55 protein-coding genes, 1 tRNA gene and 1 pseudogene (1 of these 57 running past the window's edge) are annotated in these 57,671 nt (G+C 40.9%); 5 read left to right on the top strand and 52 right to left on the bottom strand.

Annotated elements, in window-relative coordinates:
• From gpmI to ACFFHF_RS18235, 9 genes are all read right to left on the bottom strand, one after another.
• On the bottom strand, window positions 1–1,008 hold the 5' portion of the coding sequence (gene gpmI, locus ACFFHF_RS18275; protein WP_377058779.1) for a 2,3-bisphosphoglycerate-independent phosphoglycerate mutase. 528 nt of this gene lie to the left of the window's left edge; the window shows 1,008 of its 1,536 coding nt (coding positions 1–1,008); it begins with the start codon at window positions 1,006–1,008; its stop codon lies beyond the left edge, outside the window.
• On the bottom strand, window positions 1,001–1,762 hold the full coding sequence (tpiA, locus tag ACFFHF_RS18270) for a triose-phosphate isomerase (protein WP_160549599.1): 762 nt from the start codon (window positions 1,760–1,762) through the stop codon (window positions 1,001–1,003). Before tpiA ends, gpmI begins: the two co-directional genes overlap by 8 nt.
• 23 nt (window positions 1,763–1,785) lie before the next feature.
• Window positions 1,786–2,970 carry a phosphoglycerate kinase gene (locus ACFFHF_RS18265; protein WP_340905451.1) on the bottom strand — a complete coding sequence of 395 codons (1,185 nt, stop codon included), beginning with the start codon at window positions 2,968–2,970 and terminating at the stop codon, window positions 1,786–1,788.
• A gap of 153 nt (window positions 2,971–3,123) precedes the next feature.
• Window positions 3,124–4,131, bottom strand: coding sequence for a type I glyceraldehyde-3-phosphate dehydrogenase (gene gap / locus ACFFHF_RS18260; protein ID WP_160549601.1), 1,008 nt, complete (start codon window positions 4,129–4,131; stop codon window positions 3,124–3,126).
• Between the two features lie 49 nt (window positions 4,132–4,180).
• Complete coding sequence (locus ACFFHF_RS18255; RefSeq protein WP_340905452.1) at window positions 4,181–5,200, bottom strand: sugar-binding transcriptional regulator; 1,020 nt, start codon at window positions 5,198–5,200, stop codon at window positions 4,181–4,183.
• Window positions 5,201–5,327: 127 nt separating this feature from the next.
• Window positions 5,328–5,576, bottom strand: a complete 249-nt coding sequence (locus tag ACFFHF_RS18250) for a glutaredoxin family protein (protein ID WP_340905453.1) — start codon at window positions 5,574–5,576, stop codon at window positions 5,328–5,330.
• 13 nt (window positions 5,577–5,589) lie between these two features.
• A complete protein-coding gene (gene rpoN / locus ACFFHF_RS18245; RefSeq protein WP_377058778.1) occupies window positions 5,590–6,903 on the bottom strand; it encodes an RNA polymerase factor sigma-54 in 1,314 nt (437 codons plus the stop codon).
• 106 nt (window positions 6,904–7,009) lie between these two features.
• A tRNA-Arg gene (locus ACFFHF_RS18240) sits at window positions 7,010–7,081 on the bottom strand.
• An 89-nt stretch (window positions 7,082–7,170) separates the two neighbouring features.
• Window positions 7,171–7,719 (bottom strand): DUF6241 domain-containing protein, encoded by a 549-nt coding sequence (locus ACFFHF_RS18235; protein ID WP_377058777.1) that lies wholly within the window; start codon window positions 7,717–7,719, stop codon window positions 7,171–7,173.
• Between the two features lie 343 nt (window positions 7,720–8,062).
• On the opposite strand from ACFFHF_RS18235, the gene clpP reads away from it, so the two are divergent.
• Window positions 8,063–8,704, top strand: coding sequence for an ATP-dependent Clp endopeptidase proteolytic subunit ClpP (gene clpP / locus ACFFHF_RS18230; RefSeq protein WP_340905457.1), 642 nt, complete (start codon window positions 8,063–8,065; stop codon window positions 8,702–8,704).
• Window positions 8,705–8,753: 49 nt separating this feature from the next.
• Here the strand turns inward: clpP and ACFFHF_RS18225 are convergent, their stop codons facing one another.
• From ACFFHF_RS18225 to ACFFHF_RS18095, 27 genes are all read right to left on the bottom strand, one after another.
• Window positions 8,754–9,011, bottom strand: a complete 258-nt coding sequence (locus ACFFHF_RS18225; protein ID WP_119709969.1) for an HPr family phosphocarrier protein — start codon at window positions 9,009–9,011, stop codon at window positions 8,754–8,756.
• Between the two features lie 42 nt (window positions 9,012–9,053).
• Window positions 9,054–10,007: a DNA-binding protein WhiA gene (gene whiA / locus ACFFHF_RS18220; RefSeq protein WP_377058776.1), complete on the bottom strand. Its 954-nt coding sequence runs from the start codon at window positions 10,005–10,007 to the stop codon at window positions 9,054–9,056.
• Between the two features lie 37 nt (window positions 10,008–10,044).
• Entirely contained in the window at window positions 10,045–11,028 is a 984-nt protein-coding gene (gene mgfK / locus ACFFHF_RS18215) for a gluconeogenesis morphogenetic factor MgfK (protein WP_377058775.1), read from the bottom strand.
• On the bottom strand, window positions 11,025–11,918 hold the full coding sequence (gene rapZ / locus ACFFHF_RS18210; RefSeq protein WP_377058774.1) for an RNase adapter RapZ: 894 nt from the start codon (window positions 11,916–11,918) through the stop codon (window positions 11,025–11,027). Before rapZ ends, mgfK begins: the two co-directional genes overlap by 4 nt.
• A gap of 12 nt (window positions 11,919–11,930) precedes the next feature.
• Window positions 11,931–12,389, bottom strand: a complete 459-nt coding sequence (locus ACFFHF_RS18205; protein ID WP_377058773.1) for an NUDIX hydrolase — start codon at window positions 12,387–12,389, stop codon at window positions 11,931–11,933.
• A gap of 303 nt (window positions 12,390–12,692) precedes the next feature.
• A complete protein-coding gene (gene trxB / locus ACFFHF_RS18200; protein ID WP_340905465.1) occupies window positions 12,693–13,643 on the bottom strand; it encodes a thioredoxin-disulfide reductase in 951 nt (316 codons plus the stop codon).
• A gap of 104 nt (window positions 13,644–13,747) precedes the next feature.
• Window positions 13,748–15,229, bottom strand: a complete 1,482-nt coding sequence (locus tag ACFFHF_RS18195) for a tetratricopeptide repeat protein (protein WP_377058772.1) — start codon at window positions 15,227–15,229, stop codon at window positions 13,748–13,750.
• A gap of 174 nt (window positions 15,230–15,403) precedes the next feature.
• Window positions 15,404–16,045: a bifunctional phosphoribosyl-AMP cyclohydrolase/phosphoribosyl-ATP diphosphatase HisIE gene (gene hisIE, locus ACFFHF_RS18190; protein ID WP_377058771.1), complete on the bottom strand. Its 642-nt coding sequence runs from the start codon at window positions 16,043–16,045 to the stop codon at window positions 15,404–15,406.
• Window positions 16,042–16,800 (bottom strand): imidazole glycerol phosphate synthase subunit HisF, encoded by a 759-nt coding sequence (gene hisF, locus ACFFHF_RS18185; RefSeq protein WP_377058770.1) that lies wholly within the window; start codon window positions 16,798–16,800, stop codon window positions 16,042–16,044. The genes hisIE and hisF overlap by 4 nt, the downstream gene beginning before the upstream one ends.
• 1 nt (window position 16,801) lies before the next feature.
• Entirely contained in the window at window positions 16,802–17,530 is a 729-nt protein-coding gene (hisA, locus tag ACFFHF_RS18180; RefSeq protein WP_377058769.1) for a 1-(5-phosphoribosyl)-5-[(5-phosphoribosylamino)methylideneamino]imidazole-4-carboxamide isomerase, read from the bottom strand.
• A complete protein-coding gene (hisH, locus tag ACFFHF_RS18175) occupies window positions 17,527–18,162 on the bottom strand; it encodes an imidazole glycerol phosphate synthase subunit HisH (protein ID WP_377058768.1) in 636 nt (211 codons plus the stop codon). Before hisH ends, hisA begins: the two co-directional genes overlap by 4 nt.
• Window positions 18,163–18,750 carry an imidazoleglycerol-phosphate dehydratase HisB gene (hisB, locus tag ACFFHF_RS18170; RefSeq protein ID WP_377058767.1) on the bottom strand — a complete coding sequence of 196 codons (588 nt, stop codon included), beginning with the start codon at window positions 18,748–18,750 and terminating at the stop codon, window positions 18,163–18,165.
• 112 nt (window positions 18,751–18,862) lie between these two features.
• Window positions 18,863–20,128 (bottom strand): histidinol dehydrogenase, encoded by a 1,266-nt coding sequence (gene hisD, locus ACFFHF_RS18165; protein WP_377058766.1) that lies wholly within the window; start codon window positions 20,126–20,128, stop codon window positions 18,863–18,865.
• Window positions 20,129–20,134: 6 nt separating this feature from the next.
• A complete protein-coding gene (hisG, locus tag ACFFHF_RS18160; protein WP_119709982.1) occupies window positions 20,135–20,773 on the bottom strand; it encodes an ATP phosphoribosyltransferase in 639 nt (212 codons plus the stop codon).
• 2 nt (window positions 20,774–20,775) lie between these two features.
• The gene (locus ACFFHF_RS18155) at window positions 20,776–21,954 is read right to left on the bottom strand and encodes an ATP phosphoribosyltransferase regulatory subunit (protein ID WP_160548669.1); all 1,179 of its coding nucleotides are present in this window, start codon (window positions 21,952–21,954) and stop codon (window positions 20,776–20,778) included.
• Between the two features lie 224 nt (window positions 21,955–22,178).
• Entirely contained in the window at window positions 22,179–22,718 is a 540-nt protein-coding gene (locus tag ACFFHF_RS18150) for a heptaprenylglyceryl phosphate O-acetyltransferase (protein WP_160548668.1), read from the bottom strand.
• A complete protein-coding gene (gene ppaX, locus ACFFHF_RS18145) occupies window positions 22,718–23,368 on the bottom strand; it encodes a pyrophosphatase PpaX (protein ID WP_160548667.1) in 651 nt (216 codons plus the stop codon). The genes ACFFHF_RS18150 and ppaX overlap by 1 nt, the downstream gene beginning before the upstream one ends.
• Window positions 23,358–24,302 (bottom strand): nucleoside recognition domain-containing protein, encoded by a 945-nt coding sequence (locus tag ACFFHF_RS18140; RefSeq protein WP_377058765.1) that lies wholly within the window; start codon window positions 24,300–24,302, stop codon window positions 23,358–23,360. Before ACFFHF_RS18140 ends, ppaX begins: the two co-directional genes overlap by 11 nt.
• A gap of 187 nt (window positions 24,303–24,489) precedes the next feature.
• On the bottom strand, window positions 24,490–25,308 hold the full coding sequence (lgt, locus tag ACFFHF_RS18135) for a prolipoprotein diacylglyceryl transferase (protein WP_377058764.1): 819 nt from the start codon (window positions 25,306–25,308) through the stop codon (window positions 24,490–24,492).
• A 21-nt stretch (window positions 25,309–25,329) separates the two neighbouring features.
• On the bottom strand, window positions 25,330–26,268 hold the full coding sequence (hprK, locus tag ACFFHF_RS18130) for an HPr(Ser) kinase/phosphatase (RefSeq protein WP_340905481.1): 939 nt from the start codon (window positions 26,266–26,268) through the stop codon (window positions 25,330–25,332).
• A gap of 130 nt (window positions 26,269–26,398) precedes the next feature.
• On the bottom strand, window positions 26,399–28,003 hold the full coding sequence (locus tag ACFFHF_RS18125; protein WP_377058763.1) for an alkaline phosphatase: 1,605 nt from the start codon (window positions 28,001–28,003) through the stop codon (window positions 26,399–26,401).
• Between the two features lie 126 nt (window positions 28,004–28,129).
• Window positions 28,130–28,492 carry a phage holin family protein gene (locus tag ACFFHF_RS18120; RefSeq protein ID WP_377058762.1) on the bottom strand — a complete coding sequence of 121 codons (363 nt, stop codon included), beginning with the start codon at window positions 28,490–28,492 and terminating at the stop codon, window positions 28,130–28,132.
• A 15-nt stretch (window positions 28,493–28,507) separates the two neighbouring features.
• Complete coding sequence (locus ACFFHF_RS18115) at window positions 28,508–29,614, bottom strand: DUF4097 family beta strand repeat-containing protein (protein WP_377058761.1); 1,107 nt, start codon at window positions 29,612–29,614, stop codon at window positions 28,508–28,510.
• Window positions 29,615–29,634: 20 nt separating this feature from the next.
• Window positions 29,635–29,961, bottom strand: coding sequence for a magnetosome magnetite crystal formation protein family (locus ACFFHF_RS18110; RefSeq protein ID WP_340905485.1), 327 nt, complete (start codon window positions 29,959–29,961; stop codon window positions 29,635–29,637).
• A 112-nt stretch (window positions 29,962–30,073) separates the two neighbouring features.
• Entirely contained in the window at window positions 30,074–32,953 is a 2,880-nt protein-coding gene (gene uvrA, locus ACFFHF_RS18105; RefSeq protein WP_377058760.1) for an excinuclease ABC subunit UvrA, read from the bottom strand.
• A 7-nt stretch (window positions 32,954–32,960) separates the two neighbouring features.
• The gene (gene uvrB / locus ACFFHF_RS18100; RefSeq protein WP_377058759.1) at window positions 32,961–34,940 is read right to left on the bottom strand and encodes an excinuclease ABC subunit UvrB; all 1,980 of its coding nucleotides are present in this window, start codon (window positions 34,938–34,940) and stop codon (window positions 32,961–32,963) included.
• A 296-nt stretch (window positions 34,941–35,236) separates the two neighbouring features.
• On the bottom strand, window positions 35,237–35,464 hold the full coding sequence (locus tag ACFFHF_RS18095; RefSeq protein WP_160548658.1) for a CsbA family protein: 228 nt from the start codon (window positions 35,462–35,464) through the stop codon (window positions 35,237–35,239).
• A gap of 114 nt (window positions 35,465–35,578) precedes the next feature.
• Between ACFFHF_RS18095 and ACFFHF_RS18090 the strand changes: the two genes are divergently transcribed.
• The gene (locus tag ACFFHF_RS18090; RefSeq protein ID WP_160548657.1) at window positions 35,579–35,860 is read left to right on the top strand and encodes an alpha/beta-type small acid-soluble spore protein; all 282 of its coding nucleotides are present in this window, start codon (window positions 35,579–35,581) and stop codon (window positions 35,858–35,860) included.
• A 27-nt stretch (window positions 35,861–35,887) separates the two neighbouring features.
• Here ACFFHF_RS18090 and ACFFHF_RS18085 read toward each other — a convergent pair whose 3' ends face one another.
• From ACFFHF_RS18085 to ACFFHF_RS18070, 4 genes are all read right to left on the bottom strand, one after another.
• Window positions 35,888–38,251: a putative bifunctional diguanylate cyclase/phosphodiesterase gene (locus ACFFHF_RS18085; RefSeq protein WP_377058758.1), complete on the bottom strand. Its 2,364-nt coding sequence runs from the start codon at window positions 38,249–38,251 to the stop codon at window positions 35,888–35,890.
• A 201-nt stretch (window positions 38,252–38,452) separates the two neighbouring features.
• Complete coding sequence (locus ACFFHF_RS18080; RefSeq protein WP_160549629.1) at window positions 38,453–38,851, bottom strand: DoxX family protein; 399 nt, start codon at window positions 38,849–38,851, stop codon at window positions 38,453–38,455.
• A gap of 218 nt (window positions 38,852–39,069) precedes the next feature.
• Window positions 39,070–39,510, bottom strand: coding sequence for a MarR family winged helix-turn-helix transcriptional regulator (locus ACFFHF_RS18075; RefSeq protein WP_377058757.1), 441 nt, complete (start codon window positions 39,508–39,510; stop codon window positions 39,070–39,072).
• A gap of 593 nt (window positions 39,511–40,103) precedes the next feature.
• Window positions 40,104–40,523, bottom strand: coding sequence for a universal stress protein (locus ACFFHF_RS18070; RefSeq protein ID WP_160549627.1), 420 nt, complete (start codon window positions 40,521–40,523; stop codon window positions 40,104–40,106).
• Window positions 40,524–40,738: 215 nt separating this feature from the next.
• Between ACFFHF_RS18070 and ACFFHF_RS18065 the strand changes: the two genes are divergently transcribed.
• Both ACFFHF_RS18065 and ACFFHF_RS18060 read left to right on the top strand, forming a co-directional pair.
• Window positions 40,739–41,734: a permease gene (locus ACFFHF_RS18065; protein WP_377058756.1), complete on the top strand. Its 996-nt coding sequence runs from the start codon at window positions 40,739–40,741 to the stop codon at window positions 41,732–41,734.
• A 12-nt stretch (window positions 41,735–41,746) separates the two neighbouring features.
• Window positions 41,747–42,658, top strand: a complete 912-nt coding sequence (locus ACFFHF_RS18060; protein ID WP_377058755.1) for a TIGR03943 family putative permease subunit — start codon at window positions 41,747–41,749, stop codon at window positions 42,656–42,658.
• 249 nt (window positions 42,659–42,907) lie between these two features.
• Here the strand turns inward: ACFFHF_RS18060 and ACFFHF_RS18055 are convergent, their stop codons facing one another.
• The 6 genes and pseudogenes from ACFFHF_RS18055 to ACFFHF_RS18030 all read right to left on the bottom strand — a co-directional run bounded on the left by ACFFHF_RS18055 (window position 42,908) and on the right by ACFFHF_RS18030 (window position 49,217).
• Window positions 42,908–43,045: a hypothetical protein gene (locus ACFFHF_RS18055; protein ID WP_377058754.1), complete on the bottom strand. Its 138-nt coding sequence runs from the start codon at window positions 43,043–43,045 to the stop codon at window positions 42,908–42,910.
• Between the two features lie 61 nt (window positions 43,046–43,106).
• Entirely contained in the window at window positions 43,107–43,355 is a 249-nt protein-coding gene (locus ACFFHF_RS18050) for a PRD domain-containing protein (protein ID WP_377058753.1), read from the bottom strand.
• Window positions 43,356–43,611: 256 nt separating this feature from the next.
• Window positions 43,612–44,967 (bottom strand): transposase, encoded by a 1,356-nt coding sequence (locus ACFFHF_RS18045; RefSeq protein ID WP_377058752.1) that lies wholly within the window; start codon window positions 44,965–44,967, stop codon window positions 43,612–43,614.
• A 75-nt stretch (window positions 44,968–45,042) separates the two neighbouring features.
• Window positions 45,043–45,687: pseudogene (locus tag ACFFHF_RS18040) on the bottom strand (PRD domain-containing protein); the annotation flags it as partial.
• Between the two features lie 130 nt (window positions 45,688–45,817).
• Window positions 45,818–47,248, bottom strand: coding sequence for a 6-phospho-beta-glucosidase (locus ACFFHF_RS18035; protein WP_377058751.1), 1,431 nt, complete (start codon window positions 47,246–47,248; stop codon window positions 45,818–45,820).
• A 58-nt stretch (window positions 47,249–47,306) separates the two neighbouring features.
• Window positions 47,307–49,217: a beta-glucoside-specific PTS transporter subunit IIABC gene (locus ACFFHF_RS18030; RefSeq protein ID WP_377058749.1), complete on the bottom strand. Its 1,911-nt coding sequence runs from the start codon at window positions 49,215–49,217 to the stop codon at window positions 47,307–47,309.
• Window positions 49,218–49,739: 522 nt separating this feature from the next.
• Here ACFFHF_RS18030 and ACFFHF_RS18025 point away from each other — a divergent pair.
• On the top strand, window positions 49,740–51,179 hold the full coding sequence (locus ACFFHF_RS18025) for a glycoside hydrolase family 1 protein (RefSeq protein ID WP_160549622.1): 1,440 nt from the start codon (window positions 49,740–49,742) through the stop codon (window positions 51,177–51,179).
• Window positions 51,180–51,532: 353 nt separating this feature from the next.
• Here ACFFHF_RS18025 and ACFFHF_RS18020 read toward each other — a convergent pair whose 3' ends face one another.
• From ACFFHF_RS18020 to ACFFHF_RS17995, 6 genes are all read right to left on the bottom strand, one after another.
• On the bottom strand, window positions 51,533–52,348 hold the full coding sequence (locus tag ACFFHF_RS18020) for an undecaprenyl-diphosphate phosphatase (RefSeq protein ID WP_377058748.1): 816 nt from the start codon (window positions 52,346–52,348) through the stop codon (window positions 51,533–51,535).
• A 65-nt stretch (window positions 52,349–52,413) separates the two neighbouring features.
• Window positions 52,414–53,712: a hemolysin family protein gene (locus ACFFHF_RS18015; protein ID WP_377058747.1), complete on the bottom strand. Its 1,299-nt coding sequence runs from the start codon at window positions 53,710–53,712 to the stop codon at window positions 52,414–52,416.
• 53 nt (window positions 53,713–53,765) lie between these two features.
• Window positions 53,766–54,293 (bottom strand): MerR family transcriptional regulator, encoded by a 528-nt coding sequence (locus tag ACFFHF_RS18010; RefSeq protein WP_377058746.1) that lies wholly within the window; start codon window positions 54,291–54,293, stop codon window positions 53,766–53,768.
• 134 nt (window positions 54,294–54,427) lie between these two features.
• Window positions 54,428–54,973 carry a cysteine hydrolase family protein gene (locus ACFFHF_RS18005; protein ID WP_377058745.1) on the bottom strand — a complete coding sequence of 182 codons (546 nt, stop codon included), beginning with the start codon at window positions 54,971–54,973 and terminating at the stop codon, window positions 54,428–54,430.
• 41 nt (window positions 54,974–55,014) lie between these two features.
• Window positions 55,015–56,397 (bottom strand): Na+/H+ antiporter NhaC, encoded by a 1,383-nt coding sequence (nhaC, locus tag ACFFHF_RS18000; protein WP_377058744.1) that lies wholly within the window; start codon window positions 56,395–56,397, stop codon window positions 55,015–55,017.
• 249 nt (window positions 56,398–56,646) lie between these two features.
• A complete protein-coding gene (locus tag ACFFHF_RS17995; RefSeq protein WP_377058743.1) occupies window positions 56,647–57,498 on the bottom strand; it encodes a VOC family protein in 852 nt (283 codons plus the stop codon).
• Window positions 57,499–57,671: the final 173 nt, after the last annotated feature.

Below are 57,671 nucleotides of genomic sequence, written 5' to 3'. Positions count from 1 at the left end.
TTTTTCTGTTTCAGCGATACGAAGCTGTGACAGATTGTTTTGAGATAACACTTCACCAAGTGTGTTATCAAGGTTTGTAGGTTCGAAGGCAACATATCCATCAACCGTTTCACTAAAGTGTGTTAAGCACACAAAGTTTAAGTGTTGTGGATGTTTATCACCGCGGTCAAACGAACGGAAATCTTTATTTGTGAACGTGTTAGAGATTTGGATGGCACGGTCTGGACGGAAGTTATAGAAAATAACTGCGTCGTTATCAGAAATCGTTGCAACCGGCTCTCCGTTTTCCTTTTTCAAAACAGAAGGAAGAACGAATTCGTCGAAGATTCCGTTGTTGTAAGAGTCTTCTACGACATCCATAGCGTTTGAGTAGGCAGGACCTTCTCCGTACACCATTGCACGGTAAGACTTTTCTACACGTTCCCAACGCTTATCACGGTCCATCGAGTAGTAACGACCAGAAATCGTTGCAAACTGACCCACACCGTATTCTTTCATCTTTTCTTCCGCTTGCTTAATAAAGTCACCAGCAGATTGAGGTGCTACGTCGCGGCCGTCTAAGAATGCGTGAACGTATACGTTGTTCACACCTTCCTGAGCAGCTAACTTAAGTAGCGCAAATAAATGCTGGATATGACTGTGAACTCCACCATCAGATAATAATCCGAATAAGTGAAGGTTTGTTCCTTTTTCTTTCACGTGATTAATGGCATTTAAAAACGTTTCATTACGTTCAAATTCGCCTTCACGAATAGATACGTTCACACGTGTTAAGCTTTGGTACACAATACGTCCTGCACCGATGTTCAAGTGGCCCACTTCGGAATTACCCATTTGACCTTCAGGTAATCCTACCGCTTCCCCAGAAGCAGTAAGCCGTGCGTGTGGGTAGCTGTTCCAAAAACGATCAAAATTTGGTTTTTTCGATTGTGCAACTGCATTTCCCATACGCTCGCCACGAAGAGCGAAGCCGTCAAGGATGATTAATGCAACAGGAGACTTACTCATTCTTACCTGCCTCCAGTAATTGTACAAACGAATCAGCTTCTAAGCTTGCTCCACCAACTAAAGCGCCGTCAATATCTGGTTGTGCCATATACTCCGCGATGTTACCTGGTTTTACACTTCCACCGTATTGAATGCGAACCGCAGCTGCTACTTCGTTAGAGTAGTTATCTGCAACCACTTGGCGAATATGTGCACATACTTCGTTTGCATCTTCAGCAGTAGAAGATTTACCTGTTCCGATTGCCCAGATTGGCTCATAAGCAATAACCGTTTGCTTTACTTGCTCATCTGTTAAGCCAACAAGTGCTTTTTTCACTTGATCGCCCACAAGCGCATTTGTTTCACCAGCTTCACGTTGCTCTAAAGTTTCCCCACAGCAAACGATTGGAGTGATACCATGCTTGAATGCAGCAAGAGTTTTCTTATTCACAGACTCATCTGTTTCATTGAACATTTCACGACGCTCAGAGTGACCGATGATCACATATTGAACACCAAGATCAGCAAGAGCTGGTGCAGAAACTTCACCTGTGAATGCTCCACTTTCTTCAAAGTGCATGTTTTGAGCACCAATTTTTACTTCTGTTCCTTTTGCTCCGTCAACTAAACGCTCTAAAAATAAAGCTGGTGCACAAATCACAGAATCTACTTTTTCAGAAGAAGGAACGATTGACTTTACTTCATTCAAAAAGCTCGTTGCTTCTGAAAGAGTTTTATGCATTTTCCAGTTACCTGCAATAATAGGTTTACGCATGGTTTTCATCCTCTCTAAAATTATTACTTATCGTTTAACGCAACGACTCCAGGAAGAACTTTTCCTTCCATGAACTCAAGAGAAGCTCCGCCACCTGTAGAAATATGGCTCATTTTATCAGCAAGGTTGAATTTTTCAACGGCTGCAGCTGAATCTCCACCGCCGATAACAGAATATGTACCTTCAGATGCTGCTAATGCTTCTGCTACTGCCTTTGTTCCGTTTGCAAACGAATCTAATTCGAATACACCCATTGGTCCGTTCCATATAACAAGCTTAGACTCTTTAATAACATTGCTGTAAAGCTCAGCTGTTTTTGGTCCGATATCTAGCGCTTCCCAATCAGCAGGGATTTCATTGATTGCTACTGCTTTTTTGTTTGCACTATCAGAGAAATCGTCAGCAACGATCACATCAACTGGCATATAAAACTTAACGCCTTTTTCTTCTGCTTTCTTAATGAAAGAAAGAGCTAAGTCAATCTTATCAGCTTCTAATAGTGACTTACCTACTTCATGACCCTGAGATTTAACAAATGTATAAGCTAAGCCACCACCGATGATTAGGTTGTCTACTTTATCTAAAAGATTGTCGATTACACCAATCTTGTCTTTTACTTTTGCTCCACCGATGATTGCAGTAAATGGTCTTTCCGGATTAGAAAGAGCTTTTCCAAGAACATCAAGTTCTTTTTCCATTAATAGACCAGATACAGCTGGTAAGTGGTGAGCGATTCCTTCTGTTGAAGCATGTGCACGGTGTGCCGCTCCGAATGCATCATTCACGTATACGTCAGCTAGCTCAGCGAATGCTTTTGCTAATTCTGGATCATTCTTTTCTTCACCAGCATAGAAACGAACGTTTTCTAATAAAAGAACATCGCCTTCAGCCATTTCAGAAACTAAAGCTTTTACGCTATCTCCGTAAGCTTCGTCCGCCTTCTTCACGTCTTTATTAAGAAGCTCTGATAAACGACCTGCCACTGGAGTTAAACGCATTTCCTCTACTACAGCACCCTTTGGACGACCAAGATGGCTAGCTAAAATAACTTTTGCACCTTGCTCTGTTAGGTATTGAATAGTTGGAAGTGCTGCACGAATACGAGTTTCGTCCGTAATTTGTCCATCCTTCATAGGTACGTTGAAATCTACGCGGCAAAATACTCTCTTACCTTTTAAATCAATGTCTTTTACGCTTTTCTTGTTCATCGGAAAATCCTCCTATTTAGCATAAGCTTTGAACATTAGAAAAGGAGGGGGATTTGATCCCTCTCCCCTTTTTAAACCTATTTTGCTACAAAATGGAAAGGGTTAAACCCATAATCCATTTATTAGCGCAATTGAAGTTTTTTTCCCCTAAGATTAAAGGCCTTTAGAAGCGATGTATTCAGCAAGGTCAACTACGCGGTTAGAGTAACCAGACTCGTTGTCATACCAAGAAATAACTTTCGCCATGTTGCCTTCCATAACCATAGTAGAAAGAGCATCGATTGTAGAAGAAGCTGGGCTACCGTTGTAGTCAGTAGAAACTAGTGGCTCTTCAGAGTAATCAAGGATTCCTTTTAAGTCACCTTCAGATGCTGCTTTAAGTGCTGCATTGATTTCGTCAACAGTTACATCTTTATCAAGTTCTACAACTAAGTCAACTAAAGAAACGTTTGGAGTTGGAACACGCATAGCCCCACCGTTTAACTTACCTTTAAGTTCAGGAAGAACTAAAGATACAGCTTTAGCAGCACCAGTTGATGTAGGGATGATGTTTTCAGCAGCTGCACGAGCACGACGTAAATCTTTGTGTGGTAAGTCTAAGATTTGTTGGTCGTTCGTGTAAGAGTGAACAGTTGTCATCATACCACGGCGAACACCGAAGTTGTCGTTAAGAACTTTAGCAAATGGAGCTAAACAGTTTGTCGTACAAGATGCGTTAGAGATAACGTGGTGGTTAGCTGCATCGTACTTGTCGTCGTTAACACCCATTACGATTGTGATATCTTCATCAGTTGCAGGAGCAGAGATGATTACTTTTTTAGCGCCAGCTTCTAAGTGCTTAGCAGCGTCAGAACGCTTAGTGAAACGACCAGTAGATTCAACTACTACTTCAACTCCAAGGTCTCCCCATCCAAGTTGAGCTGGGTCGCGCTCAGCGATAACTTTTACTTTTGTTCCGCCAACTACTAGGTAGTCGCCGTCAACAGTTACGTCTTCTTTAAGCTTGCCGTGAACTGTGTCATATTTTAAAAGGTGAGCAAGTGTGTTTGCATCAGTTAAGTCGTTTACTGCTACAACCTCTACGTTAGGGTTTGTTAATGCTGCGCGGAAAACGTTACGTCCAATTCTACCAAAACCGTTAATACCTAATTTTACTGCCATGATTTGTTTCCTCCTTTAATTCAATAAGGATATATTTTATTTAAGGGGGTTAACCCTGTAATAACTGTGTTGCGGCTCCTTCGTCCGTAATTAATACGGTGTTCTTTGGAGCTTGCTTCATATAAGAGCGAATTGCTTTTTCCTTTGAAGCTCCACCAGCAACGGCGAGCACATGCCCGGTCTTTACTAGGTCATCGAGTTGAAGTCCAACTGTTCTTACTTTGTGGACCACTTCTCCCGCTTCGTTAAAGTAATACCCGAATGCTTCACCAACCGCTTGCCTTTCTTCGATTTTACGTAAGTCCTCCGCGCTTGTTCGCCGGCGTTGGGCCATTGTCATAGCGTCTCCTACTCCGTGTAAAACCATGCTTGCAGATTTGATTAAACCTAGAACTTCTTTAATATGAGGTTCCTTCAACATCATGTGGTACGTTTCACTGCTTACTTGATCAGGGACATAGAGCACCTTGTGGCTTGATTTGGTTCTTTCAGCCATTTTGGCACAAATGGTATTGGCTTGATTTTGAACATCTTCCCCAATTCCCCCGCGTCCCGGTACAAAAAGAAGATCTTTGCCAAGGTCAGGAGTTAGCATCTCTGCTACAGTGGCCATTGTTGTACCACCAGTAACTGCGATGATATTTTTTCCCTGCAACGAATTTTTCATACAAAGAGCACAAGCTCTTCCTAATTCGCTTTTTACCCATGGTGACTCATCACTGTTACCCGCTACAATGATCACTTGCTGAATACCAAGTTTCCTTCGGAGTCTTTCTTCCATTTTGTCGATACCTGATATCTCACGCATAACCGCTTCTAATCCCTCTAGTAATTCCCTTCCATCTTCAGTTAGACTCATTCCTACACTTGATATAGTGATTAAATCTTGTTCTTTTAAGAAGGAAACTTCACTTCTGAGGACTCGTTCTGTTACACCAAGACTGACAGATAAGCTTCGACGACCTACTGGCTCCATGGAACCTATGTATTGTAAAATGTGAAAACGTTCCTGCATAACAGAGAGCAAATCAGGTAATAATCTTTTTTGGATATCAATGATCGACTGCATATTGATGTCTCCTTCATCCTATATGGACATTTTATGTCCCTCATAGACATAATGTGTCCCGCTGAAGGTAAAAAAAATCACCCCTGCTACAAAACTTATTCTAACAGGTGCGATTTCCCTTTTCAACTCATATACGGTGTATTTTTTTTGTAAGCGCTTCGTTTATGAACATTTTGTCTAACTGTCCATACTGAAGCTCCTCTCCGTCCAGAACAACGACAGGAATCATTAACCCATACTGCTCTGTCCATTCATCATTTGTATCAATGTCTTTCTCAACGATTTCAAACTCCCAGCTTTCCTGAAGTTCGGCTAGGATCGCTTTTCCTTTTTCACATAATGGGCATCTTTTTCTAGTATAAAACTCAATAATCATTAAACAATCTCCTTTAAAATCTCTTTCGCTTTGATGAAGATGGGATTCCGAGCTGATCCCGGTACTTAGCCACTGTTCTCCTGGATATCACAAATCCATCGTTTTCTTTTAATATATCTAAAATTTCCTGATCGGAATAAGGCTTTGCTTTATCTTCCCCTTCGATCAGTTTCTTAATGGCATCTTTCACCTGATTAGACGATGTGGCCTCTGAATTGGTCGTGGAAACCATGTTCGTAAAGAACGATTTTAATTCAAATGTTCCAAATGGGGTTTGCATATACTTTTCACGGACCGCCCGGCTAACCGTGGACTCATGAACCTCTATTTCCTCTGCAATTTCTCTCATCGTCATCGGCTTTATGTGCAACGGCCCTTTTTCGAAAAAGTCCTGCTGTCTTTGCACAATCGCAAGTGACACCTTAGTAATCGTTTCCTTCCGTTGTTCTAAGCTTCTAACGATCCATGAGTAGTCCTGTTGCTTTTCTTGCAAATATTTGTTGAGGTTGGCATCTTTCACAGATGAAAATTGCTGAAAATACTCCTGTTGGAACGTTAGCTTAGGGAGCACGTCATCGAACACACTAATTTCAAAGTGTTTCCCGTCCCATTTGACCGATACATCTGGAATCACATAAGACGGTGCTTCGTCCTGAAAGTCAGCCCCTGGACGCGGATTTAATGTTTGAACTAGGTCAAATGCCAATTGAATATCAGATAGACTAATGTTTAGTTGTTTGGATAATGTTTTCCATCTTTTTTCTGCAAACTCCTCAAAATGATTACTGACTAATTTTTCCGCTAAAGGATTTCGTTTCGGCATACGGATGAGCTGTAAATATAAACACTCCCCTAATGACCTCGCACCTACTCCAGCTGGTTCAAGGTCTTGTATAATAGAAACTAACGAGTCTACTTTCTCATGTGAAGTACCTAATTCAGTAGCAAGAGATTCTTCCTTCACACAAATGTAACCGTTTCCATCAATGTATTCTAAAAAAGTCTTAAGTAGCTCCACATCCGAGTGGTTCACCACTTGAGCATATAGATGGTCATAAAGGTTCGTAGCGGTTTTTCCTATTTGTTCAATCCAGTTTTGTTGATCTTTATCTATGACTCTCGTTTTTTTCGGTCGATCTTTGCGGGGATCCATCGTTTTAACATGGGAGGTTTCAATCTGAATAAGGGGATTTTCCAATGCTTTGCTTTCTAAAAAAGCCGTAAGCTCCTGGGAAGAATACTGAAGTAGCGTAATTGCCTGAGAAAGCTCTTGCGTCATCTTTAATTTTAACGTCTGCTGTTGCCACAAACCTGCTTTTAAGTTCATCTTCTCACCCCCACTATCTATTTTACATGAAGATATGTGGGAATTGAATGGGTAGTTAATAAAAAAACACCTGTCTATATAGTGACAAGTGTTTTTTACTTAATGACGCCCTCGGAGGGAATCGAACCCCCATTTCAAGAACCGGAATCTTACGTGCTATCCGTTGCACCACGAGGGCAGAAAAGTGCTTATATGCAAAATAAGCGCTCTTACATCATACTAAATGATTCATTATGCTGTCAACGACTAGACGTCACTGCTTCAACTCTACTTCATATACTTCTCTATAAATTTCTCTTCTTCTTTCATACTTAACAGGCCAGTCGCTTTTCCAACATTTCCGTCCTGTAATTCCCATATCGTGTTATGGTCACTGACTGCTTGGGAAAAATCCCCCTCAAGCCATCTTTCAAGAATCCTGATATATGTGTTCGCATACTTATATTCATTTTCATTGGCAACTACCACATCGTAAAGCCGCTTAATTCGCTCTTCCGTAATAAGAATGGCTCCCCATTTCTTTTCGGCTTCCACCTTTTGATGTGACATATGGTGAATGGCAGATTGTACTTCGAATTCTTTTAAGTCACTTGGAAAAACCTGCTCCACGTTTTCATCTATTTGGATTTCAAGTCCTCCGTCTTCAACGGATGCCTCCGCTTCCTCCGCCTGCTTGAGCACCCTGTCCGTTCCACCGCTTGATGGAGTGGCATTTGTCCAATACGAAAATACACCAAAACCAGCCATGATTACGAGTCCTGTACTAATTGCTGCGATTTGTATTTTGTTGAGTTTGAAGGCCTTTTTCGTTTCCAAGTTTTCCACTCCCTTTGTTAACTTTTTCTATATTTTTTATGTCGAATTGGCGGATTTCGTAGAGTTGAGGATGTTTTTGAATGTATTTTCGCGAACAACCAATCCCACTTCTCTCCCCCCATTATCATTATCCTACATTTTACAACAGTTCCTATTTCCAGCATAGTGGAAAAGCTCAACTTCTTGTTTAAAAAACTGCCCAGTGGGTATGATGGAAAGTGAGTTTATAAGTACATAGCAATTTGTGTCGAACAATTCTGTAGCTATTTGTTTGACCTTTATTGACCATGCGTGTATCATGAAAATACATACAGTTTTACTTTAAACATACTTAATCAATTGTATGTTTGACTCTCAATTAAAGGAGGAAAAAGAAATGAATTTAATCCCTACAGTTATTGAGCAAACGAACCGTGGAGAGCGTGCATACGATATTTACTCACGCCTATTAAAAGACCGCATTATCATGCTTGGAAGTGGAATTGATGATAATGTGGCGAATTCAATCGTCGCTCAGTTATTATTTTTAGAAGCAGAAAATCCTGAAAAAGACATATCCATCTACATTAACTCACCAGGCGGTAGCATTACAGCTGGTATGGCCATCTACGACACCATGCAGTTCATCAAGCCTGACGTTCAAACGATTTGTATCGGTATGGCGGCATCTATGGGTGCATTCCTTCTTGCTGCTGGTACAAAAGGAAAGCGTTATGCTCTTCCAAATGCAGAAGTAATGATTCACCAACCGCTTGGTGGAGCACAAGGTCAAGCAACAGAAATCGAGATCGCTGCGAAGCGTATCCTTTTCCTTCGTGAAAAGTTAAACGGCATTCTTGCTGAGCGTACTGGTCAACCAATGGAAGTCATTTCTAAAGACACAGACCGCGACAACTTCATGACAGCTGATCGTGCAAAGGAATATGGCCTAGTTGACCATATCATTTCACGCAACACGCTTGAAACGAAGAAGGAAGAAAAATAAGAATTCAACAGTAAAAAAACTCGCTCTCATACTGGAGCGAGTTTTCTTATTATGCTTCTTTTTGAACGTATTTTTCTAATGCTTCAAGCGCTGCTTCTTCATCCGTTCCATTGACAATCAAATTCACAGATGAACCTGAGCTAACAGCTAAGCTCATAAGACCCATGATGCTCTTTGCATTGACCTTCTTACCGTCTTTCTCTAAAAATACTTCTGACGAAAAACGATTTGCTTCTTGTACAAACAACGCTGCAGGGCGTGCCTGTAAACCAGTCTTCAACTTGACTACTACTTGTTTTTCCACCATTCTTACTTTCCTCCCCTATCCTATTCTCTTTATCTATATCAATTACATGGTTTTACTCACGTTTTCCCCGACTCGGAGCTTTTCGGCAATTTCGTCAATTTTGCGCAGACGGTGATTGATACCTGATTTACTAATATTCCCTCCAGATACCATCTCCCCTAGCTCCTTCAATGTGACATCTTGGTAAGCAATCCGAAGCTCTGCAATTTCTCTAAGCTTTTCAGGTAAAATATGAAGACCTACTGTATCTTGAATAAATCGGATATTTTCAACCTGTCGTAAAGACGCACCAATCGTCTTGTTTAAGTTCGCCGTTTCACAATTGACCAACCGGTTCACCGAGTTACGCATATCTCGTACGATCCGAATGTCCTCAAACCTTAGTAAGGCATTATGGGCACCGATAATGTTTAGGAATTCGGTGATTTTTTCAGCTTCCTTTAAATACGTGATGAAGCCCTTTTTTCTTTCAAGCGTTTTACTATTTAAACCAAATGTATTCATCAATTCACATAAAGAGTCGTTATGCTCTTTATAAAGTGAAAAAATTTCGAGATGATAAGAGGAAGTTTCCGGATTGTTTACCGAACCTCCTGCTAAAAATGCTCCACGTAAATAGGAGCGCTTACAGCATTTCTTTTTAATAAGGACTTCTGCAATATTGTGGGCAAACACAAACCCTTCTTCTAGGATAAACAAATCTTCTAAGATGCTCTTTGCATCCTGTGAGAGCCTTACAATATACACATTGTTCTTTTTCAATCTCATTTTCTTTCGAACGAGAAGTTCTACTTGAACGTCGTAATATCGTTTTACCAACGTATAAATTCTTCGTGCAATCGCAGCATTTTCCGTTTGAATATCGACCACTAGTTTTCGATTAGAGAAGGACAATGAGCCATTCATTCGGATCAAAGCAGACAGTTCCGCCTTTCCGCAGCATCCTTTTCCTTCAATATTCGTTAACTCTTTTTTCGTTTCCGAAGCGAATGACACATCTTCACCTCCTACACAAACGGTTGCTTAAGTGTATCTACGCTTTAGACCGCTTGCGGGTTTCATTTATTAATAGAGAATATAAAATATTTGCTACTTCCCTTGTGTCATGGCGGATCACTCCATTTTCAAGGCTCATGATTTCTCCCTCTACCACTTCGAGTCCTAAATCATATAGAGTAGTTAAATCAAAGTGTACAGGTTTTGCTAGTTCTTCGCTATAGCGAGTAAGAACCTCTTCTGGGATATGTTCCCTATTTACTAAAATGGTGTTCATAAAATCCATGTTCATATGGTCATAAATCGCTTTCACATGATCGCTCGCTGTATAATCAAGCGTCTCACCCGCTTGAGTCATTAAGTTACAGATATATACCTTTTTCGCTTTGGCACGGCACACTTCCTCGCCAAGCTTCGGTACAAGAAGATTAGGTAAGATACTAGTATATAAGCTTCCTGGGCCAATCACGATCAAGTCTGCTTTTCGTATCGCTTGAAGAGTCTCAGGCAGCGTAGTCGCATCACCAGGTGTTAAAAACACTCGCTTGATCCGCTTTCCGGAGTAAGGAATTTTTGATTCCCCTGAAACGATCGTGCCGTCCTCCATTTCTGCATGCAACACCACACTTTGCGTGGCAGCTGGAAGCACCTTCCCACGCACGTTCAATACCTTGCTCATCTCTTGGATGGCATGGGTAAAATTCCCTGTAATCGATGTCATCGCTGCTAAAATCAAATTACCAAGCGAATGGCCAGATAATTCGTTAGCAGTTGCAAAACGGTGCTGAAACATTTCCTCAATTAACGGTTCTACATCGGATAATGCCGCTAGCACATTGCGGACATCTCCCGGAGGAGGAATGTCCATTTCATCTCGAAGGCGTCCAGAGCTACCGCCATCGTCAGCAACCGTAACGATGGCCGTAATATCAACGGGAAACTTCTTTAAACCACGAAGCAATACCGGTAGCCCTGTTCCACCCCCAATAATCACAATTCGAGGCTGTCGAATCTTCGTCATGTAGTTTGTTCCTTTCTCCTTTCGATGTCACGATGAGTGATTCGAGTTTCATAGTCTTTTTCGAAGTGGTGTGCAATGTATTCAGTCAATGCCACCGAGCGATGCTGCCCACCAGTACATCCAATGGCCACCACAAGTTGCGCTTTCCCCTCACGCTTGTAATGAGGAAGCATAAAGGCTAACAACTCTGTTACTTTTTCTAAGAACTTCGTCGTCTCATTCCACTTCAGTACATACTTTGAAACATCCTCATCAAGACCCGTTTTTGGTCTCATCGATTCAATATAGTGCGGGTTTGGTAAAAAGCGAACATCGAAAACTAAATCTGCGTCAATCGGAATTCCGTACTTAAACCCAAAGCTCATCACATTGACCGTAAAGATGGTTTGCTTATTCGCTGAAAACTCCGTTAAGATTTTTTCGCGCAATTCTTTCGGCTTCATTTGTGAGCTATTGTAAATGAGCTGTGCTCTTCCTTTTAGGTCCTCAAGCAACTCTCGCTCCAGCTGTATACCTTCTAAAGGAAGTCCGGACGGAGCAAGCGGATGAGTACGTCGAGTTTCCTTGTAGCGACGAACAAGCGTGGAGTCATCCGCATCTAAGTATAGAATTTGCGGTGTCACCCATGATGTTTCTGCAAGATCATCGAGCGCCTTGAATAAGTGGTCGAAAAACTCTCTCCCTCTTAAATCCATTACAAGCGCTACCTTATTCATCTTATTTCCAGACTCTTTCATAAGTTCAAGAAATTTTGGCAATAAGGTTGGTGGCAGGTTATCTACACAGAAAAAACCAAGATCTTCGAAACTTTGAATGGCGACGGTTTTCCCTGCACCCGACATCCCCGTTATAATCACCATTTGTGTATCTTGTGTCGCTCCAGTACTCATAAAAATTCCTCCTTAGCTAGGATCAAGACGATATTGAATTAACTGAAAATCGGTTGTATATGTAAAAGTGCCATAGATGATTCCTTGACCGTGGATCATGTAGTCCAATATATGATAATCTCCTTCTGCCATCGGTAAATCTTTAATCTGATGAAAGTCATGCCAAGCAAGCTTTCCTTCCTCTGACTCATCCAGATTTATCCCATCAGCTACTGTTCCAAAAAAGGTGAACATCATCCACTCAGAAACGACTTGGTCTCCATCTTTCATGATAAATGTAAAAATGCCCTTAATATTGGGGTTTCTCAAGTAAATACCGGTCTCTTCACGGTACTCTCGAATACAGCAGTCTCTCACTGATTCACCAGGCTCCATCTTTCCACCGGGAGCCACCCACCAGCCACGTCTAGGCTTTTGGAGCAGCAAGACTTTATTATCCTTTACCAATACACAATTTGTCACTCGTTGCACGCTTCAATCACCTCAGGGACTAGAATTAACGACTTTTATTCTTATTATTATACTATTTTTACAATGGGCTCACAATGAATAGGAAATGGACAAATATAAAAAAAGAGCACAGGACATGTTCCTGTGCCAAAGATATATATCTTAAAAGGGGGTCAATTTCAATTCTTATTCTACACGAACAATGTTTCACTACTGTTACAGTATAATTAATTGGAGATTACGTTTTGTAAAAAATAGGTGAAGCAATGCACCAAATATTTTATGAAGAAAAAAGCTAACCCCAAAAGGCTAGCTTTTCCTATGTTATGCTTTTTGCTTTAATGATTCCATTAGTTCTTCTACATAGTGTTGCGCAGCTTGAGCGGCGATACTTCCGTCACCTGTTGCGGTAACGATTTGACGAAGTGTTTTTTCGCGGATATCACCAGCGGCGAAAATACCAGGAACTTTTGTTTCCATACGGTCATTGGTTTCAATGTATCCGTCACTGTTAGTAATTCCAAGGTTCGCGAACGGCTTTGAAAGAGGAACCATTCCGATGTAGATGAAAACGCCATCTGCTTGGAATTCCCGCTCTGCCCCATCTTGTGTTGAAACAAGAGTGACACTACCTACCTTGCCGTCCTTATCATTGATCTGCTTCACTGTGTGATTCCAAATGAAATCAATTTTTTCATTGTCAAACGCACGTTGCTGAAGAATTTTTTGGGCACGAAGCTCGTCACGACGGTGAACGATTGTTACTTTAGAAGCGAAGCGTGTTAAGTACACTCCTTCTTCCACCGCAGAGTCTCCTCCACCAACAACGACAAGTTCTTTCCCTTTGAAAAAGGCGCCATCACAAACCGCACAGTAAGAAACCCCACGGCCTCCAAGCTCTTTTTCACCAGGAACGCCAATTTTCTTATATTCAGCACCAGTTGTAATAATGACTGCACGAGCTTTGTACTGCTTCGAACCAGCTACAACCGTCTTATACTCTTCACCATCAATGACTTCTTTTATATCGCCATACGCGTACTCAGCACCAAACTTTTTCGCGTGATCAAACATTTTTGTAGAAAGCTCAGGTCCTAATATATGGTCAAAACCTGGATAGTTTTCAACCTCTTCTGTGTTGGCCATTTGTCCGCCTGGCACACCGCGCTCGATCATTAATGTTGAAAGATTTGCACGTGATGTATACACAGCAGCCGTCATTCCAGCAGGACCAGCACCAGCGATAATGACATCATAAATTTTTTCTTCAGACACGTTTTATTCACTCCTTTTTAAAAAAGAAAACAATACTTGTATTAGTATTTCCTTGTTACTCTTATCCTATAAAACAAAGTGAGTGGAGTCCAAATATATGCTCACTAAATGAGCCCTTTTACAATTTTTACATATTTTTGGAGGGTGGAGCTGGATAAACTGTACAGCTTTGCCACCTGCTGCTGTGATGTTCGCTCCCCACGTTGCTTTCTCCACATATATTCGGTCGCAGCTGCCAAGGCCTTTGAGTTGTTTGCTTGCACATTTTCTTTCATAAGTCCTGGCAAAATGGTAAACCATAATAAAAACAAGCTCGACTGTGTCGTTCCAATCGGTTGATGCTGCTTATAAAGCTCCATGGCTGTTTCGTGTCCAGAACGCATGATAGGTTTTTCACATGCTTCCATGCTTAAAAAATCAACATATTCCTTTTCTATCAAATACTTTGGCTTCATAGAAGTTAAAAGCTGCTCTTTTTCTGCCGATAAAGAAGCAAGGAATAAACCGAATAAACGCTCTTCAATAAAGCTGCTTTCTAGCTTTTGATGAATCGCTTTTGGAATATGTTCAAAGCCGGCCGCTTCTGGCTTATTCTTTTCCCATGGCTCATGCCCTTCTTTTTCAGGGCTAAATTCAAGAACTCTTTTCCATGCTTGCTCAGCCATGGATTGACGTTTCGTATGGTAAGCAGAGTAAGATAACCAGTAATAAAACGGTCCGTCCCCTTCAAAGCCCACTCGTTGCAGCTTTCTTAGCCAACCGTAAGCTAGCTCATACTCTCCAACAAGAGCAAAGCTTGCACCAAGTTTGAATTGATGTTCGTGCAGCATCGGCTTAATCTTTTTCAACACTTCTTTCAAGCTGTTCACTTTCTCTTTATCCTTTAGATAAAAAGCAAATACAAGCTTGTTGCACAGCGCATGCAGGTTGCCTGGATTTTTCGTGAGTACATCCTCAAGAATGTCGTCCGCCTTGCTAGTTTCTCCTAAATAAAAATAAGCAAGAGCTAGGTTGTTGTAGGCTGACCAGTATTCAGGAAATTCCTCAATTACCTCTTCTAAAAGGTCAACTGCTCTTGGAAAATGTCCCGATTCTAATAAACGACGCGCCTCATCCTGTTTTACAATAAGATCGTCCTCTTCGTACAGATCCTCCTCAAGCTCCTCCGCCTCAAGAGTTAGCAAGTCGAGTAATTCTTCCGTATCCTCGACAAACTCTCCGTCCTGGTCAAGCTTTAAATACAGCGACGCGTGTGTGTATGCATCTTTAAAAAGACCGAGATGTGCGTAGTTGTTTGCCAAGAAATAATGGCACTCGAGCATATGCTCATCCAGCTCTTCTAAAATCTCGTGCAAATAGCGATTGGATTGCTGATAGTCACCAAGCTCCGTACAAACAATCGCCAGCTGACAATAAATCATCGGTTCGCCCGGCTCTAGTTGAATCGCACGCTCCAAATACTTTTTTGATTTATAAAAATCCTTCCGTTGATACGCCTTTAAGCCTTTCGCAAAGTAGTATTCACCAGTTGGATGAAAAGACAATAATTTACCTTTAGGTTGATATGCTTTAGAGTCTTTGCTCATGAAATCCTCCATTTAACGTGTTTACAAGCACTTCTTAGATGTAATGAAGTAATTTATAAAAAAATAAGTTTAACCTAATTATTATATCATAAGTCCTAGTTGGCTGAAACCATGAATGTAGAAAGACTATTAGACGAAGCTTGTCTAAAAACAAAAAACCAGCCCCTCGGCTGGTTATTTTGCTGATGATTTTTCATGTCGCTTATTTAATACAGATAAGACATCTCGAGCTGGCAAGCCTTGCTCCACCAACAATACATATAAGTGGTACAATAAATCGGCTGCTTCCCACTTTAGCTCCTCAGCATCGCGGTTTTTCGCAGCGATGATGACTTCAGATGCTTCTTCGCCGACCTTTTTCAAAATCTTATCAACGCCTTTTTCAAACAAGTACGTCGTGTATGCACCTTCTGGACGTTCTTTTTCACGGTTGCGAATCAACTGCTCAAGTTCAAATAAAATTTGGTAGTCTGCTAGGCTTTCCGCTCCAGACGCTGCCTCTTCACCTGTGAACACACTCTCTGTAAAACAGCTGGTTGTTCCGTTGTGGCAAGCAGGACCAGCTGGTTCTACTAGTACAACCACTGCATCTTGGTCACAATCAAACTTCATATCAACGATTTTCTGTGTATTCCCGCTTGTTGCCCCTTTATGCCAAAGTTCCTGTCGTGAACGACTGTAAAACCACGTTTCACGGGTTTCAATCGATTTATCTAAAGATTCCTTGTTCATATACGCAAGGGTTAATACTTCCTTCGTTAACGCATCTTGAACGATTGCCGGCAGCAAGCCATTTTCATCAAACTTTACATTCATCGTACGTTCACCCCTTTTTCTTTTAAAAATGATTTCACTTCTTCGACCGAGGTTTCCTTGTAGTGGAAAATTGACGCGGCTAAAGCTGCATCTGCTTTTGCTTCCAAAAAGGCTTCGGCAAAATGCTCCGAGTTTCCTGCTCCACCAGAGGCGATGACCGGAACCGATACCGCCTCACTTACCGCACGAGTTAAGGCCACATCAAAGCCCTTCTTTTCTCCGTCACTATCCATGCTTGTTAACAGGATCTCTCCTGCCCCACGACGAACGGCTTCTTTTGCCCATTCTATGACTTCATATTCGGTCGCTTTTCGACCACCATGAGTGAACACTCGCCACGAACCAAGCTCTTCATCATATTTCGCATCAATGGCAACGACGATACATTGTGTCCCGAAGAAGTTCGCTCCTTCAGTAATAAGCTCAGGGTTAAGCACAGCAGCCGTATTCAATGACACCTTATCCGCACCCGCACGTAAAATGCGCTTCATATCTTCAAGGGAATTAATGCCTCCACCTACAGTAAACGGAATTGCTAGCTCGGAAGCAACCGATTTAACCACATCCACCATGGTACCGCGACCTTCATGCGAAGCTGATATATCTAAAAAGACTAACTCATCTGCTCCTTGCTCATCATAAAAACGAGCCAGTTCCACGGGGTCTCCTGCATCGCGCAGCTGTACGAACTGAATTCCTTTTACCACACGACCGTCCTTCACATCCAGGCATGGAATAATACGCTTTGTTAGCATGTTATTTCACCTCTTTCAATGCATCAGGAACAGAGAATCGACCTTCATAAATGGCTTTTCCGACTATCGCACCGCTCACACCTTTGCCTACAAGCTCCTTCAATGCTCGCAGATCAGCAAGTTCACTTACCCCGCCAGAGGCGATGACGCTTTTTCCTGTTTCAACCGCCAGTTTCTCTACAGCCAATAAGTTCGGGCCAGAAAGCATCCCATCTGTTGCGATATCTGTAAAAATAAATGTCTCTGCACCGGCTTCAGCTAGACGCTTACCAAGCTCAACCGCTGTGACAGAAGAAGTATCGAGCCAACCATGCGTGGCCACATAGCCATCCTTCGCATCGAGCCCGATCGCGATCTTTTCTCCGTACTTTTGAATCATTTCAATAGCAAACTCTGGGTTTGACACGGCCACACTCCCGATAATGACACGTGACACGCCATTGTTTAGGTAATGAAGAATATCATCCTCCGTACGAATCCCACCACCAATTTGTACTTTCGCATCAAGCTTTTGAGCAGCCTCGATCACAAAGCGGTCGTTCACACGCTTGCCATCCTTAGCTCCATCAAGGTCGACCATATGTATCCACTCGGCTCCTGCATCGGCAAAGCTTTTCGCCATATCAAATGGAGAATCTCCATACACGGTTTCTTGATTATAATCTCCTTGTAAAAGGCGGACGCATTTGCCTCCGCGCATATCAATCGCTGGATAAATAGTAAAGCTCATCGTGCCACCCTTTCTTTCGTTAGCTCAGTAAAATTACGCAATAATTCCATGCCTAGCTTGCTGCTTTTTTCCGGATGAAATTGCATACCGAATACATTTCCTCGACCTACTACAGCAGGTACTTCCACGTCATAATCGCAGCTAGCGATGACAACCTCATGATCCGGTGTATTTACGTAATACGAGTGAACAAAATACACAAAGTCTTCATGAATATTTTCTAAAATCGGCGAGGTACGGAAGAAGTGAATATTGTTCCAGCCCATATGCGGAACCTTGTACGCCTCTCCTTCAGGAGTTTCTCCGGGAAAACGAATCACGTTTCCTGGTAGTAACGCTAACCCCTTTGTTAAGCCGTTCTCTTCGCTTTCTTCAAATAACAGCTGCATACCAAGGCAAATACCTAGCAATGGCTTTCCAGTTTTCACATATTCCTTGATCATCGTAGTCAGGCCTGATTCGTTCAGCTTTTCCATAGCATCTTTAAACGATCCAACCCCTGGTAAGATTAAGCTATCAGCTTGTAGCAGTTCGCTAGCATCCTCTGAAATGAAGTAAGGAGCTTCGAGCCGTTCGAGGGCCTTCGAAACGCTGAACAAATTTCCCATGCCGTAATCAATAATTCCGATCATTTACAACATCCCTTTCGTTGATGGAACGCCCTTAATTCTTGGGTCAATCGTGGTTGCTTCATCCAATGCTCTAGCTAATGCTTTAAAAATCGCTTCGATAATATGGTGTGTATTTTGACCATAGTGAACAATCACATGGAGGTTCATTCGTGCTTCAAGGGCAAGCTTCCAAAGGAATTCGTGAACTAACTCGGTGTCAAAGGTTCCAACCTTTTGACTTGGGAATTGTGCGCGCATTTCTAAATGCGGACGATTGCTTAAGTCAACGACGACTTGTGCAAGCGTCTCATCCATTGGTACAAAAGCATTTCCATAGCGTTTGATTCCTTTTTTATCGCCTAATGCTTCACGAAGGACTTGTCCTAAGCAGATGCCGATGTCCTCTGTTGTGTGGTGATCGTCCACCTCTGTGTCACCTTTAGCGTTGATGGTTAAATCAAATTGACCGTGCTTTGTGAAAAGATCAAGCATATGTGTCATAAAAGGAACGCCCGTCTCTAGTTCTGATTTCCCTTCTCCATCAATTGTTAAAGCAAGTTCTATATTGGTTTCACCTGTTTTTCTTGTAATGCTTGCTGTCCTTGTCATCCCGAATCCTCCTGTTCATAAACTAGTCTTATTCATGGGGTACATTTTCCCTTTCGGAAGCTGGTGTTGCTACGCAACAAAGGCTTCCTTCAGGGAAAATGACCCCAATCTATTATTTAAATCGTGATTCTACCGCTCTTGCGTGGGCTTCTAGGCCTTCGAGTCTTGCGAAGGCGGCGATTTTTTCGACGTTTTGTTGTAAGGCTTTTTCGCTGTATGAGATAATGCTTGATTTCTTTTGGAAATCGTCTACGTTTAATGGGCTTGAGAAACGGGCGGTTCCGTTAGTTGGTAGCACGTGGTTGGGGCCTGCGAAATAGTCTCCGACTGGTTCGGAACTGTATCGACCGATAAAAATGGCACCCGCATGTTTGATTTGCCCTAAAAGCTCCATTGGATTAGCCGTCATCACTTCTAAATGCTCTGGCGCCAATGTGTTAATCGTCGCAATTGCTTCTTCTAATGTGTCCGCCACATAAATCGCTCCATAATCAGCAATCGATTGTTCGGCAATTGCCTTACGAGGAAGTGTTTCGAGCTGACGAACAACCTCTTCAGAAACCTGTTCGGCTAATTCTTGTGATGTAGTAACAAGCACACAGCACGCTCTTTCATCATGCTCCGCTTGAGAAAGGAGATCCGCTGCCACTTCGCTTGCTCGAGCCGTGTCATCTGCTAAAACAGCAATTTCACTCGGACCTGCAATCATATCAATGTCCACGTCACCGAAAACTTCACGCTTGGCTAGGGCCACATAGATGTTACCTGGTCCGACGATTTTATCAACAGGCTGAATCGCTTCTGTTCCATAAGCAAGAGCGGCAACTGCTTGTGCTCCCCCTACCTTAAAAATCTCCTTCACACCAGCTTCTTGAGCCGCAACAACGACGGCTGCCGGTAACTTTCCATTAGCACCTGGAGGAGACACCATGACGATGCGTTCAACCCCAGCCACTTTTGCTGGCATCACATTCATAAGAACAGACGATGGGTACGCCGCAGTTCCACCTGGCACATACACCCCAACAGAATCAAGTGGAGTGACCTTTTGACCAAGAATCGTACCGTTCGCTTCAGTCGTGAGCCATGAATTGCGAACCTGCTTTTCGTGAAACGAGCGAATATTTTCAGCTGCTTCCTTAATAATCGCCACATACTCCGCACCTGTTTCCTCGTATGCTTCACGAATTTCTTCTTCAGAAACCTGCATCGATGTTAACGTGGCACGATCAAATTTTTCTGTATAGGAAAATAGAGCCGTATCTCCATTTTTTCGTACATCTTCAATAATTGCCTTTACCGTTTGGCGTTGCTCCTCGGTTCCTGCATCCACCGAACGCTTAATGCTAACTGCCTCACTCACCTTTAGAATTCTCATCCTATTTTAGCTCCTTACTCCGTGAATCACGTCTGTTAACTTATCAACGATCTCACTAATTCGCTCATCCTTTGTTCGGTAGCTGACCGGATTTACGATCAGACGAGAGGTAATATCGGCAATGCGCTCATATTCTACTAGTCCATTTTCAACTAGTGTTTTTCCTGTAGACACGATATCTACGATGCGATCAGATAATCCGATGATCGGTGCCAGTTCGATCGAACCATTCAGCTTGATGATCTCCACCTGTTCTCCTTGTTCACGGAAGTAGGCAGCAGCCACATTCGGATACTTGCTAGCCACCTTTGGAGCCACATCGTTCATTTTTGTATTTGGCAAACCTGCAACCGCCAAGTAGCAGGCACTAATTTTCAAATCTAATAGTTCATACACATCACGCTCTTCTTCAAGCATAACATCTTTCCCTGCAATTCCTAAATCAGCCACGCCGTGTTCTACATAAGTAGGGACGTCCATCGGCTTCGCTAAAATAAAGCGAAATTGCTCTTGTTCCACATCGATAATGAGCTTGCGAGAGTCTTCAAACTCTGGTGGAAGATTGAAGCCCGCTTGACGGAGAAGCTCGACTGCTTCGTCAAAAATTCGCCCCTTCGGCATTGCAATTGTTAGCATTTCCTTCACTGTTAAGACCCCCTGCCTGCTTTTCCGATTAAAAAGACGATATCTGTATATTGATTCGTACATGCATCAATATTTTTCACACCATTGATATCTTGTAACACGACTTTTTCTCCGATGGCGCGTCTTTCTTTTGCCACCGTGTACGCTTCTTGTCGTCTTTCATCACTGAATAAAATACATGTCATCGGTGTTTCTTCTGATACTCCACCAAGCGCTTCAATTAAGCGGTCTAAGTATAGTGCAAACCCGGTCGCTCCCGTTGCCTTCCCGAACTTTTCTAAAAGAAGATCATATCTGCCGCCATTTCCAATTGGTGTACCTACCGCGTGAGAATACACTTCAAACACGATTCCTGTGTAGTAGCTCATATGACTAATAAGTGTTAGGTCAAACTTCAGCTTATCTTCCTCACCAAAGGCTACGACAATCTCCCACAATTGCTGAAGCTGAGAAAGGGCTTCACGACCACTTTCGTTTTCAATAATATCATTCGCAAAGCTTAGAACCTCCTCGCCTCCGCGAAGCTTTAGGAAATCCAATAATCTTTGCTTATCAATGGAAGATAACGCAAGGTTTTTTACATGCTCACGGTATCCTACATAATTTTTTTCATATAAATATTTCGTTAATGCTTGGGCCCGCTCTTCCGTTCCTAGAATTTGCTGGAACAATGTCTGAACAAAGCCGATATGACCAACGGAAATTTGGAACTTAGGTAGTCCAACCTCACGTAATGACGAGATTAATAGAGCGATGACCTCTCCGTCTGCGCTAATCGTATGGTCGCCAATACACTCCACACCGATTTGCTCAAACTCTGCTGGTCTGCCCCCTTCTCTTTGCTGTGCTCTGTAAACATTCGCCGAGTAGGCCAAACGCAGTGGCAAGTCTTCCTTTAACAGCTTAGATGCTGCCACACGCGCGATTGGGGCAGTCATATCCGGTCTCAGCACAAGTGTATGACCTTGTGAATCTAATAATTTAAACAGCTGCTGGTCAAGAATAGCCGAAGCTGTTCCGACCGTTTCATAATATTCAAGTGCGGGCGTTTCAATAAACTGGAAGCCCCAACGTTTCATTTCAGATTTGATCGCATCTCTAGCAATGCTTTTCGTTTCGTATAATCCTGGAAGAGTATCCCTCATTCCAAGCGGTTTTTCGAACATAAACAAACGACTCAAGACAATCACCTCTATATCAAAATGTTCCGAATCCTTTAGTTCGCTAATATGTTAGCAAATTGAAGTTATATGTAGTTTACTCCTTTCTCAAGGAAGTCGTCAACTGAAAAATTGGTAACAAAGTCGATTGGCGTCCATTCTCTTCGCTGTTATTGCTAGCGCAATAAAGGCTCGATTATGTACACCAATCGACAATGATATAAAAAAAGCCTCACTAACTACTGTTAATGAAGCTTTTCTTTTCCGTAAATCGGATCCTCTTCCCATCTTGCTGTGAGCTCTTCTTTTGTGTAAATCACTCGCATGGGGTTGCCACCAACGAACGCTCCTGCTGGAACATCCTTATGGACGAGCGTTCCCGCTGATACAATGGCTCCGTCTCCAATCGTGATGCCAGGTAAAATCGTGGTATTTGCTCCGATCATTACTTCGCTCCCGATTTGCACTTCTCCTAACCGGTACTCTTTGATTAAGTATTCGTGTGCAAGGATCGTGGTGTTATAACCGATGACCGTATTTTTGCCCACGCTGATTTTTTCTGGAAACATAATGTCAAGCATAACCATAAGAGCAAACGAGGTTTGGTCACCAATATTCATTTTTAGAAATGTTCGATACAACCAGTTTTTCATTCCTAAAAATGGTGTATATCGTGCGAGTTGGATTACAATGAAGTTTTTAACCACTTTTACAAAAGGGACGGTTTTGTATACATGCCAGAGAGAGTTCGCTCCTTCGACGGGGTAGCGAGTCGTCCTCCTCATTATCCTTCTGCCTCTAAAATCGCCAATAAATCAGTCATGTTTTCAAGCATATAATCTGGATTATACTTGGCTAAATAGTCGCGACCTTTAATCGACCAGGCAACTGCAGCCGTTCTTACTCCCGCATTTCTTCCTCCTAAAATATCATGATGGTTATCTCCAACCATGATCGCCTCCTCTGGAGTAGAATGCAGTTTTTCTAATGCCATACGTACCGGACCTGGGTCTGGCTTTGCTTTTTCCACGTGATCAAGTGCCACGACAATTTCAAAATAAGGATCTAGCTCGGTTAGCTTCAACCCTTTCATCACGACGTCAGACATTTTCGACGTTACGATTCCAATCTTATAACCTTTTTCCTTTAAGGCAATTACCGTTTCTTTTACACCCTCGAACTCCTTTACTAGCGAATCGTGATTGCTAATATTAAAGGAACGATAAGTCTTTATCATTTCCTCGACATTATCCGGATTCATACCGCCAAATGTTTCTACGAGTGTTGGTCCCATAAACGGGATCACATCCTCACGCTTGTATTGATCAGGATAGTAGTGCTGTAAGGTGTGTAGAAAGGATTGAATAATTAGTTCGTTAGTATCGATTAATGTTCCGTCTAAATCAAATAAGATGGTTGTTGTTTTAGTGGTCATAGACTGTTTCCTTTCGTTTTGAGAACTCCACGCGCTTCCATACTTTCACCACGATGGCGGTCAATACGATCGCCATTACTAAACGGATGAGTAGTAATGGAAGGACAGGTATTCCTAATGGTATAAAGATGAGGGTATCTTCCACAACGGCGTGGCAGGCTGCGAGGAAAATGAATGCAATCGTTACGTCCTTCTTGCTCACTCCATCCTCTTTTACGGCCTGAATCATGACGCCCGCTCCATACGCAAGGCCAAAGATCAATCCTGCCGCAAGAGTGGTTGATGTATTTTCCTTCATTCCTAATGCTCTTGTCACTGGTGCCATCCATCGAGAAAACACCTGAAGCCATTTTAAGTCCTTTAAAATTTGAATCACAATCATTAACGGCATGACAATCATAGCTAACTGAACAATTCCAAGTGCGGCTGTTTGCAAAGCATCGAGAAGAACAGGAATGACTCCACTCACACTTTCTTCTTTCGCTGCCACCAGCCCGTATTGCGCACGTTCACTTCCACCTTGCCACACAAGGTTTATCACAATTCCTGAAAAAATGGCCAATCCAATTCTAACGGTAAGAGCAATCCAAAGCTTCACGCCTACCTTTATGGCGACGCTCGATTCCACGAGCATATTATGTGAAAAAGAAAGCATAACTGCGATAATAAACACTTCTTTTACCGATAAATCAATCGTAAGCATGGCGCCGATGGCCGCGTACAGGTTGAGAAAGTTTCCTAGTACGAGAGGAATTGCTGCGTCACCAGAAAGTCCAAAAATCCCCATCAAAGGAGTAATTAACTGTATCACCCATGGCAGAACAGGGGTGTGCTGCAGCAATGCAACGATAAGGGCAACCGGAAATATAATCTTCCCCAATGCCCAAACGGTCTTCAAACCGACGAAAAACCCTGCTTTCGTAGATTGTAGCATCTTCTCTCCGTGCTCCCTTATTTGTATTAGGATGAGGGTAGTTTCCCCTGAAGCTAGCCTTTGTTGCGTAGCAACACCAGCTAGCGGAAGGGGAAACTATCCCTCTCCCTTATTTCATATTGGGTGGAGTTTCTCCTGAAGAACCTTTATTACGTAAGGAGAAATGACACCCTTTTCTCTCTATGTTTTACACACTCTGGTCCAAATACCGGACCTTCGCGTATCCTTTTACTCTTCGATAAACGAATAATGCAACGGCTATAACAATTAAGGCAATCGAAATCGTTTGGGCAATACGTAAAGATTCTGTTAACATCAAGCTGTCCGTACGCATTCCTTCCACGAAGAAACGACCGATGGAATACCAAATCACATAGGAAAGGAAAATCTCACCTTGTCGTAAATTCACTCTTCTTAGTGACATTAATAAAATAAAACCTAAAAGATTCCAGATTGATTCATATAAGAAGGTTGGGTGATAATAGGTGCCATTAATATACATTTGGTTGATGATAAACTCTGGTAAGAATAAGCCTTCTAAAAAGCTTCTCGTTACCTCGCCCCCATGTGCCTCTTGGTTGATAAAATTTCCCCAACGACCAATGGCTTGCCCAATGATAATACTTGGGGCAGCAATATCCGCAAGCTTCCAAAACGAAATATTTCTCTTCCTAGAAAACACAATCGCAGTAATAACCGAACCGATGAGTGCGCCATGAATCGCTATACCACCGTTCCAAATTTTGATAATATCACCTGGGTTTTGCGAGTAATAATCCCATTCAAATGCCACATAATAAATACGAGCTGAAATGATGGCAATAGGGATCGCCCAAAGCATCAAATCTGGGAAAATATCTTTATGCAGCCCCCTTCTTTCTCCTTCTCGCATCGCTAAATACAATGCAAGTGCAATTCCCACCCCAATGATCACACCGTACCAATGGATCTGGATTGGACCGAGTGACAACGCAATTGGGTCAATCGGTTGAATAGTTGATTCCATTACAGCTCATCCCCCTTAGGATTAATGTTCTTCGTCATGCTCGCCTTCTTCAATCACATCAGCCAAACGATTCGTAAACTGCTCCGCTGCGTTCACTCCCATTCGTTTTAGACGGAAGTTCATCGCTGCTACTTCAATAATAACGGCTAAGTTCCGACCAGGTCGAACAGGAACCGTTAATTTTGTTAAATCTGTGTCAATGATTCGCATTTTTTCTTCGTCCAACCCTAAGCGGTCGTACTGCTTGTTTTGATCCCATAACTCTAAGTTAATGACTAATGTAATGCGTTTATGACTGCGAACGGCCCCTGCTCCGAACAGTGTCATCACGTTAATGATTCCTAATCCACGAATTTCAAGTAAATGCTCAATCAATTCTGGAGAATTACCAATAAGCGTATCTTCATCTTCCTGACGAATTTCTACGCAATCATCTGCAACCAATCGATGTCCACGTTTGACGAGTTCAAGAGCCGTTTCACTTTTCCCGACGCCACTTTTCCCCGTGATTAGAACTCCTACTCCATAAATATCAATGAGAACCCCATGAACAGCGGTTGTAGGTGCAAGCTTACTTTCTAAAAAATTCGTCAATCGTCCAGAAAAACGAGTCGTCTTCTGTCTTGAACGCATAAGCGGCACAGCCTCACGTTCACACGCTTCGATCAGTTCTTCAGGTACCTCAAGCTCCCTTGTTACAATGATTCCGGGAGTTACATCCGTACAAAGCTTTTCCATACGAATGGCACGCTCCGTTGGCGACAATTTTTCCGCAAAGGTTAGCTCTGTTTTACCAAGAAGTTGGATCCGCTCAGCTGGATAATAATCGAAAAACCCTGCTATCTCAATACCCGGTCTAGAGATATCGCTCATCGTGATCGGGCGATTTATTCCTTCTTCTCCACTAATTAACTCAAGGTCAAATTTTTCAATAATATCTTTTGTGCGAACTTTCGCCATGGTCGTGTTCCTCCTCTGTATGTAAAGAGACAATTCCTATCTATTTTACCATCTTTTTATAAAGAACCAAATTTGATCCGCGTATTTTGTCAAAAAAATGACCCTCCTCAAAATTGAGAAGGGCTAGAAATTAAGGGGTAAACTCTTTTACTTGTTCACTCACAAAGAAATCCCTTCCATTGAATATCGAGATCCCCCTTAGAGGATACTGCTTTCCATTTACCGTAATGATATTTTTATTCGCGGGGATTTCAATGGAGATGTCTCTTTTAGTAGCTACAAATACAGGATTATATTTTTTCGAGTGATCAATTTTTGTGATGTAGCCTTGCTTCTCAAATGCATCCTTTGCATTTATGAACAACGATTGACTCAACTTTTCTAAGTTAAACCCCATGAACTCTGCCATTTTTTCAGGTAACTCCGTATTCTCTAGGAAGCCTGTCGGATGAGACGGACCGTACGCGTACAGAAATACATCTTCTCCCGTATGACCATATGTTGTAAAACCAAGTTGGGCTTTTTCTGCTAACATAGCAGATAGATCGGCTCCAACATGATTGGAGTTGATCAGCATTCTTACTTCATTGTTTGATAAATGATCCAGCCCATACTGCTTTGCCACTTGTTTGATATTGGATCGATCAGGCTTAAGGTCCTGTAGTGCACCCTCGATCGTCCGCTGGGCTTTTTTCAATGGCTGAATAATGCTTTCAACGGGAGTATGCGCATACGATCTAGATGTTTGCCGATTCCCTATCGAGATTCCACTATTTCCATGATCCGTCACGGCAATCACCATCGTGTTTCCATCTCTTTCAGCAAACCTAACTGCTTCCTTTACCGCCTCGTCGAAGGCTAACACATCGCTAATCATACCTACAATATCATTATTGTGTGCAGCCCAGTCAATCTTGCTTCCTTCCACAAACAGGAAAAATCCATCTTCGTCTTTTGAAAGAGTTTGAATCGCTTTGTTTGTCATCTCAGCAAGAGTAGGCTCGGAAGGCTTTGTTGCTGGACGGTCTATATCATAGGCAAGCGACTGCTCGGCAAAGCTTCCCCAGATTTTTGGCCCGTTCGCCTTTTGTAATTCACTTCTCGTGTTGACCCATTGATAGCCTTTTTCTTTAATGATCTTTTGTAGATCTTCCTGGTCTTTACGATTTGTTAAATGAACGGCTCCCCCACCAAGTACAACATCGATTCCTTGATACACCTGTTGCTCAGCAATATCTTCTTTTTGCTTCCGGCTCGGAACATGTGTGGAAAATCCAGCTGGTGTGGCGTGTTGAATTTCAGAGGTAGCAATTATACCAGTCGCTTTCCCTACTTGCTTCGCTCCTTCTAGAACATTGGCTACCGGCATGAGTGCATGCTTCGGATTTTCGTCCTGCTTGCCTGGTGTCGTAATTTTCGATGGAAGAAGCCCAATATAATGCTCATCCGTTTTGTTTCCAGTTGCCAGAGCAGTGGCCGCAGCCGCTGAGTCCGTGATCGCAGATTCTGCCGAATACGTTCGCACGCCCCCCGTCAAGATCTGATCTAGCGCAAGATCTCTTCCTTTATACCACCGGGCTAATGCGATCGCTCCCGAACTTGTTCCGTCCATCACCATCATAATGACATTTCTCGGGGACTCGGTTTGCGGCTGCTCGGCTTTCATCTCTGTACACCCTACACTTCCAAGTAAAATGATACATGCTAAGGTTGTAATCAGCAGTTTCTTGCTCATAAAAGCCTCCTTTCCCAATCGTTGTTTATTTTACTCATGTTGTTGGAAAGTAACCGGGGAAATGGAAATTAGTGTGGGAAAATGCCAATAAAAAAACCTCCTTTGCTTTAAAAGGAGGGTGGAAACTTAGTCATTTTCCTTTTTTCTCGAAAAAACAGTTTTCTGAAGGATGACATTTACGATCGACATGATGAGTGCGATGAAGAAGGCCATCCAGAATCCGTCGATTTCAAAGGAAGAACCGACCAGTTCATCGGTGAGCAGAAGTGTCAATGCATTGATGACTAGCAAGAATGCACCAAGTGTCACAAATGTGATCGGTAGAGTTAATATGATTAATATCGGCCTTACCAGCATATTTAGAATCGCTAATATGAAACTCGCGGCCAATGCCGCCCCAAAGTCTTCTATATAAAAGGAGTTTTCAAAATAGCCTGCCAGTGCGATAAACAAAATCGCATTAATTCCTATTCCTATAAGCCATCTCATCGCAATCATCCATTCTTATTTCACTTTTTTCAACGAAACCGAACCGGTCTTTGTATCTGCAAGAATCGTTGTAAAGGTATCCAGCGGTCTTGTAGATTTAAAACTAACCATTTTTTGAACCACTTCACTTTTATTTTCTACAACTGAAATATCGTCAACGTCTACTTGGAAACCACCAAGATTGGACTTTAGTTCGCCGCTTAATGCCCATGAAGCGGGTACCTTCACTTTGATGGATCCTGTTGTTGCTTTGGCTACAACCACATCACTTTGGTCACCAGCCAGTTCACATTCAATATTTCCGTTAAAGGATTGGAGGTCGAGCTTTTTATACGAACCATCCACTCTGATAGCTCCATTAATCGTTTCTGCTTCAAAATCTTCTATTTGACTTTGCGTAACCGTAATTTGTCCATTTGCTGTTTCTAGTTCTGTCTTTGAAGCCTTAATGTTCGACACATCCACTTTTCCGTTTGCTGTTTTTGCTTTAAATGAAGCCACCACTAGGTTTTCGCTTGTGATCGGCCCGTTAAACATGCGAATACGAATATGCTCAAATTCCGTAGAAGGTACGTATACCTTTGCCTGCACCTTCATCCACTTTTGTTGTGCTCCGAAACGTAGTTTATCCCCTTCGACCGAAAATAACACATCTTTAATAAAGAGGCTTTTCGCTTCTTCTGGTGATTCCACACGGTACACCTTTGCTTCACATTCGACTCGAACATCTGATTGATCCCAAGGGATAAGGGTCACCGAACCATTGGCCACGTCAATATCTATATCCTTAACTCTTGCATGTGTTTGTTGATAGATATGAGAAACATCTACCGATTGACCAAAATTCCAATCAAGATCAAAATCCTTGATCTTTTTAAACGCCACATCAACAAACTCTAGTATCTTATCTTTGGCAGATTGAGCCTTTTGATAAGAAAAACCTGACGACTTTTTCCCTTCCTCAATATTCACAACCGTTGAAAGCTCATGGTATAACTTTTGTTGCTTTTCTTCCATCGAGGTATTGGATTTCTCCAATTCTTCTAATAGCAGTAACGCTTCATCTACTTTAAGCTTTCCTTCCTCAACCATCTGCAAGATTCGTTTTCTCTCTTCTTTCATGTTTATACCCTCCCCAATGCTCAATAATCTTCAATCGCAAAGACTTTTATGGCTTTGACCAGATTCCAAATCGTAACGATGATAGCGATTAATCCTGTTAAAAGCGCACCTATCATGATAGCAATCGGTGCTGTGTCTGTTATCTGGTTGGTCATATCTAGATATACCGCTGAACCGACTAAAAACGGAACGGGAACTATTGGAATCAAATGCGACAAAAAGGCTTTCTTCGCATGCTGCTTAACATAAGAACTAGAAGAAACTAAAAATACAACCAATGGAAAAATAAAACCAGCAAAAAAGATACTCAAGTCACTCAGTCCAGCCAACACTTTCTCTGTATTCATTTTCCTTCATCTCCTCTGCTCATATGTACGTTCTTAATAAATAAAAGTTTCATGAATTTTGAGGAGAGTGATACAAATAGGAGCAATTCCTTATACGGAACTGCTCCCCTCTTTACGCATTAGTGACTTGTTCTTCTTTTTGCTGAATTTGCTTCTTCATTCGCTCACGGTCACGGTCGAGAATCGGCTTTAAGTATTTCCCTGTATACGATATGGGCACTTCTGATACCTGTTCCGGGGTTCCCATCGCAATAATGGTACCACCCTTATCGCCACCCTCCGGCCCGAGGTCAATAATATAGTCGGCTGCTTTAATGACATCGAGATTGTGTTCAATGACTAACACGGTATCTCCGTTTTCCACGAGGCGCTGAAGTACGACAAGCAATCGTGAAATATCATCTACATGTAACCCTGTGGTCGGCTCATCGAGAATATAGAACGATCGACCAGTGGAACGGCGATGAAGCTCAGACGCCAGTTTTACCCTTTGGGCTTCTCCACCAGATAAAGTGGTCGCAGGTTGACCAAGCGTAACATAACCAAGACCCACATCGTGGATGGTCTGAAGCTTTCTTTTTATTTTCGGGATATTCTCGAAATAAACGAGTGCATCTTCTACCGTCATATCTAGCACATCGGAAATATTCTTGCCTTTATATTTTACTTCTAGCGTTTCACGGTTGTAGCGTTTGCCGTGACATACTTCACAAGGGACGTATACATCTGGCAAAAAGTGCATTTCAATTTTGATAATTCCATCTCCACGGCATGCCTCACATCGGCCACCTTTGACGTTAAAGCTAAAGCGACCTTTTTTGTAACCTCGAACTTTTGCCTCATTAGTCGCTGCAAACACATCACGAACATCGTCAAACACCCCAGTATAAGTCGCTGGGTTCGATCTTGGAGTTCGGCCGATTGGTGATTGATCGATATCAATGACCTTATCCAGATGCTCAATTCCTTTGATTTCTTTATGCTGACCAGGCTTGGTTTTTGCACGGTTTAACCTTTGAGCTAATGATTTATGAAGAATTTCATTGATCAATGTACTTTTTCCTGAACCAGAAACACCGGTTACCGCGACGAACATGCCAAGCGGAAACTTGACGTTCACATTGTTCAAATTGTTTTCCTTTGCGCCCTTAATCTCTACGTAGCGACCATCACTTTTTCTTCGCTCAATTGGTAATGGAATAAATTTCTTACCAGATAAATACTGACCGGTAAGAGAGTTTGGATCGTCCATAACCTCCTGAGGTGTCCCAGCAGAAACAATTTGTCCTCCGTGAACTCCTGCCCCTGGGCCAACATCAATTAAGTAGTCCGCAGCAAGCATCGTATCTTCATCATGCTCAACAACGATCAGTGTGTTCCCAATATCACGCATATTTTTCAACGTATCAATTAAACGATCATTGTCTCGCTGGTGAAGGCCAATTGATGGCTCATCGAGGATGTAAAGCACACCGGTTAATCTCGATCCAATTTGTGTGGCTAAACGAATCCGTTGTGCTTCTCCACCGGATAAAGTTCCTGCCGCACGGTTCAATGTTAAATAATCGAGGCCCACATTGATTAAGAAACCAAGACGTTCTTTGATTTCACGCAGAATTAGGTTAGCTATTTTTGTTTCTTTTTCCGTTAAGTCGAGATGGTCAAAGAAATGATGAGCTTCTTGAATCGAGAAGGACGTCACTTTACCGATATGATGGTTGTTGATTAACACCGCTAATGTTTCCTTCTTTAAGCGGTCACCTTTACAAGTAGGACAGTGATGTTGAGCCATGTACTTTTCCATTTGCTCACGAATAAAATCAGAACTTGTCTCCTTGTAACGACGCTCCACATTTCGAATGACACCTTCGAATTGGATATAGCCTTCACGGATTTGACCAAAGTCATTTTCGTAACGGAAGTATATATCATCTTCTTTTGATCCAAATAGTACATTTTCAAATAAATGCTTGGGAATATCCTTCACAGGAATAGACATATCAATTCCAAAGTGGTTACACACGGCTTCTAAAAGCTGCGGGTAGTACTGAGAGCTTGTCGGCTCCCATGGTGCGATGGCATGCTGTTTTAAAGATAACTCTTTATTCGGAACAACAAGGTCCACATCCACTTCAAGCTTTGATCCTAATCCATCACAGTCAGGACAGGCTCCGAACGGACTGTTAAACGAAAACATCCGAGGTTCAAGCTCCGTGATGGAGAAGCCACATAATGGACAAGCATGATGTTCGCTAAATAGCAGCTCCTCTTCGCCGATCACATCAATAATTACTTTTCCTTCCCCAAGACCAAGAGCGGTTTCAAGCGAATCAGCGAGACGGGCAGTGACTCCCTCCTTGACGACGATTCGGTCAACTACCACTTCTATCGTATGCTTCTTGTTTTTCTCCAGCTCAATTTCGTCTGAAAGATCAAGCATTTCTCCATCCACACGAACGCGAACAAAGCCTTGCTTTTTAATATCTTCAAAAACCTTTACATGCGTCCCTTTGCGACCTGCAACAATCGGGGCCAGTACTTGGAGCTTTGTTCGTTCAGGATATTCCATAATTCGGTCGACCATTTGCTCGATCGTTTGTGAGCTAATTTCAATCCCGTGATTCGGACAGGTCGGTCGGCCCACTCTCGCATATAATAATCGTAAATAATCATAAATCTCCGTGACCGTTCCTACCGTCGAACGAGGATTACGACTCGTTGTCTTCTGATCAATTGAAATAGCAGGGGAAAGTCCTTCAATGGTATCCACATCCGGCTTATCCATCTGTCCTAAAAACTGTCTTGCGTACGCAGATAATGATTCTACATAGCGCCTTTGCCCCTCAGCATAAATCGTATCGAATGCTAGAGAGGATTTCCCCGACCCTGAAAGTCCTGTCAGTACGACGAGCTTATCTCGCGGAATGGTCACGTCGATATTTTTTAAATTATGAGCTCTAGCCCCTTTAACTATGAGCTTTTCCATTGCCATTGGTTCGTCATCCTTCCGCTTTCAACTCTAATATTAAATCGCGAAGCTCTGCCGCTCTCTCGAAGTTTAGCGCCTTAGCAGCTTCTTTCATTTCCTTCTCCATATTCTCAATCAGCTTATCACGCTCTTTTTTCGTAAGCTTTGTAAGCTTTTCTGTTGTCTTATACTCTGCTTCGTCCTCAGCCGCATGTGTGGCACGAATCGCATCTCTTATATCTTTTTGGATCGTCATCGGTGTGATTCCATGCTTTTCATTGTACTCTTCTTGGATAGCGCGACGACGTTTCGTTTCTGAAATTGCAAGTTCCATCGAGTTTGTCATTCGATCTGCATACATAACGACATGACCGCGGGAATTACGCGCTGCGCGACCAATGGTTTGGATCAACGAACGTTCTGAACGTAGGAAGCCTTCCTTGTCCGCATCCAAAATAGCTACTAACGAAACCTCTGGGATATCCAGTCCTTCTCTTAACAAGTTAATCCCTATGAGAACATCATATTTCCCTAGTCGAAGCTCACGAATGATCTCTATTCTTTCAAGTGTTTTTACCTCAGAGTGTAGATATTGTACCTTGATACCGATTTCTTTCAAGTAATCTGTTAAATCCTCGGACATCTTTTTTGTTAACGTTGTGACAAGAACACGTTCATTCCTCTTAATCCGATCATGAATTTCGCCGATGAGGTCATCAATTTGTCCTTCAATCGGACGAACATCGATCGTTGGATCCAGCAATCCTGTGGGACGAATGATTTGTTGAACCATTTCTGGCGTATGCTCAAGCTCATATGGTCCCGGTGTTGCGGATACAAACACAATTTGATTGATCTTCTCCTCAAATTCTGTAAACGTTAACGGTCGGTTATCCATCGCTGAAGGCAAACGGAACCCATGATCCACGAGAACCTGCTTACGTGCTTGGTCCCCATTGAACATACCACGTATTTGAGGCAACGTTACATGCGACTCATCGACGACAATCAAGAAGTCTTCTGGAAAATAATCGATCAATGTATACGGTGTTGACCCAGGTGGTCTTAGCGTTAGATGTCGGGAGTAGTTCTCAATCCCCGAACAGAAACCCATCTCCCTCATCATTTCTAAATCGTAACGTGTTCGTTGCTCTAATCGCTGTGCCTCAAGAAGCTTTCCGTTTTCACGCATATCCGCTAGACGTTCTTCGAGCTCCTTTTCGATATTTTCAATAGCAACAAGGAGCTTTTCTTCACGCGTAACGAAGTGGGATGCTGGGAAAATAGCCACATGTTCTCTTTCTCCAAGAATCTCCCCTGTTAATGCATCGACCTCTCGAATGCGATCAATTTCATCACCAAATAGCTCTACACGCAAGCAATGCTCATCACGTGAAGCCGGGAAAATCTCGACCACATCGCCACGAACACGGAATGTTCCGCGCTGAAAGTTAATATCATTTCTTTCATATTGAATATCTACTAAACGATGTAAGAGTTGATTTCGCTCAATTTCCATCCCGGTTCTTAGTGACAACACTAGATCTCGATATTCCTCAGGAGAACCGAGACCGTAAATGCAAGAAACACTCGCAATGATAATGACATCTGTTCTCTCAAACAAAGAGGATGTAGCGGAGTGACGAAGTTTATCAATTTCGTCATTGATGCTAGCATCTTTTTCGATAAACGTATCCGTTGAAGGAACATATGCTTCTGGCTGATAATAATCGTAATAGCTAACAAAATACTCGACGGCATTATCCGGAAAAAACTCCTTAAACTCACTATAGAGTTGGCCAGCAAGCGTTTTATTATGAGCGATCACCAGTGTCGGCTTATTCACTTCTTTAATCACATTGGAGATCGTGAATGTTTTTCCAGTTCCCGTTGCTCCGAGCAAGGTTTGACGTTTTTCACCGTTATGTATTCCATCAACAATCCTTTGAATTGCTGCAGGCTGATCTCCTTGTGGTGAGTATTTTGAGACTAATTTAAATTGGTCCTTCACAAGTACTCCTCCTATTAAAAGCATCCATTAGAATTTCATCTATAGTAACTAGCAAATATGGACCTAGCTGATCAAATATCCTTTATTTTCATATTAATCATTCTACCACAAATCAGGGAAAACAAACCAATGATATACGAACAAATATTCGATGTTTTTTTCTATTGAACCACGAAGCCTGTCAGTGAAGGTCGAAATAAGGTCAATCAAACGTTTGATTGAATTGTCCTGAACACCCTCCATAAGTAAAAAAGGCATAAAAAAACTTGTCGAAAATTTCATCGACAAGCTTCTACCTACGATCGTTTTTTTGCCCTCTCTTGAACCATTTTCGAGTACGCAAACCCAACCGTTAATGATAAGGCATCTACAATAATGAGCGATAAGGAATCGGTATAACCCTTATAAACCGATGCAGCTATTAGTGCAACTGTAAGCAATAAACCAATCACATGGCTGTATGTAACTCTTGTGAAAAAAATAACGAGAGCACCAGGGATAAAAAGACCCAATACATACTTCATCTCGTTCAACCCCTCTTTGTTATATTTCTAGAATATATGGTCAACTCCGGTTGCACAAGTATTTCACTTAAGGAAAGTGCATACTAAGAAAAAAATAAAAGGGGTATGACGAATATGGCTAGAAAAAGACGTCCATTAATTCCAGAGGCTAGAGAGGCATTAGATTCTTTAAAAGCAGATGTCATGAAACAAAAGGGATACGAAGTGTCTAAGAATAACCCGGACCAGGTCAAATACGAAGTGGCAGCGGATATGCAGATTCCTCTAAGTAGAGGTAATAACGGAAATTTAACCTCCCATCAAGCAGGCAAGATCGGTGGTCAAATCGGTGGAAATATGGTCAAAGAAATGGTCCGACTTGCACAAGAAAGAATGAGAAATCAATCGGCTGACTAATAAAAAATGCCTCTAAATGAGGCATTTTTAGCTAGCGACACCGTATTTCGTTAAAATATCTTCATAATTTGAACGCTCGACTGGAGGGGAGTAGAAATAACCTTGCACCTCGAAGCAATTCATGTTCTGTAGAAAACCGATTTGATTCGACGTTTCCACACCTTCCGCAATCACCTTTAAATTTAGGTTGTGTGACATAGAAATAATAGCAGAAATGATTTCTTTATTGCTTTCATAATCAGCGATGAAGGATTGATCAATTTTCAAACGATCAACAGATAGCTTTTGTAAATAACTTAAGGAGCTATACCCTGTTCCAAAATCATCCACACTGATCTCAACCCCGACTTCTCTTAGCGCAAGCAGGTTTCGATTAACTCGTTCCTCTCCGCGCATAATAACACTTTCGGTAATTTCAATCTCGATATCACTGCCATCGATCTCATAAGTGGCTAAATTTTTAATGATAAAATCAACAAAGTCTTCTTGGTAAAAATGAATAACGGATATATTAATAGAAGTTCTTGGAACCGGCATCCCTTTCCTCTTCCATTCACCAATCGTATCAAATACTTCCGTAATCACAAATCTCTCAAGATCAATGATTAAATTGCTTTCTTCAGCGATAGGAATAAACTTACTTGGTGGAATAAATCCGCTCTCTTCATGTTCCCAACGAATGAGTGCTTCTGACCCAACCAATTGGTTTGAACCGGTATCAAATTTCGGTTGATAATACACCGTTAGCTTGCGATTAGCTATATCTCTGCGAAGTTCACTTTCTATCTTGATTTTATTAAGTGATTGCTCCTTCATCGTCGCCTCATACACAACATATCGATTAGAGCCTTGATTTTTTGCTCGATACATCGCTAGGTCGGCTGCCTTTAATAAATCCAGAATCGACTCTCCATCTTTTGGAAAATGAGCTACACCAATGCTCGCTGTAAGTAGGAAATCAAAGCCATCAAGGACAATCGGGGTACGAAAGCCTTCAATTATTTTTTGTGCAATCTCATCATAGCCTGCTGGATATGGAAGAAGTGCGGCAAACTCGTCTCCTCCTAGCCTTGCAATCGTACAATTTTTAGGCATGAGCTCCTCAAGCTTTTTCCCCGTTTCTTGAAGAATTTTATCACCGAAAAAATGACCAAACGTATCATTAATGCGTTTAAATCGATCAAAATCAATATAAAAAAGATAAAAAGGTTTATTTTCCCCAATCGCCTCTGCTGCCACTTTTTCTAGCTTCCGTTTATTCGGTAAACTAGTTAAATCATCGTGATAGGCCAGGTAGCGAATCGTTTCCTCCGCCTGCGTTTTTTCCGTGATATCTCGAACAACTCCGTATACCCCAATCAGTTCATCTTTCACGATGATTCGAACAGGCGTAATTCTTACATCAATAAAAAAGCCATCTCGATGTCGAAGTTTTACTTCAACCGATTGAATGTCTCCTTGTCGAAAGCTTTGTATATAACCATTAATTTCCTCTTCGTCATAAATTAAAAGCTCTTTAAAATGCAACCCCTTAATGACTTTTTGATCATACCCTGTTAGCTCAAAGGCCTCCTTATTCGCATGCAAGATGTTCCCTGACAAGTTCACGGCAAATACAGCATCAGGATTATGATTAAATAGCGATAAATACGACTGAATGTTTCGCATTAATAATCGTTCACCAAACAAGTCAGGTACAAGCATTAAGGCGAGATTTGTAATGACACTATATGTAAAAGGTAATAGCATGATCAATGGATTTGTATTACCCACACTAATTTCTTCAAGATTCAGCATGGATACAACAACCATAAAAGGAATTCCTGCAAAAGCAGCTCCACCAAGAATACTACCAACAAGCTTCCATCGAGACAGAAATTGATAAATATCTGAATTCGTTATTTGAATCAGGAAGCGAAGCAAGGAAAACATTGTTGCTAATGTTAGAGATACAGTCATAGTCGCAAGAACTGGCTTTATATCAAGATGGTCCGAGTATAGAAGATAAAAACCAAGGCTCAGTGTACTTAATATACAAAGCGTCGTAAATATTCCTGCAAATAGGTATTGAATCGAGCTATTTAATCGCTGTCTTGTTACCCCTAGAGCGATTATAGATCCGATGAAGCAAAAGTAAAAACTTAATTGAAAGTATAGATTGATATTCCCTGTAGAGTAGGGTAAATCTATTGAGAAACAAACCAATAATAACGCTAACCATAAAGTAAACCCTAACATTAAGGCGTATAATAATCTTCTTGTAAACGTATAATTTTCTAGCTTCAACCGTCGACAAAATTCTGCCCCTAATGTACAGCATATTATCGAAATGAAGATAGCAATCAACACATCGCTTAAATTGAACACATAAAATGTGGCAGACCCAAGCAAAGTAACCCCTCATCCCAGAGCAAAATTCAGTAGACTGCCCAATTCCCTCCTACTGTGGACTCCATTTTACCACGATTCGACACTAATATCCTACTATTTTCGCAGGTTAAAAGGATTATTTATCCGGTCAATGAATAAAAGACCCACCTGTTGCGAGGAGGGTCTTTATCTTGTATTTATGATTCTCAAAATCGAGATAATTTAGAAAATAAATGCGTCGATTGCATATGCTCCTGGACCTGTTAATGCAACACCAATGGCTACCACTAATAATGTTAGGTTGTATTCATATCCGTTTGCTGTTGACCATAATCCATTAGCAGCATGAACTTTTACAATCGCCATGACCATAGTTGCAGCAATAAGTAGGCCTGCAAGTGGAGTTAAGAATCCAGCAGCAAAGAATAATCCTCCTACCAACTCAGCTAACCCAGCAAGAAGAGCCATTGTTACACCTGGCTTTAATCCAAGTGACTCCATCCAGCCTCCTGTCCCTTTCAGTCCGTAACCACCGAACCAACCAAATAATTTTTGTGCACCATGACCAATGAATAATAAACCGATAACGACACGAATCAATAATAATCCTAAATCTAACATGTTGTATTTCCTCCTAGTTGTTTGTTAAGGCTCTTTTCTAAAACATTGTTGCTATAAACACACTTTTTAGGAAATTAACTATATGTTTCAACAGCCAATCAGAATTTTTTCATCCTTAGAAAAGAGCTACTCTCTAAATAGACCAATAAACACAGCGTTACCGGGGAAAAATCCGGCATTTGGGATTTTTCCAAAAACAACAATCTTTACGAAACAGCCTATGTTAATTTATGTTCTTCTACTTTCAACTTCGTCTTTCTAAGTACATCTATTAAACTGTTTACTTCATGACGATTTAATGAAGCAAACATGGAATCAATCAGTACTTGATGCTCCGGAATAAGGACATCCATTAATTTTCTCCCATTATCCGATAAAGAAATATGAATAGCTCGTCGATCTCCTGGACAAATATTTCGCTCTAAAAAACCTTTTTGTACTAGCTTATCAACTACATACGTCATCGACCCGCTAGCCACAAGAATGCTGCTCCCCACTTGATGAATCGTCTGAGTCCCCTGATGGTATAAAACTTCAAGAACGGAAAACTCGGTCACACTGAGATCATGCTTTGTCACATTTGCCTTTATACATTCTTGAATCGCCTTTGTAGTTTGCATGAGTAGCAGATACGGTTCGTTAGAACAAATCTTATCCATATGATCACCTCCTTGTTTTTATCTCTGATTCAAATATCTTGAATATGAGATAATAATATTATGAATTCGAGATATTGTCAACTGTTAAGTATCAGTTTTTATGTAGTGGTAATTTACCTTGATGAAATGTTGATGAATGGGTTTTGTTAAATATGAGACTAAAGCATCTTAGCATTTGTATACCCGCTCAAGGTTTACAGAGTGCTCACGGGCACCTATGTATCTGTTTGGTTACCATTCCCTTGCTTTTCTAGGGCTCACGGGCACCTAAGTACCTGTTTGGTTACCATTCCCTTGCTTTTCTAGGGCTCACGGGCACCTAAGTACTTGTTTGGTTACCGTTCCCTTGTTTTTCTAGGGCTCACGGGCACCTAAGTACCTGTTTGATTACCGTTCCCTTGCTTTTTCTAGGGCTCACGGGCACCTAAGTACCTGTTTGGTTACCGTTCCCTTGCTTTTTCTAGGGCCCACGGGCACCTAAGTACCTGTTTGATTACCGTTCCCTTGCTTTTTCTAGGGCCCGCGGGCACCTAAGTACCTGTTTGATTACTGTCTAATAATTTTTCGAAGGCAGCATACGGAATGCTTGATGTTCATTTCACGATTAACACCGGACAGTTTGCTCGTTTGGCAACTTTATGACTCACACTTCCTAGTACAAATTCCTGCAATCCACTTAACCCTCTGCTACCTATTACGATAATATCCGCATGGTGACTGTTTGCATATTCAACAATCGCTGGGCCTGGATCACCTTGGAGAATCGTGACCTTGTAGGATACCTCATAGGTTCTGGCCATTTTCTCGACTTCTCTTATTCGTTCCTTACGTTTCCCATCTAAATCAGCTGAGTTCCAGTGGCTCAGCACGTCAGATTTCACTTTATCCGCATCAACGACAAATACAATCTCTACTAAAGACCCTGGACTGCAACTAGCAATATGCATCGCGTTTTCAGCTGCTCTTTTCGCATGATCCGATCCGTCGGTGGCTAGGATGATATTTTTATACAATCGATGACCTCCTACTTTTGAAAAAATAGTCTAATATGTTAATTATGCGTGAACTGCCTCATTTTCGCAGTGATGTTCCTCACCGCACCCTCTCATTCATTCACATTTGAGTCTTCCTGAAAAAGAGAGACATATTCCCATGTACAAGCCCATATAGTTTAAGGTAGAATATAAAACGTAATTGTTACGGTTTAACCAATACATTGGAGGGACATATGAATCGAATTGTTCGAACGAACTTGTTTGATATTACCGGATTGATTTTATTAGCAGCCGCTTTTCTTTTACTAACATTAAAATTAGACGTTGGGGACGTTCTTCCCTCCTCATTTTTAAATCTTAATACTATTTTTATAAGTATATTAATTGAAGCATTTCCTTTTGTGCTTATCGGTGTTTTGATTGCTGGTGTGATTCAAATCTTTGTTACCGAAGAACATATAGAGCGGTGGATTCCTCAAAGCAGGACGAAGGCGATTATCATGAGTTGTGTGGTCGGTGCCTTGTTTCCTGCCTGCGAATGTGGAATTGTACCGATTGTTAGACGACTGGTTGCAAAAGGGGTTCCTCTATATGCAGCCATTGGTTTCATGCTAACGGGACCGCTTATTAACCCGATCGTAATTGCCTCCACGTATATGGCGTTTGGAAATAACGCGTCCATAGCTGGTTGGAGAATGGGACTTGGATTTGCCGTTGCTCTTATTGTTGCGTTTTTAGTGAGCTTTTTCTTCCGAGGACATCAATTTAAGCAGGCACTTGCGAGTACACAAACCATCTCTGCAAGTAGAAAAAAAGAACCTTTGACCCAGCGTTTCTTCTCGATGCTTACCCACTCCATCGATGAATTTTTCGATATGGCGAAGTTTTTAATTTTTGGAGCATTTCTTGCTGCAGCTGTACAAACGTATATGCCAGCAAAATCCTTATTAGAAGCAGGAGATGGACCTTTTTCCTCCATCGCTGTCATGATGGGTCTTGCCTATGTATTATCTCTTTGTTCGGAAGCAGATGCTTTTATCGGCTCATCCTTTAATAGTATTTTTCCTACACCATCTGTCCTAGCGTTTCTTATTTTCGGACCGATGATTGATTTAAAAAACACGCTTATGATGTTAAGTGTTTTCCGTGCAAAATTTGTATTTAGTGTATTGTTCTTTGTTGCAACAACTGTATTTCTATCCATTGTGCTCGTGCAGAGCTTTTTATAAGGAGGGATTTAGGTGGTCTTCCAAACCCAACAAGCCGTACGTGCAGCGATTTTGCTTCTATTCACGGTGTTAATTTTCAAATTTCACTATACAGGTGAGATTACCATGTTTATTAATCCGAAATACATAGGACTCAGTCAGATCGCATCTGTTCTGTTCCTAATCTTGTTCTTCATCCAAATTACACGTATTTGGGAGAAAAAGACTCATCACCATCATCATGACCATGAGTGTAGCCATAATCATGACTGTGATCATAACCATGACCATGGAAATACTCCGATGACACTAAAAAAAGTCGTCTCTTACGTGATCATTGCCTTTCCTCTCGTAACTGGTTTTACCATACCAGCTAAAGTACTCGATTCTTCTATCGCAGAGAAAAAAGGCGGAATGGCGGTGATTACCGGAAAAAGTGAAGCATCTTCACCTGATGAATCAGCACAAGAAGAAGCGGCTCAACCCTCCGACACGGAGATACTTCCTAATCCATATGGGGAAATCACTCAAGAAGAGATGAATTCTCTTGTTCAAAAATTAAAGCAAAGTGATCCCATTGACATGGATGATTATGTGTATTATTTAAACTATGAAGAAATTAGTAAGGACGTAGCCTCTTATAAAGGAAGAGAAATCACGTTAAGAGGCTTCGTTTATAAAGAGGAAGGCTTTCAATCAGATCAGCTTGTCATCTCCCGTTTCTTGATTACTCACTGTGTGGCAGATGCAAGCATTATCGGTTTTTTAACACAATTTGATGAAGCAGCTACACTGGATAAAGATACATGGGTAGAAGCCACTGGTGTACTAGATGTAACAACCTATAACGGAACGGAGATGCCTTTTATCAAAATTACTGACTGGAAAACGATCGAACAACCATCTGAACCGTACCTATTTCCTTTAAACGTAAAAATCTTATAATAAATGGCTGTTTTCGTAAAGTTTGTTGTTTTGGAAAAATCCCAAAAGCCGGATTTTTCCCCGAATAACGCTGGTTTATTGGTCTATTTGGAGAGTAGCTCTTTTCTAAGGATGAAAATATTCTGATTGGCTGTTGAAACATATAGTTAATTTCCTAAAAAGTGTGTATATAGCAACAATGTTTTAGAAAAGAGCCTAATAAATAGAGGGGAGAATGGCATTGATTAGTCATTCTCCCCTCCTTTTATGTTATTCATCTTTTTCATCATAGGCGATTAGCACGATATTTTCGTTTGTTTCCTTCCGCAATTCCTGCTCAAGTGAGGTAATTTTGTCTAGTTGGTTTTTCTCCAGATTGGCTACAGGGAAATTTTCATACGCACTCATCTAAATACCCCTTTCTAAGGTGATAATTAGATTTTTTCCATGTAAGATCTCAATTATGCAATTAGCGGTTCACAACTCGTTGTATATGAATAATCAAGTATAATTTTTCGTTATTCGTCAAGCTGTAGTCAAATTGATTTTCGATATATTCATTAATTTTCTCCGTACATTCAAAAGCTGCTTTATGCTTTTCACGCACCGTTTCAAATAAGAACGGGTCGTCATCTTCAATATACGTCTTACTATATAACCGCTGAGCAAAAAACTTTAAATGTGTAATAAAGCGAAAATAATTTAATGATTGAATCAATTTCATAATTCCTTATTTTAAAGAAACACAGATCAACAGAATACCTTTTACTTGAAATTTTTTCGGTTTAATCTATTTGAACTTTGTAGTTGATTTCTGTTACAGGCGGACGCTTTCCGCGGGCGGTCCGTGAGCCTCCTAGTCGCTTTGCTCTTACGGAGTCTCACCTGGCCACGCTTTTCCCGCAGGAGTCGCCGCCTTCCACTCCAATCAACTGGTTTGGAAATTAAGCCTGAGCACTAATATGGTTTATTTTCTAAGCAGCTACTTGTAGACTAAACAATGCATTGATTCGATCAGCAGCTAACTTTGATGCATTATAAACCAAGGTCACTAAATCAAAATGAACTTTAGCTCGTTTTCCTGTACGATAACGAACATTATTTAGTTGAAAATACAACTTGAGGTATGCATTCACACGTTCTACAGCGGTGCGGGTTTTAAAGATAGTTTTCCAAGTCTTCGAACCTCTGGCTGGTGCCGTGTATCTCCTAAGATCTGTCGTAATCTTTACTTTATAAATCTTTTGGCATAGCCCTTCATTAGCCAATGGACACTCTTTACATTCCTTTGGTCTTGTGAATTTGAGTGTTTCGTATTTTGGATCGAAACTATCATACCGATAGGAATGCTCTCTAAAACAAGTGGGCGCAAAATGTTTATCAACCCCTTCGGGCTCAGGCTCATTACGCTTGTTGTAGGCAATGACTGACTGTTGGCCCATTCGGTGAATCTGCTCATATATTGGTTCAAAATCATAACCTGCATCCATCGTTTGATATCGTAAATTTTCTAGTTGAACTCGCTCATGAATGCCCTTTAGTAAAGGGATCGCGGCCTTTCCGTCATTCAAATTACCTGATGAAAAAAGAGATTGAAGAATATATTGACTTTTGGTTCCAACTGCTAGATGTGCCTTATAGCCATACCAAAAAACATTCTTTCCTTCGCTGTTTTTCTTCACACCCCACTCAGGATTTTGAGGAACTTCAGTACGAAGTTGTTCTAAAGGAACGTCCAACTGCTCTTCAATTTTCTTTTCAAAAAGAGGAAGATTAGCTTCACGTTCAGCTTGTTCAATCAACCATTGTTCTCTTTCTTCTTTTGATTTACGACCACGTTTCATAGGCTCTGTTTTTGGTTTTTCCTCTTTTGGAGGAGCTTGGTCCTTAGCTTCAAAGTGTGTCGCATCAATGGCAACAGTATCATCATTGATAAAGCCTTCTGAGATCGCTGTTTGGAGGAGCGCGTTGTTTACCTCTTCAAGAATACTTGATTCACTAATGATGGTCACCATTCTTGAATAGGCTGCTTCTGATGGGACCGAATCAGATACCAAGAATCCACAGTCTAGACGGAAAATCATATCGTTTTTTAATCGCTTAACCAAGTCTTTAATAAATGTAATTCTTTCTGTTAATCGAGCAACAAGAGAGTATATCATTGCCGCGTAATTCAGTTCGACAGGTCTACCAAAACGAGATTTCTTCGTTACCACAGCGAAGATAGGCTCGATGTCGATAGCTGAAAATATAGCTTCGAATCGGTGGGTAGGTTCTAAATTATATAATTCTTGTATGTCAAATAGGCTTCCTTGTCGTATAATAGTCACAGGGAGTCTTCCTCCAGTCTATAAGTTTGTTGTGGTGACTACTTATTTCGACATTTTGGGGAGGTACTCCTTTTTTTGTTGTTTGAAAGCCTTGAGCCCGTAGGGCTCATAATTATGAAATTGATTCGATTCCTCATCGAAGTCGATTTTAAAATGATATTTCACAATATTTAAAATGTCCTGCATGACTTTTGTGATGTTAGCAACATTCGGCATTTCCTGGTTGAGCTCTGCATTCACGATATGCATCGCGATAAAGCTCGCTTCATCTTCTGGTAAAAGAACTCCAAGCTTCTCCTGAATAATCTTTAAGGCTTCCATCCCAATCACAAATTCTTGCTTATAAAATCGCTTGATTTCCCATAGTAGCGCATTTTTAATGTCGTATCCTTTTTCATTACGCTCTACCGCAAAGTGAATATGATCGGTTAAGGAAATATAGATACTATCGTTTAGATTTCTTCCGAGCCTACTTTTGGCAATCTTAATAATATCCTCTGTAACTTCCATGTATTCGATCGGAACTTCATATAAAAGCGTTTTAAATTTTTCTGACATATCGTTATTTTTGAGAGCAAAAATCTTCTCAATCTTGTCTTCTTCTATAAAATCTCCTGGCTTTTTTTGAAAGGCCAGACCTCTCCCCATTACCACTAACTCTTCGTTTTTTTCGTTAAACGCACTGATTACGTTGTTATTGTATACTTTGGCTATTTTCATTTGACCACCTATAAGTTTATTATGGTTCTCTTAAAATTATTATAATGGAAATAGTGCGCGTTATAAAATTCTTTTAGACATTCAAAAGAAGGAAAGCTAACACCGAGCTTTCCCACTTTTATCCAACTACTTATAGTTTTTCCCCGTTTGAAGCAATCACTTCTTTATACCAGTCAAAGCTCTTCTTCTTCGAACGCTTCAATGTTCCATTTCCTTCATTATCCTTGTCCACATAAATATAGCCATAACGCTTTTTCATTTCACCCGTTGAAGCACTCACAAGGTCGATTGGACCCCAGCTCGTATATCCAAGGATTTCCACTCCGTCTTCAATCGCTTCTGACATTTCAGACACGTGCTTACGTAAGTATTCAATACGGTAATCGTCGTTCACTTCACCGTTTTCCCCTGGAACATCAACCGCACCTAGACCATTTTCTACAACGAATAGAGGTTTTTGATAACGATCGTATAATTGGTTCGCTGTAATACGGAAGCCCTTTGGATCAATCGTCCAGCCCCATTCAGATTTCTCTAAATATGGATTTTCAATCGAACCAAATACATTTCCAGATGTTGTCTTGTTGATTTCTGGATCTGTACTTGTTGTACGGCTTGCGTAGTAGCTAAAGCCCAGATAATCTACTGTATGGTTTTTAAGAAGCTCTTCGTCTCCTGCTTCCATCACAATATTTAAGTTATTGTCTCTGAAAAATCTCTTTGCATAGCCTGGATATTTCCCACGAGATTGAACATCAATAAAGAAGAACGAATCACGATCTTTTTCCATCGCATCAAACACATCATCCGGATTACAAGAGTATGGATACGTTTGACCCGCTGCTAACATACAGCCAATCTTCATATCTGGATTGATTTCATGACCGGCTTTTACAGCCAAAGCACTCGCAACTAATTGATGGTGAGCAGCTTGGTATTTCACTTGCTTCTTATCTTCGCCTTCTTCAAATACAAGACCGGCACCTACGAATGGCAAGTGTAGGAGCATATTGATTTCGTTAAATGTCATCCAGTACTTTACTTTGTCCTTATATCTTTTAAAAAGTGTCGTTGCATACGTTTCAAAGAATGTAACAAGCTTGCGATTTCTCCAGCTTCCATAATTCTTCACTAAGTTAACCGGCACATCGAAGTGAGCAATCGTTACAACGGGCTCGATGCCATTCTTTAATAACTCATCAAACACATTGTCGTAAAATTGTAGTCCCGCTTCGTTCGGAACTAAATCGTCTCCATTTGGAAAAATTCTCGCCCAAGAGATCGATAAACGTAAGGCTTTAAATCCCATTTCTGCAAATAACGCGATATCCTCTTTGTAACGATTGTAAAAATCAATCGCTTCATGTGAAGGATAAAATTCTCCTTCAAGCGGTTCATAAGAAGGTAAATTACCGAGTAAGATTTCCCAACGTAACTTACCAGTTGGCATTAAATCAACAGTTGTTAAACCCTTTCCATCTGCTAAATACGCACCTTCTGCTTGGTTTGCGGCAATAGCGCCACCCCATAAAAATCCTTTTGGAAATGCCATACTATCCATCCTTTCTTAAAACAGCAGGAAGAAAGGAATGCACTTCCCTTTCTCCTGAACCTATTGATTACTTACTATCTAGTGTAAATAATGGAGCACCCGTTTTCACTTGTTTTGCATCTACAAGTTGTAAATCGAACTCTTTATGGTTTGTTACTACGATTGGAGTTGTTAACGGCTTACCTGCTTCTTTAATTTGCTCCATATCAAACTCAATTAGTAATTGGCCTTTTTTCACATAATCACCTTGAGACACATGAGCTGAGAAAAACTTCCCTTCTAATTGAACGGTATCCATACCGATATGGATTAAGATGTCTGCACCTGAGTCAGTTGTAATACCAATTGCATGCTTGGTTGGGAATAATGCTGATACTGTTCCATTTACTGGAGCAACCAATTTCCCTTCGCTTGGCTCGATCGCTACTCCATGACCTAATGCACCTGATGAAAATGCTGCGTCTTTTACGTCTGATAATGCTACTACTTCCCCATTTAATGGGCTTACTACATCTTCATTTTGAACCTTTGTAGCTGCTACTTCACTAGCTGCTGAAGTTGTTTCTTTTGAAGCTTGTTGTTCTTTGTTGATTCCGCCGAATAGTAATGTTAGAACAAAACCTGCGATGAAACCTACTACGATAGAGATGATAGCACCATAGAAACCGAAATCGATGCCTTCAGGGCTAATATAAGATGGAATTCCGAAAATCCCAAGACCACCAATAATGTAACCCGTTACATTTGTCGCACCTGCAATTGCACCACCGATACCTGCAGCGATACAGCTCATGATAAATGCTTTCTTTAATGGAAGTGTAATACCGTAAATAGCCGGTTCAGTTACACCAAAAATACCTGAGATAAACGCTGGAATACTTAATGTTTTTAATTTTTGATTCTTTGTTTTGATTAAAATTGCTAGAACTGCACCCGTTTGAGCAAATGATGCTGCAAATACTGTTGCAAGGATTGTGTCATAACCAAGTGTAGCAAGGTTGTTGAATGCGATTGGTACTAATCCCCAGTGAAGGCCGAAGATTACGAATACTTGCCAGAAACCACCTAATAGTAGACCTGCAATCAATGGACTTACATTATAAACCGCTAAAGTTCCTTGACCAAGAAGGTTTCCAGCCCATGTTGCTACTGGACCAATAGCAATAAATGTAAGTGGTACAACAATTAATAATGTTAGCATTGGCACGACAAATGCTTTAATTACATCTGGAATAACAGTCTTTAACCTTTTTTCCACTTTAGCTGCAAAGAATGCTGAGATAATAATCGGAATAACAGATGAAGAATAAGACATTAAAATAACTGGAATACCTAAGAATGTAACAAAAATTGGTGATTCAAACATGGTTCCTGCAAATAATGTATAGAGAGGCTCACCTGCTGTTAGTGTTGATAAAGTTGGATACACTAAAGCTGCCCCGATCGCCATCCCTACGAATGGGTTACCACCAAATTTCTTTATTGCTGTATACCCTAAGAAGATTGGTAGGAAGTAAAATAGTGCATCACCTGTTGCGTTTAAAATTTGGTACGTACCTGATGTATTATCTAACAAACCAAATGCAACAAATAATGCGTTAAATCCTTTGATCATCCCTGTTGCTGCCAATACTCCAAGAACAGGAGTGAAGATACTTGAAATCATATCAATAAAGCGACTAAGTAGTGATCCTTTTGGACCTTCCTCTTCTTCAACAGGCGTTTGACCTTGGAACCCACCAACAGTAGTAACTGCTTTGTACACATCTGGTACATGGTTTCCGATGACTACTTGATATTGTCCACCGCTTTTCATAACCGTTACAACATCATCCATATTTTTTAATATTTCTGTATTTGCTTTGCTTTCATCTTTTAACTTAAATCGTAGACGGGTAATACAGTGGACTACACTGGAAACGTTTTCTTTTCCACCCACATTGGCAATAATATCTTTTGCTAATTGCTCGTATTTCATTTTTGACCCTTCCTTCTTTTATATGATTGATTGATTTATTTTTTCCAAATAAAAAACCTGAGCCAATTAGACACACATATAGCTAGCAATAGCGTGTTCTAATCGGATCAGGTTATGCCCACTTAAGGTAACATTCCTTCAAGGAATTTATTAAGTTTTATTTGATACGTGTAATTTATCACGGGAATTTGGTAGGTGTCAACGCTTTCTTTTAAAAAAAATTGATAATTTTATAGATTGCTGGTTTGTTTCTTATATGCAAAAATAATTCTAGATCTACTCTACCTAGAATGGAAATGTCATTTTAAAAAAACGTTTACAAAATTCTTGCTTCGACAAAATATTCATGTTATAGTTAACGCAATTAAACAAACAACCTTTTTAGGATTGTTACTGGTTATGCAGGCAAAACCTAAATCACGTAAACTATGAGACTAGTATGTCTTCTCTACGTGATTTAGGTTTTTTTATTTTTATCTGCTTGAAAGCGTAACCTAAAAACATAAATGGAGGTAATTCCAGATGACAAAAACATATCAATTTCCAGAAGGATTTTTATGGGGCGGTGCAACAGCTGCCAACCAATTAGAAGGTGCGTATCTTGAAGGTGGCAAGGGAATGAACCTTGCTGATGTAATGCCTGGTGGAAAAATCCGTTTTCAATTAATCACGACTCCTGGCTTTAACTTTGAGATCGACAAGGAAAAATATACGTATCCGAACCATGACGGTATCGACTTCTATCACCGTTATGCTGAAGATATTGTACTATTTGCTGAAATGGGCTTTAAAACATTCCGTCTATCGATTGCTTGGTCACGTATTTTCCCTAATGGGGACGAGCTAGAGCCAAACGAAGAAGGTCTTGCATTCTATGACCGCGTATTCGATGAGTGCTTAAAGCATGGAATTGAACCACTTGTAACAATATCTCACTATGAAATGCCTTTATATTTAATTAAAGAGTACGGTGGTTGGAGAAACCGTGAAGTGATTGGATTCTTCGAGCGTTATGCAAAGACTTTATTTAATCGCTATAAAAACAAGGTAAAATACTGGTTAACATTCAATGAAATTAACGGAGCAACACATATGCCAATCTTTGGACTTGGGTTCTCTCCAGCTACTGAAGATGTTCGCCTGCAGGAAAGCTTCCAAGGCTTACACCACCAATTTGTAGCAAGCAGCTTAGCTACAAAGGCTTGTCATGAAATTAATCCAGATGCTCAAATCGGCTGTATGTTAATTTATGCTCCTGTTTACGCATATGATTGTAATCCGGTTAATGTATTACATGCGATGAAGGAAGAACAGATCTTTAACTATATTTGTGGAGACGTACAAGTACGTGGGGAGTATCCTGCCTTCACAAAACGCTATTTTAAAGAAAATGGCATCGAGCTTGAAATGCAGCAAGGTGATTTAGAAATTATCAAGCAATACCCAGTTGATTTCATTTCTTTCAGCTACTACATGTCTCGTACAGAAAAGAAAGAATTAACTGAGGAAGAAAAGGCAAACGGAAATATCTTCAATGGTGTGAAAAATCCATTCTTAAAAGCTAGTGACTGGGGCTGGGAAATCGACCCGACTGGTCTAAGAATTGCTTTAAATCAATTATACGATCGTTATCGTGTACCTTTATTTATCGTTGAAAACGGACTTGGTGCATACGATAAGGTTGAGGAAGATGGAAGCATCAATGACGACTATCGTATCAATTACCTTCGCGAGCATATTGAAGCGATGGGTGAAGCAATCGAAGATGGTGTAGACTTAATGGGTTACACTCCTTGGGGCTGTATTGACCTTGTAAGTGCTTCAACTGGTGAATTATCAAAGCGTTACGGCTTCATCTATGTAGACAAGCACGACGACGGAAGCGGTACACTTGAGCGTAGTAGGAAGAAGTCATTCTACTGGTATAAGAATGTTATTGCTACGAACGGGCAAGAGCTATAATAAATAGGAAGCATTGGTCCATTTGGTGGGCCAATGCTTTTTTTGTTGGGGTCGAAAGGTTTTTATGGCTGGCTACTTTGCCAATTGTTGTGGGGAATGAAGGACGGTTCTTCTGAAATCTCCACAGTTATGTCCTTCATAAGCTCGATGAAAGACGTTTCCTCGGGCTTCTCCCCTGGTTTTATCCTTCATAGGCCCAATGAAAGACGTTTCCTCGTAAATCTCCCCTGGTTTCATCCTTCATAAGCCCAATGAAAGACGTTTCCTCGGGCTTCTCCCCTGGTTTTATCCTTCATTAACCCTATGAAAGACGTTTCCACCGAATTCATCTCTAATTTTGCTCTTCATAAGCTTTATGTAAACTGCGCTAGCACCAACACCAACGGTCCAACAATAAAGCAATAATAAGCGAAGTACTTCAAATTCCCTCGCTCCATAATTCCCATAAACCACTTAAGCGAGAAGTAAGATAATAATAGAGACATCACAAACGCCACGATATAAGGTATAAGCATGTCTCCCAATTGCATGTCTCCTACTTTTAATACAATCGCCCCTAAGCTAACGGGAATATATAGCAGGAATGAGAATCGTAAGGCGGTTTCTCTTTTCATTCCTATTCCCATCGCAGCCACGATTGTTGCACCTGAGCGGCTTATTCCAGGAATTAATGCAACTGCTTGAGCACAACCAACAATAAGGGCATCCTTAACCGTTAACCCTCTGTCTCCTTTTGTTCCCTTAAGATTTCTAATAAGCCATAGTGCTATCCCTGTTACGAGTAAAGCTCCACCAATTGGAGCTATTCCTCTGAAATAACTAGAGATCGTATCTTCTAATACAATCCCGATCACGCCAGCAGGAATCGTACCAATTATTAAATAAACGATAAATAGAAAATCATTCTTATCATTTGGATCTTTTTTCACTATATATTGGCTACCGTTTTTAACTAATCTGATGAGATCGTCTCTATAAATGAGTAATACAGCCAAAAGGGATGCGAAATTCATTAATACTTCAAAGCTAAAATCTCCTTTAGCGACATCAATTCCTAGAAATTCCTGAACGAGCACCAAGTGTCCGCTAGAGGAAATAGGAATAGGTTCTGTAAAACCTTGTAGTGCTCCTAAAAACGCATATTTTATTATGATTAGTATCTCTTCCACCGACTCACTCCTTAACATAAATTGAAAGAGGCTTGGAAGTGATCCAAGCCCATATTATTATACTATTAATAAGCTCTTTTAATTTCCAAATATTGAATATGATGTCCATCCTTCTTCTGGACTTTAAACACATATCCTTCAGCTTCTATCTCCGTACCAACCTGTGCTTCCATATCCTGAGTCATGAACCATCCACCAATGGTATCCACATCGTCATTTGATAAAGTGGTTTCCAACAGATGATTCACGTCCTCGACTAACAACTTAGAATCTACAATATAGTGATCTTCGTTCACCTTACGAATATCAGGTAATTCATCCTCATCAAACTCATCACGAATTTCCCCAACAATTTCTTCTAGAATATCTTCAACAGTGACTAATCCAGATGTTCCACCATACTCGTCTATTAATATCGCAATATGTGTACGTTCCTTTTGCATTTTAACGAGTAAGTCATGAATGGGAACGGTCTCGATCACACGGATAATCGGGTTAATATGGGACTCAATCGTGAAACCCGTCTTTTTCTCTTCATCTGAAATATCAGCTGTCAACAACTCTTTTACATTAATGAAACCAACAATATTATCTTTGTCACCATTCACAACTGGGTATCTAGTATAATTTTCAGATTTTACAGTTGCAAGAATATCGGCATATGATTCATCTATAGAAATGGATACCATCTCTGTTCGAGGAACCATAATCTCTTTTGCTATTCTTTCGTCAAATTCAAATATATTGTTCATGTATTTTAGTTCGTTTTTGTTAATTTCTCCACTCTTATAACTTTCAGATAATAAAATCCGAAGTTCCTCTTCAGAGTGAGCTGCTTCGTGTTCGGAAGCTGGCTTCAGACCAAACGCTCCAACCAATAAACGTGCAGAACCGTTTAAGAACCAAATAAATGGATACATTAGTCGGTAAAACCAAATGATCGGTACCGCGAACATCAATGTAACTGCTTCAGCTTTTTGAATAGCCACCGTCTTAGGTGTAAGCTCACCAACAACCACATGCAGGAATGTTACCAAAGCAAAGGCAATTCCGAATGACAGAATTCCAATCAATGATTCATTTAGATGGAATCGTTCAAATATTGGATGTAATATTTTTCCAACAGCTGGCTCTCCTAACCACCCCAAACCTAATGCGGTAATTGAAATCCCTAACTGACAGGCTGATAAATATTCATCCAAATGGGTCACCACTCGTTTTGCCGATATAGCACCCTTTTTTCCTTCCGCAATCATTTGGTCAATTCTCGATACACGAACCTTTACAATAGCAAACTCAGTAGCTACGAAAAACGCAGTTAAAGCAATTAATAAAGCAATTAAAAGTAAATTTATAGTTGTCAACGAACGGTCTTACAAAGTAAGACCTACACCTCCTAGTATAGTAAAACAAAAGTTTAATTAATCAATAACAAAAGGGTCTGTATTAATGAAAGACTCTCATTGGATACATTCTTTTTTACATTCTTTAAATTCTTTTGATCCAAATGAGCCAATACATCTGTGACCTCTTTTTCCAAACCTTGAATCTTCAGTCTCAGTTCAAGAACATCGATTTCTTCTGCATCTTTTTCTACGACTATTTCTTTTATTTCTTCTAGTGACATTCCGTTTTTTTTGCATTGTTCAATATAATGCAATCGTTCTATCGCCGACTTATCATAGTAGCGGTAATTCGAAGTGGAACGCTCTACTTTTAATAGTCCTAGATTCGTATAATAATCGATGGTTCTCTTTGTTACATTTGCCATTTCCGCTAACTCACCAATTTTCAACTTCTCAGTCCCAATCGAACCCCTCCAAACCGTCACGTGATAGTTATGAAATGAATTATACAATGAGATGAAATTTATAACAACTAATACGGAAGATATGGAATAAAGTTTCATAGAAAAACCCCCTACTATGGCCTTTTTCTTCTTCATCTTTCATTCTCCTTTTCTTCGTTCTTACTATACTGTACTTGGAAATAGTGAAAATTTAATGACGGAAAGAAGACAAAGGGCGTAACTTAAGAAAAAAGCGTAACCACCAAAATAGTGATTACGCCTAAAGAAAATTATAAGATTTGTGCATTCATGCTTCCTTTAAAATGTCCTAACGCCCAATCATGTCCGGCTTGATTAAAGCTAGCTACTGCCTTTTCATGTATGACAATTTTAAACCCTTTGTTATAGGCATCCACAGCTGTATGTAGCACGCAAATATCGGTGCAAACACCGACTAAGTGGACCTCTGTGATGCCGCGCTCTCTTAGCTTGATCTCTAAATCCGTCCCAGCGAACGCACTGTAGCGAGTTTTATCCATCCAATACACCTGTTCCTTCTCAAGGTTTTGAAGATACAGCGTGTTTAACTTCCCATACAAATGCCTGCCCTCTGTTCCTTCAATATTATGAGGAGGATACAGCTCCGTTTCCGGATGATAATGATCTCCCTCTTTATGCAGGTCAATCGCGAACACCACATACTCGCCTTTATTGATAAATTCCTCAGTAATCTTGGTGATCTCTCCTTCAATAGCGATACCAGGCTCTCCACATGGCAAAGCGCCTACAACAAAATCATTCGTATAATCGATATTGATCAAAGCTCTCTTTGTCATCGTTACACTCCTTAGGAATATGTCATACCTTCATTGTAAGTTTATTCCTCTAGCTTTGAAAGTTTAAACCCGGTGATTCCAAATATCATGGTTATAATCGGACTCAACAAACAGAAGAACGTAAAAGGAAGATATGATAAGGTCTCTACTCCTAATACTCCCGTTAAAAAGACTCCACATACACTCCAGGGAACCAGTGGATTCACTACCGTCCCTGCATCCTCAAGAATTCTAGAAAGATTTTTCCCATGTAACCCCATCTTTTTGTATCTATCCTTAAAAGAACTTCCTGTTAAAAGGATCGACAGGTATTGTTCCCCTACAAGGAAATTAATAGAAATGGCTGTTCCAGCCGTCCAAACCACAAGACTCCATACTTTATTCAACATTCCGCTAATTCCTGCAAGCAAAGCTGGAAGAATTCCAAGCTTAAAAAATAAACCACCCATGGCTAACGCTAAAAGAATAAGTGAAACAGAAAACATCATGCTTTCCATTCCACCTCTAGAAAGCAAGGAATCGATTTCTTCCACTCCTGTTTTAGAAGAATATCCAGCAAATAGAGTGTTCATTAGCCCCTGAAGATGGACTTCCTTTTGTACAAATATCGTAACGAAAATAGAAGTAGCAATGCCTGAAGCCAAGGTGATAATTGCTGGGACTTTTTTAATCGCTAACAGTGCTAACACTATAAATGGGAATAAAGAGTACCAATGAACAAGATCATGGTCTTTCAAACTTGCTTTTAAAAGTTCTAAATCCGCAAAGTTCGCAGCAGATTCAGCTGGTGATAATAAAACAAATAATAGAAAGGATATGACAAACGCCGGGACCGTTGTCCAAGCCATATTTCTGATGTGATCAAACAAATCTACGTGAACAGTTGAAGAAGCCAATATCGTTGTATCTGATAGAGGTGACATTTTATCTCCAAAAAAGGCACCAGAAATCACAGCCCCTGCTGTTATCGCATCTGATAACCCAAGCGCAGTGGAAACACTCATAAAGGCAACACCGATGGTCGCTGCAGTCGTTAACGAACTTCCAATACTCATGCCAATAATAGCGGTCACGGCAAACACAATCGCATAGAACCATTTATCACTGACCACTTCAAGCGCCAAGTAGATAAACGTAGGAATCGTTCCACTTTCCATCCAACTACTAATCAACATCCCGATAAAAAGAAAAATAAATACGGCTCCAGCTCCTGATTTAGCTCCACTAATGATGGCCTCTTCCAACTCAATCACGGAAACTTTCTTATAAATACCGTAAAGAAACAGTCCCATGATGGCCAAAACAATGGGAATATGAGGAACTGCACCAGCAAATATAAGAGAATAACTAATTCCCCCAATCACTATCAAGGAGATAATAAAAGCTTCCATTGGTTTTATTGTTAGTACGCTGTCTTGATTCATGATGTTTTCCTCCAATAAGGGTTTTGCGCAAAAGAAAAAAGCCCTCAAAGTCGATAGGGACAAAGGAGCTCCGCGTTACCACCCTAATTCATATAAGAACAGCAGACTTTCCAACTTACGGAAGTTCACTATTTTACTTAAACGCTTTTTAGCATTAAAGTATGTTACTAATATAATAATTTACTAGGTTTCTGTCAAGAGAAAAACAAAAAGCAGCGAGTCCTATGATGACCTCACTGCTTTTTCCCATTAAACTTCTAATCGAATTCGATTTCCTGAAGGATCTTCCGTAATAAATGCACCCTTCTCCTCTGTAACGGCTACGCCCAATCCTTGTAATTGAGAGAGGATCTGCGCTCTCTTTTCTTCACTAGGAAACACCATCGTATAAGATTCCATGCCAACGCTGTTTTCAGTAGCAGGTGGCGCACCGACACCATTCCAGGTGTTCAATCCAATATGGTGATGGTATTTGCCAGTGGAAATAAATAAGGCCTGACCTCCGTATCGAGTAACAACTTCAAATCCGAGTCCCTTTGTATAAAACTCCTCTGTTTTCTGTAACTCTGATACATGAAGATGAATATGCCCCATAATCGTACCAGCTGGCATGCCGTTCCATGCTTCTCCTTCTCCCTCAGCAAGAAGGCTTTCTGCATCTAACGCAACCGTAGCCATTTCCACTTCTCCATTATTCCAACTCCAGTTAGATGCTGGTCTGTCCGCATATACTTCAATTCCATTCCCATCTAGGTCAGCTAAATAGATCGCTTCGCTGACCAAGTGATCGGATGCGCCTTGTAATGGATAACGCACCTGGAGAAAATGTTTTAATAATCTTCCTAGATCTGCACGAGTTGGTAAAAGTAAAGCGAAGTGATAAAGTCCAGTTGTTCTCCCCTGCTTCGACACGACCTCATCCGGCTGTTGAATAGAAACAAGCACGTTTTTTCCGTCAGCTGTTAATTCGGCTGTATTGCTTGTTTGGTGTAACACCTGAAGTCCGAGAACTTCTTTGTAAAAAGGAAGCGAACGTTCTAAGTTTGCTACTTTTAGGTTTACTTGGCTAACAAATGTATTTGGTTCACGATGAAATCCCATTTGTGATCTCTCCTTTATCATTCTGCTTCATGTATACTTATCATTTCACTAGTGTTGCATAAATACTGACTGAATTTTCAGTTTTAAAGTTCTTCCCGTTTAGAGCCAAAAAAGTAAGTACCTAAGCAAAGGTGGCTCCATCCATTTGGAAAAATATTTACAATTAGACAGTT

This window comes from Robertmurraya beringensis (assembly GCF_042433785.1).
Classification (GTDB): Bacteria; Bacillota; Bacilli; order Bacillales; family Cytobacillaceae; genus Robertmurraya_A; species Robertmurraya_A beringensis.
Note: the sequence above shows the minus strand (reverse complement) of the source record. Positions and strands in the feature narration are given on the sequence as shown.

Coding starts and splice junctions, on each gene's coding strand:
- tpiA (WP_160549599.1), bottom strand. CDS start 1,762: ATGCGTAAACCTATTATTGCAGGTAACTGGAAAATGCATAAAACTCTT.
- ACFFHF_RS18265 (WP_340905451.1), bottom strand. CDS start 2,970: ATGAACAAGAAAAGCGTAAAAGACATTGATTTAAAAGGTAAGAGAGTA.
- gap (WP_160549601.1), bottom strand. CDS start 4,131: ATGGCAGTAAAATTAGGTATTAACGGTTTTGGTAGAATTGGACGTAAC.
- ACFFHF_RS18255 (WP_340905452.1), bottom strand. CDS start 5,200: ATGCAGTCGATCATTGATATCCAAAAAAGATTATTACCTGATTTGCTC.
- ACFFHF_RS18250 (WP_340905453.1), bottom strand. CDS start 5,576: ATGATTATTGAGTTTTATACTAGAAAAAGATGCCCATTATGTGAAAAA.
- rpoN (WP_377058778.1), bottom strand. CDS start 6,903: ATGAACTTAAAAGCAGGTTTGTGGCAACAGCAGACGTTAAAATTAAAG.
- clpP (WP_340905457.1), top strand. CDS start 8,063: ATGTTTGACTCTCAATTAAAGGAGGAAAAAGAAATGAATTTAATCCCT.
- ACFFHF_RS18225 (WP_119709969.1), bottom strand. CDS start 9,011: ATGGTGGAAAAACAAGTAGTAGTCAAGTTGAAGACTGGTTTACAGGCA.
- mgfK (WP_377058775.1), bottom strand. CDS start 11,028: ATGACGAAGATTCGACAGCCTCGAATTGTGATTATTGGGGGTGGAACA.
- rapZ (WP_377058774.1), bottom strand. CDS start 11,918: ATGAGTACTGGAGCGACACAAGATACACAAATGGTGATTATAACGGGG.
- ACFFHF_RS18195 (WP_377058772.1), bottom strand. CDS start 15,229: ATGAGCAAAGACTCTAAAGCATATCAACCTAAAGGTAAATTATTGTCT.
- hisIE (WP_377058771.1), bottom strand. CDS start 16,045: ATGAATGTAAAGTTTGATGAAAATGGCTTGCTGCCGGCAATCGTTCAA.
- hisF (WP_377058770.1), bottom strand. CDS start 16,800: ATGCTAACAAAGCGTATTATTCCATGCCTGGATGTGAAGGACGGTCGT.
- hisA (WP_377058769.1), bottom strand. CDS start 17,530: ATGAGCTTTACTATTTATCCAGCGATTGATATGCGCGGAGGCAAATGC.
- hisH (WP_377058768.1), bottom strand. CDS start 18,162: ATGATCGGAATTATTGATTACGGCATGGGAAATTTGTTCAGCGTTTCG.
- hisB (WP_377058767.1), bottom strand. CDS start 18,750: ATGACAAGGACAGCAAGCATTACAAGAAAAACAGGTGAAACCAATATA.
- hisD (WP_377058766.1), bottom strand. CDS start 20,128: ATGAGAATTCTAAAGGTGAGTGAGGCAGTTAGCATTAAGCGTTCGGTG.
- ACFFHF_RS18150 (WP_160548668.1), bottom strand. CDS start 22,718: ATGAGGAGGACGACTCGCTACCCCGTCGAAGGAGCGAACTCTCTCTGG.
- ppaX (WP_160548667.1), bottom strand. CDS start 23,368: ATGACCACTAAAACAACAACCATCTTATTTGATTTAGACGGAACATTA.
- ACFFHF_RS18140 (WP_377058765.1), bottom strand. CDS start 24,302: ATGCTACAATCTACGAAAGCAGGGTTTTTCGTCGGTTTGAAGACCGTT.
- lgt (WP_377058764.1), bottom strand. CDS start 25,308: ATGGAATCAACTATTCAACCGATTGACCCAATTGCGTTGTCACTCGGT.
- hprK (WP_340905481.1), bottom strand. CDS start 26,268: ATGGCGAAAGTTCGCACAAAAGATATTATTGAAAAATTTGACCTTGAG.
- ACFFHF_RS18125 (WP_377058763.1), bottom strand. CDS start 28,003: ATGAGCAAGAAACTGCTGATTACAACCTTAGCATGTATCATTTTACTT.
- ACFFHF_RS18120 (WP_377058762.1), bottom strand. CDS start 28,492: ATGAGATGGCTTATAGGAATAGGAATTAATGCGATTTTGTTTATCGCA.
- ACFFHF_RS18115 (WP_377058761.1), bottom strand. CDS start 29,614: ATGAAAGAAGAGAGAAAACGAATCTTGCAGATGGTTGAGGAAGGAAAG.
- ACFFHF_RS18110 (WP_340905485.1), bottom strand. CDS start 29,961: ATGAATACAGAGAAAGTGTTGGCTGGACTGAGTGACTTGAGTATCTTT.
- uvrA (WP_377058760.1), bottom strand. CDS start 32,953: ATGGCAATGGAAAAGCTCATAGTTAAAGGGGCTAGAGCTCATAATTTA.
- ACFFHF_RS18095 (WP_160548658.1), bottom strand. CDS start 35,464: ATGAAGTATGTATTGGGTCTTTTTATCCCTGGTGCTCTCGTTATTTTT.
- ACFFHF_RS18090 (WP_160548657.1), top strand. CDS start 35,579: ATGGCTAGAAAAAGACGTCCATTAATTCCAGAGGCTAGAGAGGCATTA.
- ACFFHF_RS18080 (WP_160549629.1), bottom strand. CDS start 38,851: ATGTTAGATTTAGGATTATTATTGATTCGTGTCGTTATCGGTTTATTA.
- ACFFHF_RS18075 (WP_377058757.1), bottom strand. CDS start 39,510: ATGGATAAGATTTGTTCTAACGAACCGTATCTGCTACTCATGCAAACT.
- ACFFHF_RS18065 (WP_377058756.1), top strand. CDS start 40,739: ATGAATCGAATTGTTCGAACGAACTTGTTTGATATTACCGGATTGATT.
- ACFFHF_RS18055 (WP_377058754.1), bottom strand. CDS start 43,045: ATGAGTGCGTATGAAAATTTCCCTGTAGCCAATCTGGAGAAAAACCAA.
- ACFFHF_RS18035 (WP_377058751.1), bottom strand. CDS start 47,248: ATGGATAGTATGGCATTTCCAAAAGGATTTTTATGGGGTGGCGCTATT.
- ACFFHF_RS18030 (WP_377058749.1), bottom strand. CDS start 49,217: ATGAAATACGAGCAATTAGCAAAAGATATTATTGCCAATGTGGGTGGA.
- ACFFHF_RS18025 (WP_160549622.1), top strand. CDS start 49,740: ATGACAAAAACATATCAATTTCCAGAAGGATTTTTATGGGGCGGTGCA.
- ACFFHF_RS18010 (WP_377058746.1), bottom strand. CDS start 54,293: ATGAAGAAGAAAAAGGCCATAGTAGGGGGTTTTTCTATGAAACTTTAT.
- ACFFHF_RS18005 (WP_377058745.1), bottom strand. CDS start 54,973: ATGACAAAGAGAGCTTTGATCAATATCGATTATACGAATGATTTTGTT.
- nhaC (WP_377058744.1), bottom strand. CDS start 56,397: ATGAATCAAGACAGCGTACTAACAATAAAACCAATGGAAGCTTTTATT.
- ACFFHF_RS17995 (WP_377058743.1), bottom strand. CDS start 57,498: ATGGGATTTCATCGTGAACCAAATACATTTGTTAGCCAAGTAAACCTA.